This window comes from Moorella naiadis (nom. illeg.), from assembly GCF_051020825.1.
GTDB classification, from domain to species: Bacteria; Bacillota; DSM-521; order Neomoorellales; family Neomoorellaceae; genus Neomoorella; species Neomoorella naiadis.
In genome coordinates this window covers 1-48,183 of sequence record NZ_JAXGFQ010000024.1, presented here as the reverse complement: position 1 = coordinate 48,183, position 48,183 = coordinate 1, and the positions used below count along the sequence as shown (strand labels likewise).

Sequence of the window (48,183 nt, the reverse complement as noted above, 5' to 3'; positions counted from 1 at the left end):
GGCCCGGTTGAAGCAAATCCTTGCGACGCGTGAGGATCGCAAGGCGTCCCGCGGTTCTTCTATCTCCTATCTGGGCCATACTTACCAACTGGTGGATACTAAGGGCGCTGTCGTTCCTTTGCAGCCACGGTCGACTGTTGAGGTGCTTACGCATCTGGATGGTTCTTTTAGCGCCCTCTACGGTGGTAATTACTTCGCACTGCAGGAGTTTACCCCGGCTCTCCCGGTGAGGGCTGAACAACCTAAAAAGGCTCCTGCCAGTAAGGCCCACAAGCCGGCCCCGGACCATCCCTGGCGCCGGATACCTATTAACCAGACCAAAAAAGCGATGCCTTTATCTGTGGATAATTCCTTGCCCCTTTCTCAAGGAGGGTGACATTTTCTCTGTCCCTTTAAGGTGTTTTTATAGTGACATTTTCATTGTCCCTTGACACTCTTTTTCATCTTGCGACTTGCATTTTGTTCTCCCATATTTTATACTGGTACTAACCAGCATACCTGAAAGGGGGATAATTAGTGAAGGAAATTTTCGTTAACCTCAAGCGCTTTGAAGTCCCGCAAAGCCTGGGGGGTATATGCCCGCTCGATAATCCTAAAAAATGGATTGAATGGGTGATGGAGGAAAGTATAAGATACGGGCTGGGGAAACTGCCCGACATAAGGGTTACCTACCTTTTACCCGAAGCCCTGATTATCAGCGCTCTGGAAAAACTGGCTTCCTATCCGGCGGGCGAGGTGCAAAACCTGCAGATCGGCTGCCAGGGGGTTTTCCGGGAAGATGTCACTCCCGGCGGTAACTTTGGCGCCTTCACCACCAACCTGCCGGCAGCTGCCGCCAAAAATTTGGGTTGTACCTGGTCGATCATCGGCCATTCCGAAGAGCGCCGGGATAAGCTGGGGATTATCGAGCGTTATGATCCTTCTTGTAATGCCAGTGTAATAGCCCGAACTAAAGCGATGCAGGCTTTAAACAGCATCATTAACGAAGAAGTTAGCTGCGCCCTCGAGGCCGGATTAAATGTTTTGCTGTGTGTCGGTGAAACAGCAGCCGAAAAAGGAGACGGAAGCTTCACCGAGCAAAAACCGCGGGTTGAAGCCGTCTTGAAATCGCAGCTGGAAATTGGCTTAAAGGGTATTAAAGGTAAAACAGGTAACCAAACTATCGTCATCGGCTATGAACCTGTATGGGCCATCGGGCCTGGTAAGACGCCTCCGGATAGAGAGTATATAGCCTTTGTATCCGCCTATATAAAAGCGGTAGTCAAGGAAAAATATAATTTTGACCCCGTCGTTGTCTATGGCGGTGGCTTGAAAGAGGAAAACGCCGGCATGATAGCGGGAATTGAAACTATAGGTGGGGGCCTGGTGGCTCTGACCAGGTTCACCGGCGATATTGGGTTTGATCCGGAAGGATTAAGAAATATCATTGCCAAATACGCAGCCTAATCTTTAAAAAGCAGGGCGCCAGGCCAGGTTCTATGCAGATAAGGTTTTACCTGGGATATGAAGGCAACCATGTAATTAAATATTACTTTATCATCACTTTGTTCATAAAACGGAGTGGAAGCGGAGGAAAAGCGGAGAGAAGGCAAAATGCTTGTTAAGTTTCATTTAACTTATAACCTGGGCATCTATACTCCATTTGCCGGCAGCGAGCGACCTGGCCCACCCAGTTAAGACGCCCTGGACGAAACCGGAAAACTGGCAATAACCATAGCATAATAGAAAGCTATTTTACAATTAAGCGCCTGCATGTAGCACCAACAGCAGGTTAAAATGGTAAAGCAAATTATTTTAGGGTAGAAAGGAGCTATCCCCAGTGCAGGAAGTCCTGTTAGAATACGGCGATGCCAAAATGCCCGTTGAGGTGCCGGATACGGCCACCATCTTCCAAGTAGGCCGGGATAACGTCGACCCGCCGGCAGTCGACCCCTATGCAGCCACCCGCCAGGCCCTGGCCAATCCATTAGGCATGCCCCCCTTTAGCCAGCTGGTGAAAAAGGGCAGTAAAGTCGTCATCGCCTTCCCCGACCGGGTGAAAGGTGGCGCCCACGCATTAGCTCACCGGCGGGTATGTATCCCTATTATCGTTGAGGAACTGAAGAAAGCCGGCGTCGAGGATAAGGACATCAAGCTCATTTGCGCCATGGGCCTGCACCGCAAGAATACCAAAGAGGAACTCTACTGGTACCTGGGCCGGGAGATCGTCGATGCCTTCTGGCCGGACCGCCTGGCGATGCACGACGCCGAAGACCCCGAGGGCATCGTTGAGTATGGCTATGATGATATGGGTAACGTGGTCAACGTCAACCGCGATGTGGCCGAAGCCGACCTGGCCGTCATGATCGGCCACGTCCAGGGCAACCCCTACGGTGGTTATAGCGGCGGCTACAAGATGTGCGTCACCGGCGTTACCACCTGGCGCTCTATCCGCTGCCACCACTGCCCGGACACCATGCACCGCGCCGACTTTATCCCCGTCAATACCGGCAAAAGCCTGATGCGCCGCCAGTTCGATTCCATCGGCCAGGCCATTGAAAAGGGTATGGGCAAGAAGTTCTTCTGCGTCGATGCCGTTACCGATACCAATTCCCAGGTTCTGGGTGTTTACGCCGGTGCCGCCAAAGAAGTCCAGGAAGCCAGTTGGCAGCTGGCGGAAAAGCGGACCAACGTCTACCTGGACATCAAGGATAAATTCGATATCATGGTTTTCGGTGAACCCCGGACTTTTCATTACGGTCCCGGCATGGGCACCAACCCTATCCTCATGCTCCAGGCCATCGGCGCCAACTTGGCCCGCAACTTTGACGTCTTTAACGACGGCGGCGTCATCATCGCCCCCTCCCTGTGTGACGGCTGGTTCAATGACGAGTGGTTCCCCTCTTACCGCAAGGTATTCCATAAACTCCAGGAAGTAGCCGACTTTGCGGAAGCTGTACGCTTTGAGGACGAGATCGCCCACGACCCGGAGGATATTTTTAAATACCGCTACGCCTACGCCTACCATCCCTTCCACGCCCTCTCCATGGTATCCATGGGAGGGGTAGCCTTGAAGCACACCAGCGCCGTTTTCATTCCCGGTGCCAGGAAACCCGGTTACGCCCGCGCCATGGGCTGCATACCCACTAATACCTTTGCCGACGCCTTAAAGCAGGCGGAAAAATACGTGGGTAAAAACCCACGCATCCTGGTACTACCGGAAAGCTTCCTAAAGGTTTCAGTACACTTGAAGCGCAAATAACTCCAGCGGCATACTGCTGAAGGGACCTCAACAGGAAGTAATCTTCCGCGGCATTACTCCATACTTCAATGGCTATTTTATAAACCAAACTACAGCTAAAGTGAGACGCTGTAAATGAGAAATTGGCGTAGCCAATTTCCGCAAGTAACCCACCTCTCACCTCCCACATCCCATTAAGGGGGCTTCGCTCGTGCTCTATCCCGGCAGCGCTAAACCCTTATATGAACAACTGAAGGACATCCTCAAGCAGAAAATCACTGCCGGGGAATTGCAGCCCGGGGCAGCCCTGCCCGGCGAAAGACACTTAATGGATACCTACGGTGTCAGCCGGGTGACGGTACGGCAAGCTATTGCCGAACTGGTCAACGAAGGTTTATTATACCGCCATCATGGCAAGGGCACCTTTGTCGCCCCCCAGCGTATCGAGCGGCCCCTGGCCCGGCTTCTAGGGGTAGCCGAGGAGTTGACCCTGGAAGGGATGGAAGTGAAAATCCAGGTTCTCCAAAAAGGCTTCCAGGAAGCTACACCCGAAATCCGTCGGGAACTCCAGCTATCAGAAGATGAAGCTGTATTTGGCGTCACCAGATTGATAACCACAACCGGACAGCCTTTATTGCTGGACGCCAGCTATTTTCCTCCGGCTATCGGCCGGTTAATCCAGAATATGGATCTATCTAAGGACCTGATCTATACCCAGCTAGAACTGTATGGTTATAAAATCAGCAACGGCCGGCAGCGCATCAGCGTCGACCGCGCTTCACAGGAAGAAGCCCAGTACCTGCAGTGCCGGTCTGGCAGCCCCATCCTGGTCGTTAAGCGCACCACCTACGTTGAAGGGGGGTTGCCTATTGATTATTCCCGCGCTATTTACCGGGGAGATCGTTATGAGTACCATGTCGATCTGCAAAGGCACCCTCATAAATAATTCTCCGGGTAACGCTTAAATGTTCCTCCGGGATTCGGCTGCCCGCACCAGAAAATACGCCTTCCACCTGGCGGCAGAGGCTTCTGTCATGAAAACGGATATGCTACCTTTTCGTCCTTGTTATATATCCCTTGGGCAGCACAGGCAGCTTGCAGAAATAAGCGTTAGGGAGGTTTTACGTTGTTCAGTTTTTCCCTGATCCTTTTAATTTTCGCCGGTTCAGTTCTGGCCGGGCTGGTAGGATCCCTGCTGGGCCTGGGGGGCGGGATAATTATCATTCCCATTCTCACCCTGCTCCTCAATATTGACATCCGTTACGCCATCGGCGCCAGCATCGTCTCGGTCATCGCCACCTCCAGCGGTGCGGCGGCGGCTTATATCCGCGACCGCATTACCAATATCCGCATCGGCATGTTCCTGGAGATGGCCACCACCACCGGCGCCATTACCGGAGCCTATCTAGGCGGCTTAATCAGCCCCCGCGTCCTATATATCATTTTTGCCGTCGTCCTGGGCTATTCCACCCTGGCTATGTTTAAAAGGCGTAATGTTGAACTGCCGGAAGGGGTCGAAGCCCACCCCTTGGCGAAAAAACTCAACCTGGAGGGCAGCTACTACGACCAGGTCTTGAACCGGCCGGTGGCCTATACCTCGACCGGGGTTTATGAGGGGTTTGGCGTCATGTACGGCGCCGGCGTCATTTCCGGCCTGCTGGGCATTGGCAGCGGCATCTTTAAGGTCATGGCCATGGATATGTTTATGAAGCTACCCATGAAGGTCTCCACTGCCACGAGCAATTTCATGATCGGGGTCACCGCCGCCGCCAGTGCCGGCATCTATTTCACCCGAGGGGACATTCACCCGGCTATTGCCGCGCCAGTCGCCCTGGGAGTAGTTACCGGTGCCACCCTGGGCACCCGCCTCATGGTCCGTTTGCGCAATACCACCCTGCGGAAGATCTTTGTCCCGGTCCTGCTCTATGTATCTTTGCAGATGTTGATTAAAGGGTTGAGGTGAGTTGGATGGAAGCCAACCTGCAAAAAAAACCGGCCGGGGAGCCCCGGGCCGTCGTCGTCGAAGACTTCATCAGCCGCTCGCTGCGCTGGGGGGTTATTATCAGTTCCCTCGTAATTGCCGCCGGTGTCATCCTGTACGTAATCACCGGCAGCAGCGGCTATCCGGGCGATATCTTCCCGGCCAGCATCCCCCAGGTTCTGGCCGGGCTGGCAGACCTGAAGCCTTATGCCATTATAGACTTGGGGTTACTGCTCCTTATTGCCACCCCAATTTTTAGGGTGGCCGCCTCAATTATCGCTTTTATCGTTGATCGCGACCGGCCCTATGTCCTGATTACCTCTTATGTGCTGGCCATGTTGATTTTAAGCCTGCTGCTTGGTAAAGCGGAGTAACTCATAATATAGCCCCGGCAGGTTTTGAGCCCGCCGGGGTTACACCCAACTGGAGCTTTGAAACATAACCATTGCTTTTCATGCGGGTATATGATACTATAACATTGTGTATGGTAATTTCTGTATAAAAGAAAATGGGTGCTAATTACGCTGGAGGCGATAGCTTATGGCTCCCAACAGAAAAGCTTTAGATATTGTTAAATCGTACGCAGATATTTTGAGAAAAAGAAACCTCCCTGTGAAATCAGTTATTCTATTTGGTTCCCAGGCTAGAGGCGATTATGAACCCGACTCAGATATTGATGTCCTTGTGGTCGCTGAAAAACTCGACAGAAAAATCCGTGCCACCATCATCGACGAAGCTTACGAAATTAGCTTGCAGGAAGATATCCCGTTAATCGCCCTGGCATATGATCTCCAGGAATTTCAATCTCCTTTATTCCGGGCAGGACCTTTTTACCAGAATATAAACCTGGAAGGGATTAATGTTCTATGAGTGATATAGAACTAAAAATGCTATTTGCTCGGACCAAAATGGAAAAGGCATGGGAAGCCTGGGATGAAGCTGAATGGGCTTTCAAAGGTGAAAAATACCCCAGCGCGGTTAATCGGATCTATTATGCTTTTTACCGTGCCTGCCTGGCCCTCCTTGCTTTCCAGCCTAAAATCCCCACTAAACATGCCGCAGTAATAGGTGAGGTTAACCGCGTCTATGTGAAAGAAGGGCTGCTACCCAGGGAAGTGGGGCGGTTTCTCCATGATCTGCAAACAGCCCGGGCGGAAGCTGATTACAAGGATAAAAGTTTTCCTTGGGAAGAAGTCCAGGAATATATCGAACAAGGGAAGAAATACCTGCAACAGCTTGACGAATTAGTTACTATGCTGATAGAAAACTCCCGATAAAAAAGTTGAAAGCTTCACTCTGGACCTCAGATGCCGAACGGTTGCTACACACGTAATATAGCCCCATTGATAACTACTCTACCTTTGTTATAGGCCTTCATCCCGCTACTCTATATTATTCGCTCTCCCCCTTCCTAAAAACTTCCTCCAATGCCCGTTTTAACATCTCCTGCAGGGGCGCCCCATTATAATCATCCTTATCATAATCCTTATCATAATCCCTATCTCCAGGTCCGACCCGGTGGACGGTAACCTGGGGGTAGGGCATATAGCCCTCTTCCTCCAGGGCGTGCAGGCATTGATAGGCAACATTCTCGGGGATTAAGAAATCCGTGGGGGTAATTTGTTCGAGGAGCCACCCCCGGGCCTGCAGCCAGGCCTGCACCTGGACGGCCTCCTCCGTGCTCCGGCAGCGTACCAGCGCCCCCCGCACGAGGGATATGGTGCCCATTTTGGCGGCCCATTCCTCCAGGGTGGCGCCGACGTTGGTGGGAAGTTCATATTTACTATGCTCCCGGAGGAACTTGACCATTTCCTCCGGCTGTCGGCCGGCAGTAAAGCCGCGGTAAAAGGATTTTTCGGTGAGATTGAAGATAAAGGTGCGGTCGGCACTCTTCAGATCCGCCAGGCCGCTGAGCAGTAAAAGCAGGGGCGGCGCCAGCTCCAGGGGGGCGATGATCTCATAATTGGGCTGCACAACAAAGGTGCCGACCTCCGGTAGAAAATGCTCCAGGACCTTTTTATAAAGATCAAGGGAGCCCTGAGCCGCATTCCTTTCTTCTGCATGGTTCTGGCGCAGAGCATCTCTACGCATAGCGTCAATATATGAACGGAAAATATCAGTAACCCTGATGGCGCCCGTTTCGAGATTACCGACCATCTCGATGGCTCCCACCCACAGGGCGCGCTGGAGAAAGTCCCTGGTATACTGCAGGTTATAGTTTAAATACTGCTTGATATATATCTTTTTGATCAGCCGGTAAAGCTCGGGCAGGGAGAGCCACTGATCCTCTTGCAACACCATCAGGGCCGTCATAACATGGGTCGGCCACAGCCACCTGGTGTCTTCAAAATCCCGCCCCAGCAGCCAGCCAACGAGGCTCAGCCATTGCTCAACCCGGGGGCGACGCAGCCAGACCCCGGCCTCTTTATCTAGATAGGCCAGACCATCTTCCTCTTTGATAAAACCCAGGCGCCAGCCCAGGGTTTCCAGCAACAGATAGCGCTCTTCATCCTGCGGATAGTGCTGTAGGAGCTGAATGTGCTTGCGCTCCCGTTTATAAAGGTTACCCGCCTGGGTGACCCTGATTTCCTGCTGCAGGATGCTAATAAGTAGGATCCAGAAATCGACCAGTAAAAAAAGGCCGTGGTTTGCCACCGGCCCTGCCGGCAACTCCCCTTCTTTAACCATCAAAGTAGCAGCCGTGTGGCGGTAAATAATCCCCCTTACCTCCAGGGGGATAAGATAATATTCCCGCGGCCCGCCGCCGTCGCTGGTAAAGAGGAGACCGTAGGCCAGCAAACGGTCGCGGATTTCCTTGGCTGAACCCTTACCAAAGGTTTTGTTAATCTGCTCGTGAATCCGGCTGACGTCCGCCGGCTGATCATTAAAAAGAATTGTTTGCAGCATGAACTGCCCTTGCGAGCCGGCCATTTCCCAGAGTTTTTCTCGATTGTCCGGTGAGCTATAAAAGGCCAGCAGGTCCTTAAGCAGCTCCTGGCGCTGGGCATTGGGTTTGAGCCGGATCAGTTTCTTATCCTTCACCAGGGGCCGGTTGAGGTTCAGGGCCAGGTTCCGCAGGAAAGAAAAGGGCGCCCCGGTCAGGATTTCCTGATAGCTGCCGATCATCTCCTGCTCCCCACCACCCTGGTCCGATATTGTCATCATAGCTTCCTCCCTACCTTCCCGCTTTCTGCCGCCAGGTGGCCAGATCGATTACCTTTGCTGCGGCGGGATGCTCCCGCCGGCGGCCCTGCGGTTCCGGCGCTGCTGCCGCGATGGTTTCCCCGGTGCTGGCTGTACCCTTATGCCGGCCCTTGCCCGGTGTCGCTTCCTGATACCCGGCCACGTCCTGACGGGCCGTCAGAGGATAAATCCTCTCCCGCTGGAGGTCCGGGCCCAAAATTTCATAACGGTAACCCTGCTCCGTCAAAAAAAGCTGCCGGTGCACGGCGAATTCCTGTTCCACCGTCTCCCTGGTGACCAGGGAATAAAAGCTGGCCGGAATGCCTCCCTTTTTAGGCCGCAAGATCCGCCCCAGGCGCTGGGCCTCCTCCTGGCGCGAGCCGAAGGTGCCCGATACCTGGATGGCGACGCTGGCCTCAGGCAGGTCAATGGCAAAGTTGGCCACCTTGGAAACTACCAGGCACTTTAAATCCCCCTGGCGGAAGGCCTGGTAGAGGCGTTCCCGCTCCCGGTTACTGGTCTTACCGGTAAGGAGGGGTACCCCCAGTCGCCCGGCCAGGCGCTCCAGCTGGTCCAGGTACTGGCCGATGACCAGAACCTGTTCGTTACCGTGGCTGGCGATGATGGCCTCGACCAGGGGGTCTTTGACGGGATTGGTGGCGGCGATCCGGTACTTATCCCGCTCCCCGGCGGTGGCGTAATCCATCCGTATTTCCGGCGGTAGGTTGAGCCGCACTTCGTAACAGGTGGCTTTGGCGATCCAGCCCTGGGCCTCCAGCTGTTTCCAGGGCAAATCGTATTTCTTGGGCCCGATCAAGGAAAAAACATCGTCCTCATGTTTGTCTTCCCGAACCAGGGTGGCCGTCAGGCCCAGGCGCCGGCGGGCCTGGAGTTCCGCCGTAATGCGAAAAATGGGAGCCGGCAACAGGTGGACCTCGTCGTAGATGATCAGGCCCCAGTCCTGCTGGTTGAAGAGGCTGAAGTTGGGGTAATCTACCCCTTTACGGCGGCGGTGGGTGATAATCTGGTAGGTGGCCACCGTGACGGGTTTGATCTCCTTTTTCTCCCCGGTGTACTCGCCCAGGACCTCCTCCGGCAGGTCCGTCTTATCCCGGATCTCCGCCAGCCACTGGCGGGCGGCCGTTACACTGGTCACCAGAATCAGGGTGTAACATTGGCACAAAGCCATAGCCGCCAGGCCGACGACGGTCTTACCGGCACCGCAGGGCAGGACGACCACCCCGCTGCCGCCCCGGGAGCTGCCCCCGGCGTAAAAGACCCGCGCCGCTTCCCGCTGGTAGGGCCGCAGGTTAAAGGCCTCCCCGCCCCAGGTCTTTGTCCTTAGGCTGAACTTTAATGGCGCCCCGGGTACATAGCCGGCCAGGTCTTCGACAGGGTAGCCGATTTTAATCAGGGCCTGCTTGACTGCCCCCCGCTGCCAGGGTTCAATGCGCAGGGTGCAGCTATCGCGGCGTTCCTTGATATACTCGCCGGTGCGCTTGTTATTGATGATCTCGGCGGCCACCGCCGGGTCAGATGTAACTAACTGTAGTTCGTTACCCTTGCTCACGAGTTTGACCTGCCCATAACGGCCGACGTACTCCCGGATATCGGTCACCACATTGGCCGGCAGGGAGTACTTGCTGTAAGCTGCCAGTACCTGGATGATGGTCGCGGCATCCAGCCCGCTGGCGGCGGCATTCCATAGGGAAAGGGGGGTCAGACGGTAGGTGTGGATATGCTCGGGGCTCTTGACCAGTTCGGCAAAACGGGCCAAGGCGTCCCGCGCCTCCGGGTAGACGGGGTTGTCCACTTCCAGGAGCAGGGTCCGGTCGCTCTGGACTACCAGGGGTTTTTCCGGCGCATTAGCCATAAGCTCGTTTAAACCTCCGGTAAAATTATTCTCTACCGTAGTTTAGATCAAAAAAAGCGGGTGGACAACCCCGTTTTATCACTCCACAATGACGCCGCTACCCGGCTGGGGGCGGTTACGGTCCAGCTCGACACGATACTTGTAGCGATCCGGCCGGTAGGCGTTAAGGGAGAGCTCCACTGCCCGGTCCCCGGCGTAGGCCACCCGTGTCATGATCAACAGGGGGGAACCAGTATTCACCTGCAGGTGTTCAGCTTCCTTCTTCCCGGCTCGCCCGGCGGAAATGGTCTGTTCAGCCCGCTCCAGGACCAGACCTAGCTTGTCTTCCACCAGTTCGTATAAACCGTGGTGTTCCAGGTCTTCGGCAGCCAGGCGGCCGCCGTATTCCAGGGGCCAGTAACTGCGCAGGTAGGTAATGGGCTGGCCGTTCATCTTCTGGACCTTTTCGATAAGGTACAGGGTCTCGTCGCCAAAGACCCGCAGTTCCGGCGTCCTTTGGAGCTCCTTTGCCGGGTCCTCCACCGGGCCGGTAAAGATAATGGTGGCGCTGGGCTCGTAACCGCGGGCCTTCATTTCCTCGAAAAAGCCGGTCAGCTTACCCAGGGTCTCTTCTACTGTTTCCCGCTTGACAAAGGTCCCCTTCCCCGGCTGGCGCGCCAGCAGGCCTTCATCTACCAGGGCCGCCACGGCCCGGCGCACCGTGATACTGCTGACGCCGTACTTTTCCATGAGCTGCTTATCGGTGGGAAAGAGATCCCCTACTCGGTACTGGCCCTCCTTGATGGCCCGGCGTAGCTCGCTGGTAATCTGGTAATGCAGAGGTATCGGTTTATTACGATCAATAGCCACAAAGTTCACCTACATTTTTATAAAGTTATACTGATATCCATTATAGCTATTTATTTATAATAAGACAATAGGCTGCTCGCCACCATACTGGCCTAACATCCCGAAAATTCGCTAAACCAGCACCGCCGTTACCCTGACGAATATCCGCAATCCGGATCAAAGCTGGAGAAAGGGCGGGCTGGAAGAACCATGCTTTTGGAGGCGCTCAATTCATGGTATAATGCTATTTGGTATGTTAGAAGCGGGTAGTGAGAGGTGGGAGGCTTGTCGAAACTGGTTGCGCCAGTTTCAGATTAAAGCTTACCGAACTCTCCTTTCTCCCGTTCGCTGGCGGCGGTATACCGTCATGAAGGGCTCCTCCCATATTATGTTCTCGCTGAGGGATACGTAGCCCCCATGGGTGTATCCCTTGTAATGCGATGTAAATGCGATGTAAATGCGATGTATAGGAAGGGAATAATAATGGTGACAACATTGAAGAAAAAAGGGCGGATTTTAACCGGGGATCGGCCGACGGGCAAACTGCACCTGGGCCATTATGTCGGCAGCCTGATTAACCGCGTGCGACTGCAGGATGAGTATGATACCTTTTTGATTATCGCCGACGTGCAGGCCCTGACTACCAACTTCGAGGAACCGGAAAAATTGGCCGGCGATGTCCGCGAGGTCGCCCTGGACTACCTGGCGGCGGGCATCGACCCGGAGAAAAGCACCATCTTTGTCCAGTCCTTGATCCCGGAGATCGCCGAGCTGACGGTCTTTTACTCCATGATCGTCACCGTCAATACCTTACGCCATAACCCGACCATCAAATCGGAGGCCGCCCAGCGGGGCTATATCGACATGACCTACGGCTTCCTGGGTTATCCGGTCAGCCAGACGGCGGATATCACCTTTTGCAAGGCCAACCTGGTGCCGGTAGGTGAGGACCAGCTACCCCATATTGAGCTGGCGCGGAAGATCGTCCGGCGATTCAATAGCCTCTATGGCCCGGTCCTGGTGGAGCCCGAGGCCCTGGTGGGGGAGGTACCGCGCCTGGTGGGCCTGGATGGAGCGGCCAAGATGAGCAAGTCCCTGGATAACGCCATCCACCTGGCCGACCCGCCGGAAGAGGTCGCGCGCCGGGTGAAAAACGCCGTCACCGACCCGGCCCGCATCCGCGCTACCGACCCGGGTCACCCTGATATCTGCACCGTTTTCGCCTACCACGGGGCCTTTAATAAGACGGTTATCCCGGAGATCGAGGAATCTTGCAAGAAAGGCGCCATCGGCTGCGTGGCCTGCAAAAAGCGTTTGACTGCCACCCTCAACGAATTGCTGGAGCCAATGCGGGAAAGAAGAGCCCGCTACGAGGCCAATCCTAAACTGGTGGATGAAATTCTTATGACGGGAACCGAACGGGCTCGTATAGTAGCCAGGGAAACCATCAGCCAGGTCCGGGAGGCCATGAAGATCAATTACTTCCCCGGCCGGTAGCTAGCAAGAAGCAGTCCCTCAGGACTGCTTCTTGATTCGACGGTGATAATCGCGGATGCCAGGATACTGCTCCCTTCATTCCCCTCAAATCCGCAGTACTACCAGCCTCTCCTCCGTCATCTCCTGGATAACGTAGCGCGGGCCTTCTTTGCCGGTGCCGCTCTCCTTGACGCCGCCGTAGGGCATGAGGTCGGCGCGGAAGGTGGAGACGTCGTTAATAATGACACTACCGTATTCCAGTTCCTGGGCGCAGCGGGTAGCCACATCCAGGGAATTAGTGAAGACCCCGGCCTGGAGGCCGTAACGGGAGTCGTTGGCCAGGGCGATGGCTGCCTCAATGGTATCGTAAGGGGCGATACTGAAAACCGGAGCAAAGAGTTCCTGGCGGCAGACCTTCATCGCTGGAGTTACGTCTGCCAGAATGGTGGGTTCCAGCCAGGCACCCCGGCGCCGGCCACCCACCAGCACCCGGGCGCCACCGGCCACAGCCTCGGCGATCCAGCTTGCCGCCCGCTGGGCTTCGGCCTCGCTGATCATGGGGCCGATGTCGGTGGCCGGATCCAGGGGATCGCCCAATTTGAGAGTCCGGGTTAAATCAACGGCCCGCCGGCAGAAGTCATCATAGACCTGTTGCTGGACGTAGACCCGCTGGACGGAGATGCAGAGCTGGCCGGCATTGGCGAAGGCGGAACGAGTGCAGGCCTCTACCGCCAGGTCCAGGTCGGCATCGCTGTGGACGATATTCGGTGAGTTGGAGCCCAGTTCCAGGGCCACGGGCCGGAAGCCGACGCTGTTTTTAAGCCGCAGACCCACCGCCGGGCTGCCGGTAAAGCTATAAAAGGCGATGCGCCCATCTTTAGCCAGGGCGTCACCGACCGCGGCCCCCGAACCCAGGACCATATTCAGATAACCGGCCGGCAAGCCGGCATCGGCCAGGGCTTGGCAGAGTTTGGCGCCGGTTATAGGGGTGGCGCTGGCCGGCTTATAAACCACAGCATTGCCGGCGGCCAGGGCCGGGCCGATCTTATGGCAGGAGAGGTTTAAGGGGGCGTTAAAGGGGGTGATGGCGCAGACCACCCCCCGGGGCACCCTGATAGTCCAGGCACGGCGGTTGGCGTTCCCGGGGGAACCCTCAACAGGGACAATCTCCCCCTGCAGGCGCTTGGCCTCCTCGGCCGCTACCAGCAGGGTTTGACTAGCCCTCCCGACCTCACCCCGGGCTTCCTTCAGGGTCTTACCCCCCTCCCGGCTGATGGTCAGGGCGAGGTCCTCCTGGCGTTCCAGCAGTAATTCGCTAGCCTTCTTTAATATTTCATAACGCCGGTAGGGCTCTATTTTTTCCCGCTGGAAAGCGGCCCGGGCTGCTGTCACGGCGGCGTCCACCTCCGCCGGCCCGGCCAGGCAATACTCCGCCAGGGGCTCACCGCTGGCTTTATTGATTACCGTCCCCTTTTGTTCCGTAGTTACCCATTCACCGTTGATAAATAAACGATAGACAGGCAGCATCTTGCACAGCCTCCTTCAAAATGAGATGTGGGAAGTGGGAGGTGAGAGGTGGGATTCCTGGAGAAACTGACTGCGCCAGTTTCAGATTAAAGCCCGCCCACCTTGCATTTTTCCCCGTTCGCTGGTGGAGTTTGTCCCCCTGCGGGGCTCTTCCAAAAAAATATAAAAATATGATTCTCTGGGTTATGCTTGTTTAAACATAGCGATCATTGTAAAGATGGGGGAAGGCAGCTTGCCTTCCCCCATATATAAAATATAAAAATGAGGGGAGGAGTAGTCCCACGCAGCCCGGCAACATATAGGCTCCCTGACTTTTTACGGTGAAAGGCTCATCAACCAAGCAGGCTGGCAGTTACCATTTACCGTTCTTTTTTTAGGCACCTACCTCCTGCCATAGTTCCGCCAGGCCTAGGGCGGCTAGTTTGGCCGCCGTCGGCAGGCCCTGGCGATCCCAGCCCATGAGGTCATAATACTCGTCCAGCATGGGGTCGAGTTCTACCAGGTGGCCCTGGCTGGGCCCGGTAGGCATCTTCTCTTTGAGCATCCGTGGCGGCAGGTAATCATCCTTACGGGCGAAACCCTCCCGCTGGTTAAAAAGGCGCTCCAGGTTGGTTATCTTCTCGCCGATGAGCATGGCCTGCTCCTCATCCAGGGCCAGGCCGGTCACGGCCCGGTACAATTCGATCTGCTCCTTTAACCCCAGGGCGAAGCGCATGGAGGAGCACAGGGAGAGGGAGTCGACGATGGCCAGCAGGAACTGGGTCTCCCGCACCAGGGCGGCCTTGCCCTTATACTCAAAGCGCTTACTGCCATCGCCGGCCGTCTCGGCGCCCATGGTAGGGGCGATCATGTGGTGGGCGCCCTTGGGGGAAATGGCGTAGGTCAAACCCATTCCTTTACAGCCCCGGGGCTCGTAGGTGGCAAACTCCTGGCCCTTGACCTGCATGGCCAGATCGGGAACCCCCAGCTGCTCCGCCGCCCTTTTCGAGCCCTCAGCCAGGAGGTCGCCGATGCCCTCCCGCCGGGCGATCTTCTCCACCAAAGCCACCAGGGCCTCGCCGTTGCCAAAGCGCAGGCTCAGGCCACCGGTATCCGCCGGGGTGATTATGCCTTTCTCATAGCACTCCATGGCCAGGGAGGCCACCGCCCCGGCGGACATGGTATCCAGACCATAAGTGTCACAGATTTCCACGGCCTTCACCAGGGCGGCCAAATCCGAGACGCCGCAGTTGGCTCCCAGGAGCCCCGTCGACTCGAACTCCGGCCCTTCGATCATGGTGCCGGCATAGGGACCGCCCCGGACATAACTCACCTTGCCGCAGGCGATGGGACAGGCATAGCAGGAGGAATGGCCGATGAAGATCTGCTCCGCCATGCTGGCGGCGTTGAGTTTATCCGCCGCTTCGAAATAACCGGTACTGAAGTTGTTGGTCCCCCAGTAGCCGACGCCGTTGGTACCGTCTACCATTTCCGGGGTGCCATAGTGGCGCCGGGCTTTGGCTTTAAGATTGCCGGCCAGGATGCCATAGACCTTTTCCGTCAGTGCCTCCAGGGCCGCCGGGTCGGCCACTTCCACGTCGCCGGTGCCCCGGACGGCGATAGCCTTCAGGTTTTTGGAACCCATGACCGCCCCGGCACCGCCGCGGCCGAACTCGCGGTGGTAATCGCTCTGGATGCAGGCGAAACGGCTCAATTTTTCCCCGGCCGGGCCGATACAGGCCAGCCGGATGGCGTCGTCCCTTAGTTCCGCGCGGATGGCGTCTTCCGTGGCGTGGGTGAGCTTACCCCACAGGTGGGAGGCGTCCTTTAGGGTAACCCGGTCGTCGTCAATCCACAGGTAGACGGGGTGGTCGGCGCGGCCTTCGATAATAATACCGTCATAACCGGCAAACTTCACCTCCGGGGCCAGGTGGCCGCCGCAGAGGGAGAAGGAATAGGTCCCCGTCAGGGGTGAACGGAAGGTGACGGTAATCTTGTTGGCACCCGGCGCCAGGGTGCCTTCCACCGGCCCGGTGAGAAAAATGAGCTTATTGTCCGGACCCAGGGGGTCGGTGTGGGGCTTTAGTTCCTTAAGCAACAGGTAGGCGCCGGCACCCCGGGCGCCGATGTAGCCGGCGAAGATATCTGCCGGTGTGGGCTCGGTGGTAATCCTCCCGGCAGTCAGGTCGACCCGCAGGATCTTCCCGGCCAGTCCTTTTAAAGCCATTATTGACATCCCCCTTCCCCGACGGCCCGGCGCTGGTGCTGCCCCCGGGCGCCGGCGGCCGCTGGCGGGCCTGCCTTAATTTTCTCGGCCAGCGTGGCGGCCACCGTTTCCACGTAGGCCGTCCGCTGGCCCCGGTCGGCCACGGCCAGGGGGACATACTCGATGGCCTGCTCCCGGCAGTGGGCTACGCACTGGGGGTCACCGCCGCAAAGGTCGCAAATGAGAACTACCTTTTTTTCCTTATCAATGGCCACGGCGCCGTAGGGGCAGGCCCGGATACAGCGCCGGCAGCCGATACATTTCTCCTCATTAACTACCACCGCTCCGGTGGCCGGGTCTTTGCTCAGGGCCCCCTCCCGGCAGGCGGCGATACAGGGACTCTGGGCGCACTGCATGCAGGTTACCGGGATGTTGAGGTACTTGGCGTGGACCCGGCTGACCCGCACCCGGGCCTTAGTGGGATTAACCCGGCCTTCGTGCTTCCAGGAGCACCACTGCTCGCAGATCCGGCAGCCGACGCAACGCTCGGGGTAGGTAACCAGGACGTTCATGATAAATCCCCCTTATAGGGCTCCCTAGATACCACACGTAAATGTATAAACTTATATTTTAGTATATTATACTAGCATACTCCTTGAAAAGCAAGGATAAAATGATCCATTTAAGTTAAGTTAAGTTAAGTTAAGTTAAACTAAAACCGGACAGGTGGAGTAAAGAAAGCCAGAAACTCCAGGCCCTCTTCTCCGCTCGTCGTCTGATGATCCTGCCCCGGAGGAATATATACTACCACCCCCGGGGCCAGGCTATAGACGTCCTCTCCTATCGTTACAACACCTGAACCTTGCAGGCAGTAGTAGACTTCCGTTGCAATGGTATGGTTATGGCGCGGACCAGTTACTCCAGGTCGATAGCTATACTGAGCCAAAGCCAGGGGTAAATCTGACTGACCGGTTGCATCCAACAAGATACGCACCTGGCGCTCGCCGTTGGCCAGAAGCACCGGTTTTACCTCATGGCTTATAACCTGTTTCCCATCCATAATACTCCTCCCCTTGCTCCCGATACTCCTGTCGATAAACCTCTTTGCAGCAAACCTAACCTCCTGTCCGAAAACTACATACAGGCTTTATAAAGGGCAATTATGTCCTCAAGGTTAGACTGGCGCGGGTTAGTGGTATGAATACCACTGGCCACGGCATCCTGAGCCATAGCTGGGATGCGCTCCTCAGTAACCCCTACCTGGGTCAATCCTGCCGGGATCCCGATCTGCCGGCTTAACTGATAAACCGCTTCTGGAGCTCTGGCCGCCGCCGCCATCAGGGATAAGCCGTCGACCACTTCGCCCATTACCCTGGCAACCTCGGCATACTTCCGCGGTGCGCCCGCCAGGCTGAACTCCATCACTCGTGGTAGAACTATAGCACAAGCTACGCCGTGATGGACATTAAAATGGCCTCCCAGGGGATGCGCCATGGCATGAACATTACCCAACCGGCCATTGGCAAAGGCGATGGCGGCCCAAACACAGGCATGCTGCATGGCTGCTGCCGCCTCCAAATTCTTGCGGTTGGCATAAAACTGCGGCAAGTACTCGGCAGTTAACTTGATGGCTTCCAGGGCCAGGGTATCCGTCAGAACCGTACCTGCGGTAGAGGTATAAGCTTCAATAGCGTGAGTCAAGGTATCCATACCAGTGGCGGCCGCTATATGAGGTGGTAATGAAACCAGCATCTCTGGGTCTAGCAGTGCCACCCGCGGTGCCAATAAAGGTGAGCGAATGGAGATCTTATAGTTACGCTGGACGTCAGTTATTACGGAACTAAAGGTGACTTCGGCTCCGGTTCCGGCGGCCGTAGGGATAGCAATTAGCGGCGGGATGGCGTTCGGAACCTTATCTGCCCCTTCATACTGGCTTAAGGGGGCCGGATTGGTGCTTAATAACCCGATGGCCTTGCCTGTATCAATAGAGCTGCCGCCGCCGACAGCCACCAGGGCATCACATTCTTCGGCTTTAAATAAATCATAACCCTGTTCGATAATTTCTATGGTTGGGTTGGTCTGGATGGCATCGAAAATTACTGTGGCCAAATCCGAGGCCCGCAGAGAATCAAGGACCCGGTCCAACAGGCCGGCTTTTATTATGCCGGCATCGGTACATAAAAAGACTTTATGGCCGTTTATTCTTTTAATTTCAATCCCTACGGTAGACGCTTTACCAGGGCCAAAGACAACCTGAGTAGGACAGACGAAATTAAAGCCTTTCATTATATTGTTAAGCATCCTTTTTGCCTCCCGCTTATTTTTACCACCACTTGATCATTTCTGTAACCGCTTCCCGGATACGTACAAATTCCGGATCAGCAAAATTACGGGGTCGTGGCAGATCAACCTTAAGCTCGCTTTTTATAGTAGTAGGTTTGGGCGTCAATACCAGGATCCGCTCGGCCACATAAACAGCTTCCTCAATATTGTGGGTCACAAATATTACAGTGCTCTTTAGTTCTCGCCAAATACGAATAACTTCATCTTCAAGATAATAACGCAATTTTATGTCGAGCTGACCATAAGGCTCATCCATAAGCAATAAATCAGGGTTCATTGCAAAGGCTCTGGCAATCACCACCCTTTGATCCATACTTGCCGATAGCTGGCGGGGATAATAGTGACGGAAAGCTTTTAAACCCACCAGTTCAACCACCTGGTCTACACGTCTCTTTATTTCATCCTCCGGTAGTTTTTTCACCTCCAATCCGAAGCGGATATTTTCTTCCACCGTCTTCCAGGGCATAGTTGAGGGCTCCTGAAAAACAAAGGAAAGGTTGTGCTTGCGCGGGTTAGCCGGTTCTCCATCGATAAAAATCTCGCCCCTGGTTGCCGGTATAAGTTTAGTTAAAACGTTAAGAAAGGTTGTTTTACCGCAACCGGTAGGGCCGACGATACATAAAAACTCCCCCTGGTGAACATCGAAAGAAATATCGTTAAGTACTAAAAGATCCCCGAAACTCTTTGTTAAATTCCTTACCTGAACCTTTGCTTTACGTTCCCTAACATCCATATCATAATCGCTCCTTCAGTTAGAGGGCCAGATCAGTCTGTGCTGCGATTTCCTGGCGTAACTCTAAAAACCTGGGGTCGGTATACTGGCGTGGCCTGGGCAAATTGAGGCTATACTCTGCTTTAACTGTAGCCGGACAACGGCTAAAAAGTATTATACGATCACCCAGGTATACGGCTTCTTCAATGTTATTGGTAACAAACACCACAGTTCGTTTTGCCTGCTCCCAAATACGTAAAACCTCGTCTTCCATTTGGTAACGGGTCTGGGCATCGAGATGACCAAAGGGCTCATCCATAAGTAATACTTCGGGATCGTTTGTGTAGGCCCGGGCAATACCAACCCTTTGTTTCATACCCCCGGACAGCTGGTGCGGGTAGGCCTTCTCAAAGCCCTCCAGTCCAACCAGTTTAATATAGTAAGCGGCTTTTTCCTCTCTTTCTTTTTTGCCCACGCCCTGGAGTTTGGGACCCATAGCTACGTTTTCCATAACCGTCTTCCACGGAAAGAGGGCAATACGCTGAAAGATCATGCCCCGTTTAGGGCTGGGGCCGACAACCGGTTCTCCCTCGAGTAGTATTTCGCCGGATGTTGGTGTTTCCAGTCCGGCCATAATATTGAGAAACGTTGTTTTGCCACACTGTCCAGGACCCAGGATTACTAGAAACTCATTTTCGGCTACTGTCAGGTTGATATTATTTAAGACCTCAGTTATAGTACCGTTCAGGCCAAAAAAAGATTTCGAAAGGTGACTGCAACTTATTTTATTTTTACTCGCTCCTTTATTAGTTAAATGGATATTTCCCGTTTCCAAGGACAGACCCACCTTTCAACATAACGTAGGGCCAGGGCAATTAAAGCACCTACAGCTCCGATGATTAACATTCCGGTAATAATCATGGCCGGGTTGCTCATATCCATTCCCAATAGAATCAGGTAGCCGACCCCTTCCTGGGCGCCCACCATCTCGGCTGCCAGGACACACATCCAGCTAAGGCTCAGGCCGTTCTGTAACCCAGCAAAAATAGCGGGTAACGCCGATGGTATGGCTACTTCCGTAAATAATTGCCGTTGGTTAGCACCTAAAGTACGAGCGGCGTTTAACAAAAGTGGTTCTGTAAAACGAATACCCGTATAGGCGTTCATTACTGCTGGCACAAAAGCACCGATGAAGCAGATGAAGACCTTCGGCGTTTCATCAATGCCAAACCAGAGAATTGCAAGGGGGATCCACGCGATAGGAGGAATGGGACGGAAGATCTCAAAGATAGGCTTGACAATGGCGTCTACTTTCTTATTCCAGCCCATGAATAAACCCAGGGGAACGCCGATAATTACGGCTATGATATAGGCGGTTAATACCCGCCTCATGCTAGCCCAAACATGGCCATAAAGACTGGTTTTACCGATAGGTTTGGCCAGCATTGTTAAGAACTGGCTCATAACCGCTGTGGGCGCAGGTAAGGATTTGCCGAAATAACCACCACTAGCTATTGCTTGCCAGGCTATAATGATTATTATCAGGGAAATAAAAGGTAAAGCGCGGGAAACTGCAGACCGTGGTGATACCTTAGCTATCATTTTAGGACCTCCTCCAGGGAGCCAGTTTGCCTTCAAACCTTTCCAGGATATAAGCCATGGCCGCCCCGGTAAAACCGATGGTCAACATACCCACAATAATGACGTCCGGCCGCGCCAGGGTGCGGCCCATCTGGATCATATACCCCAGGCCTTGAGTAGCTGCCAGTAGTTCCGCTGCCACCAGGGTCATCCAGGCCGAACTTAAAGAAAGGCGTAAACCGGTAAAAACCATAGGTAAGGCTGAAGGCACACCTATTTTTAAAAAGGTTTCCCAGTTGGTGGCACCGAAGGTCCGGGCGACATTAATCAGCACCGGTTCTGTTAATTTAATCCCGGCATAAGAGTTAATAACGCTGGGGACAAAAGCCGACAGCCAGATGATAAAGGCTTTGGCCGGCAAGCCGATGCCGAACCACAAGATCGCCAGGGGAATCCAGGCAATCGGCGGGATGGGCCTGATTATCTCAAAGATTGGTTTTACGGCATCGTCTATTTTTTTATACCAACCCATGAGCAAGCCCAAGGGAACCCCGATAACTACCGCGGATATATACCCTGTCAGAGCCAGCAATAAACTGGTTTTAAAATGGGCCCCCAGGGTAGCCCCATCAGGGGCGCGGTTAAAAAGCTTTGACCAGAAAGTGGTCAACACTTCGGCCGGAGAGGCAAGTAAGGTTTTCGAGATGATGCCAAAATGAACAATTCCGTACCAAATAAGTAAAAATACAAGGAGACTGAGGATCGATAACCAGGCCAGGGAGTTCTGATGTGACCCTTTAACGTTAAGGCTGCTTTTAGGGGCTGCCGGCATTGATGTGCTCATTTATCCCATCCCTTTGCCAGATTTTCCGGCTGCCCCTTGACGGATAAGCGGCAGCCGGAAAAGGTAATTATCGTTTTAAATTTAATTTAAAAGTGAGGCTATTTCTTGTTTTCCTCATTGGCTACTAGTTTTAAGATTTTATCGGTAATATACCCTCCCTTTAAAAATTTATCTTTTTCGGCTTCGGTAATCCGTCCCTGGGCAACGAAGAAATCCGCCAGGCCAGCCATCCAATTCTCAACCTCGCTTGTACCCCCGTCCTTTTTGCTGAAAAGGGCTAACTGTTCCTTGGTATTGAATAGCGGCCGTAGTGTGAATTCCTGCGATAAAGCTTTTTGATCCAGGGTTAAACCATGTTCCTTATAATAGGCGTCAAGTATTTTAGCCGATTCTGTAGGGTTAGATTTCATCTCCTGGATACCTTTCATATAGAGCTTTAACCACTTGGCAACCTTCTCCGGGTTCTCTTCAAAAGCCTTTTTACTAGCTAATACAACTCCAGGTATCTTTACCCCCGCCCGTAATCCTGATGATATCTTGACCCAGCCTTTGCTTTGAGCAATATAATCATAAGGTGCCCAAAGTTGGACAACGTCGCCCTGACCGGCTTCAAAAGCGGCCATAGCCTGTGACTGCTCCATATGAACGAGTTTGACATCCTTTTCATCTAAACCGAGGGCCCGTAAAGTGGCAATAACGGCATAATGTCCCGTTGAGGCCGTGGTAAGGAGGATGGTCTTGCCTTTGAGGGTATCCGGTGAACCATAAATTTCGGGATATTTGGGGTTATAACCTTTAACCTTCAAAATGGGGCTATCCGGCCGCACCCAGAGATCATTAGTTTCAGATTCATCATTGGATATGGCAATAATATAGGCTCCGTAGCGGATGGCGGCCAGCATAGCCGGGACGGCACCCTCAGCTCCGACCTCCCATTTGTTGGAAGCCAGGGCCTCATTTTGTGGTGGGCCCGAAGGATAGAATTGAAAGTCAATTTTTAATCCCGCTTCTTTATCCCATCCCTTTTGCATGGCCATATAAGTAGGTAAGGCGTGAAGGCAGGGCTGATGGCTAACAGCAATTGTTTCCAGTTGAGTACCGGAATTGCCGCTGGTGCTGCTGGCGTTTGACCCTGATGATTTATTGCCGCCACAACCTGCCACCATTATGAATCCCAGTACTAGCGCCGTTATCACTAAAACGCCAACCTTAGGTATTTTCACCTTTTGAACCCCCTTTAATGTAAAGTTTCATATTATTTATTTAATGGCATCTTAAATTATTTATTGTCTATTCCACCTCCAGTATAATTATCACCCTTGATCCCCTTTTGCATCTATTCTGCCGGATCTAGCTAAAATTTTTTACGTCATAAAAATCACCCCTGTATTTTTATCGTTACCATTACGGTACATCTGCACCCAGAACTTATAACGATCTGGCCGGGCATAGTTATAGTACACCTCAATAGGGTGGTCACCGCTGGTGAACACTACCCGTTGGGTTACTAACAAGGGAGAGCCGGTCTTAATACCCAAAATCCCCGCCTCTTTACTACTGGCAGCTATAGCGGTAATGGTTTGCTCAGCCCGCTCAATCTTTATTCCCAACTTGTTTTCCAACCACTCGTAAATACCATGGGAGACAAGGTCATAAGTAGCTAATTGCCGCCCTACGTCAAGGGGTAAAAAACTACGGATATAAGTAAGGGGCATATCGTCGGCCTTTTGAATTTTATCGATTCGGAAAAGTTGTTGCGCCGCAAAGGTTGTTAGTTCCGGGTACCTGGCGAGGAGAACAGGGGTAACCTGGATAGCGCCCATTTTCAGAATATCCGCGCTGGGTTTGAGTCCCTGGGCATTCATTTCCTCAAAAAAACCCCGCAATTTACCCAGATTCTCCTGGGCCGTTTTGATAACATAGGTACCCCTTCCGGCCCGCCGTTCAATCAAGCCTTCACGTACCAGTTCCCCCAAGGCATGGCGTACGGTAGTAATGCTGACCCCGAACTCCTCCATGAGCTGCTTATCCGTGGGAAAAGGGTCGCCAACCTTCCATTTGCCGGCCATAAACTGCTGGAGCAATTGCTGGGTTATTTGCGAATGAAGGGGCAAAGGATTACTGCGATCAATCTCCATCTGTAAAACCTCGTCTTCTTGGCTAATTAGTAAATATACTAAGAATGATGGTTTATAATTATTATACAGTTCGGCCGCTTATCCGTCAATGGGGATGGTAAATTAATTTTTATAAATCTTCTCCATCTGCTATAATTATCCTTAGTCTTACAGACTTTTTATTGTCAGGTCCGTCTGACACCCGAGGAGCGCTGTACTACTGCCCGGGTGCCCGGCACTCACCACCAATAGCGTTAAGTTTACATGAAAATCTATGTTCTATCCCACAGTCATAGACGTGCAACCGTTAGAAGATTATACGTTAATTGTCACCTTTGATAACGGCCAAGTTAAAAAACACGATATGCAGCCCCTGATTACCAGGCCGCCCTTTAACCTTTAATATTTTGCGTGACCCCATTATTTTCAGCATGGTCCGGGTCGATGCCGGCGGTTACGGTATTAGCTGGAGCGATGAACTGGATTTAAGCGAGTATGAGCTCTGGAAGAATAGGAAATTAGTTACTAGCTACACCAATAGTTAAAGCGGGGCCTGCAGGCTCCGCTTTAACTTTCATACTTCTTATTTATAATAAACTGACCTATCTCCTAAGCGTGCAAATGCATGAGCTAGCGCAACTCCTGTCTGGCCCAGGGCAACCTGCTAGCCAACTGGTTGCCTGCCCACCAGATGGGCGAACCGGGCCTGGAGAGTTAGGTAATCAGGCAGGGGCCGGGTATTAGTAATCTCTTTAACGGTCAATCGTCCCTCTGCATACTCGGCCAGGGGCCATTGACCCGTCTGGACGGCCAGGCGGGCGAGTTTTACCGTCAAGTCGCTACGATAGCCCCACCCCGGTGGGCAGGGCGCCAGGACCTGGATGTAAGCCGGCCCCTCCACCGTCATGGCCTTCTGCACCTTGGTCAGGTAGTCCTGGGGGTAGCCGATGCTCGCCGTGGCTGCGTAAGGAATATTATGAGCGGCGACGATCCGCAGCATATCCTTCTTGGGCCGGTCCTCCCCCCGGCCTACGCTGCCTACCGGCGTCGTCGTGGTCCGCGCTCCCAGGGGGGTGGCGCCGCTCCGCTGCACACCGGTGTTCATGTAGGCCTCGTTGTCGTAACAGATAAAGATAAAGTTATCGCCCCGTTCGATAGCGCCCGATAAAGCCTGAAGCCCGATATCCACGGTGCCGCCGTCGCCGGCCAGGCCCACCACTTTAACCCCTGCCTTTCCCCGGCGGCGCAGGCCGGCCACCACCCCGGAGACGGCCGCCGCTGTGCTGGGGAAGGTCACATTGACGCAAGGTACTTTAAAGGCCAGCTGGGGGTAAAAGGTGGTTACGCCCAGGAGGCAGCTCGGGGTAGTAACAATCACTGTTTCCGGCCCCAGGACCTTCAGGGCCATGCGCACGGCCAGGATCCCGCCGCAACCGGCGCAGGCATAGGACCCCCGGACCAGTTCATCCTCGGGTAACTCCTTTATTTTAATCATGATGAAATCCTCCGTAAATAGACTTCCAGCCTTACTTCTGCCAGCCGCCGCGGAGAACTAGTTCTCCGCCCTGCTCCCGGTGCCGCAGCGCCTCCAGGCACTGGCGGTAAATACCGGCCAAATCCGCCGGGCCGATATCACGGCCGCCCAGGCCGCCGACAAAGCCGGCCACCAGGGGCGTACCTAGCCATCCGGTCGGGGCTCCCGATCCGCCCGGGATGCCGGAAGGCCCGGTTACCGGGAACTGACCCCGTCGACCCTCCAAAGCCTCACCTGACCCGGACGCCACCGGCGCCGGCGATCCGTAAAGGGCTGCTTTAACCTCCGTAGCCAGCACGCCCTCATAACCGAAGGAACAATCCCTATCCAGCACAGCCACCACCCCGGCTCCAGCCAAGGACGACCGCAGGTCGGCCGCCGGGAAGGGCCGGAAGCTCCGCAGGCGTAGGAGGCCCACCTGTTCACCCTGGCGGCGTAGGTCATCAACTACTTCCCGGGCCGTCCCGGCCGTAGCCCCCATCAGCACCAGGATCACATCCGCATCCTCACAAAAATAAGGGTCCACCAGACCGCCGTAAGTGCGGTCAAATTGGGCGCCGAACTCCCGGTCCACCTCTTTAATGACCTCCTGCGCCCGGAACATGGCCTGCTGCTGGTGATATTTAAAGGCCGGATAAAGCTCCGGGCCGGCGCCGACGCCAAAAACATACGGCCGCTCAGGGTCAACGGCATATGCCGCCTGGTAGGGCGGTAAAAAGCGATCCACGACTTCCTGGTCCGGTACGTCGACAATCTCCTCGGTATGGGAGAGGACGTAACCGTCCAGGCAGACCATAACCGGCGTCAACACCTCTGCATGGGCCGCAATTTTATAGGCCTGGAGGCAGGTATCCAGGGCCTCCTGGGCGGTCTCCACGTAGAGCTGGATCCAACCCGTATCGCGGCAAGCGATGGCGTCCTGGTGGTCGGCCCAGATGGTCCAGGGCGCCGCCAGGCCGCGGTTGGCCACGGCCATAACCAGGGGTACGCGACAGCCGCTGACGTAATGGAGCATCTCATACATGTAGGCCAGACCCTGGGAGGAAGTAGCGGTAAAAACCCGTGTCCCCGTTACGGCGGCGCCGTAACAGGCCGCAAGAGCGGCATGTTCCGACTCCACCCGTATGTAGTCCGCCGCCATGGAGCCGTCGGCGATAAATTCAGCAATCTTCTCCACAATGGTCGACTGGGGCGTAATGGGGTAGGCGGCCACTACCTCGGTCCGGGCCAGCCGGACGGCTGTTGCCACCGCCTCATTACCGTTCAGATAAGTGCGCACTGGCAGCACCTTCTTCCACCAGGGCCAGGGCCTGCCGGGGACACTCCGCCACGCAGATGCCGCAGCCCTTACAAAAATCTAAATCTAAAGCGACCGCCTGGTCCCCCCGGGTAAAACAGCCCTCCGGGCAAAAGAGCCAGCAGGTCAGGCAATTATTACACCGCCCGGGGTCCAGGACCGGCCGCTCCGTCCGCCAGGAACCGGTGGTAAACCCCAGGAAGGGAGTCGCCAGGTTGGGTCCTTTTTGTAAAATGTCTTCGGTTAACAAGGACATCACTCCGCCTCTATAGTTGCTAAACCGGCCATCAAATCGAAGGCCTGCCGGGCAACATCGCTATTTCTGGCTGCCAGCCTCTCCGGCAGCACGCCGGCGATGGCCCTGGTCACCGCTTCTACCGGGAGCAGCCCGCTCAATCCCGCCAGGGCCCCCACCATAGCCGTGTTGACTATGGGGACCCCCAGGACTTCCCGGGCCAGGTGGGTGGCATCCAGGTAATGGAACCCGGACCGGGACAAAACGCAGTTGTCGCGATTCTCGCGATCGTTAATCACTTTGCGATTGCTATTAATAAGTACTATGCCCCCCGGAGCCAGGCCGGCAAAGACATCGGTGTTTTCCAAGAGAGTCGCGTCCAGGACGACTATATAGTTGGGATTAGCGATCTGGCTGCGGTCGCGGATAGGCCGGTCGTCCAGGCGGGTAAAGGCCGTTACCGGCGCTCCCCGGCGCTCGGTACCAAAGGAAGGAAAAGACTGGGCGTACCAGCCGCCGTAGACGGCAGCCGCCAGGCCAAAGATCCGGGCTGCTGTGACGGCCCCCTGGCCGCCGCGGCCGTGCCAGCGAATTTGCAGCATTCTTCCACCTCCTGCTGACTATATTTTACCACCAGGTGATATTACTAGCAAGTAATATTTGTCGATAAAAAGGGCCACCTTAAGGTGGCCCGGTAAAGTGGTTGGGAAACCTGAGAGACACTCTTTTTGTGGATAAGGCTTAGAGGTTACAGGATTAGATTAGTTTCTTTTCTCCCGGGTGATCAAGTCTTTCAGGCGTTTCTCGTAAAAGCCCGCCAGTTCTTCGGCCGCCTCCTGGGAAAAGGCTTCGCTGTAAATATGATAATGGGGGGTCTCCCCGTCGGGGAGGACCAGGGACCAGCCCTTCCCGCGGCGGACTTGAACCCCGTCCAGGAGCTCCACCTGATCCGCCGGTTCCTCGCTAATAAGGGTGCGCATGACTCGGCCCTTGGCCTCCCAGGGGCAGGGCACGGTCCGGCTGGCGATATAAATCTCCGGCAGTTCGGCCGCTGCATGGTCCAGGCTCTCTTCCCGCCGGGCCAGCCAGTCCATCAGGTGCAGGAGGGCCGCCAGGGCGTCCATTTGCAGGTGCTGCTGGCCCAGCACCGCGGGACCCTGGTAATTTTCGCGGCTGGCGTCAACCTGCGACGGCTGCCTGCCGGCGTTAGTCCCCCCGCTAACCGGAGTGGTAACTGCAGCGATGCTTGCTGGCTGCCGCCTGCCAGCTTGGGTCTCCTCGTCCGCCCGGGCCATGGCCTCCTGATGAATACCGGGGTGGCTCTTGACCCGCTCCACCCGGCCACCCAGGTTTATAGCGATCCGTTCCACTACCCGCGGCGCCGTCACCGGCAGGACCAGGCTGGCCCCATGGTTGGACTCTAAGTAAACCCGGGCCATGAGGGCCATTTGTAGGGCCGGGTCTACCCGTCGCCCTTCACCGGTAAAAAGGATTAATTCCTCGCCGTTGGGGTCCAGGGCCGCCCCCAGGTCGGCGCCGTGGCGCCGGACCTCGGCAGCAAAATAGGGCAAATCGTCCTGGACCTGCTGCCAGGTTTTAGTGGGATCAAGATCCAGGCGAATAACGGTAGCCCCGGTCGCCTGGAGGACCTCCCCGGCCACCTCAGCCACCTGCCCCTGGCCCCCCAGGGCTATCCGCAGCGGTTTTTTCTTTAAACCATCATCACTCAGGCTGGCTACCAACCAGTCGCGATAAGCCTCCCGGAGGGCCGGGAAAGAGAGGCTGGCCCGTGCCTCCTGCACCTGGCGACCGTCTTCCCGCCAGTAGAGATTCTCGATCTTGCGGATGGCCCCGGGGTTCAGGTCATGGCCCCGGTCGTTTACCAGATGCAGTCGCACCTTATCCCCTTCCGCCGCATCCCGTTTGATATGGCAACCGCCGTCCAAGCCCAAGAAGCGGATGGCAAAACGGTGCATGGGGGTCAGCAAGGAGCCCAGGTCGGCCACCCTCACCCCGGCGGCCATCAGGCCGGCGGCCAGGGACTTATAAAGCATTTCCCCGGCACCGCCGGCAAAGGTGCTCAGGCCCACCGTCGCCCCCGCCGGGAAACTGGACCCATAGGCCATCCCCAGGCGGGTCACCTGGAAGGGGGTGATATCGCCGTAGAGGTATCCGGTAACCTGACTGCCGGCAAAGAGGGGTCGCGCCAGGCCCCGGCCCCAGATAAGGCTTTCGTGGACCACCGTTTCCCGGCCCAGACACTTTTCCGGCCAGACCTTGACCTCCGGCCGCACCTCGGCCCCGGCATCCACCTGGCTGCCATCACCAATGACGGCCCCCTCATACACCTGGGCGCGGCGCTGCAGGCTGGCCCGGCTGCAAACCACCGCCCCCCGCAGGCCGGCCCCGGCACCGGCATAGACGTTATCCCACAGGATGGAGCGTTTGATGGTGGCGCCCTCTTCTACCCGGGTGTAGGGACCCAGGACGGTAAAAGGGCCCACGACGGCGCCGGTGGCAATCCGGCAACCGCCACCGATGAGCACTGGGCCTTCAACCCGGGCCCCGGGGGCGATCTCCACCCCTTCACCCGTTACCACGCCGCCGCCCTGGTCCTCGCCCACTACCTGGACTTTTACCCGGCCCCGCAAGATATCCTCCTGGGCCTGGCGGTACTGGCTCAGGTTACCCATGTTAAACACAGATGTACCCGCAAGTTAGCCGGGAGCATCTAATTGTTTGGCAATTTCAGCTTCGGGGGCAAACGTAGCGAATACCGTGACTCGCAGGTTTTTACCCTTGCCACTTACGCTTACTTGTTTGACCAACATCCTGATTAAGGCTTTTTTTTGGTCAAAAACAAGTTCATCCAGGCGAGATAAAAATTTCGCGGCCTGACCATATATTTCCTTCGCTTTAGTTTCTGTAACCGCATTTTTATATAAAGCGGCCTCGATTTCTTTTTTGCGGACTAATAATTGTTTTTCTCTGCTTTTTAGATCTTGCAGTATTTTTGAGGTTTTGCCGTCGAGTTCAAGAAGACCTGCTGCCAGGGCGTTTCTAATATTATCGCGTCCTTTTTCCACTTCTGCCAAGTGTTTATTTATCGTTTCAAGATCAGTTTTTAACTCTTTTTCTTTCGAGCGTTCTCTGACCTCTTTTATTAAGGCTTCCGGGTTATTTAACCACGCGCAAACTTGCTCCCAGACAATTTGTTCCAATAAATCGGCATTTATTCTTTTAATTGGCCTGCAACCGTAATTTATGGCTCCTGCTTCCGTGTGAACGCATGTATAACAGCGAATTTTTTTCCCATTTTTTTCTGTCCTGAGATAGCCGTGCATATTATTTCCACAGTCAGTGCAGGTCACCAAACCAGATAGCAAATATTTTTCTTTTGAGCAACCGCTCCACAAACGGCGCACTTTCTGTGTTTTTTCTTGGGCTTTATCCCATGTTTCTTTATCGATTAAAGCCGGTACGGGAATAGGTATCCACTCTTCTGTCGGCCTTTTTTTCTCTTTGATCCTGTTTTCTATCGGCAAAAATTTATTATAACCCATACCTTGGCAATTCCGGCGGTTATAATAAAATATTCCAATATAGACAGGGTTGCTTAAAATAGTTTTAATCACTCGTCTTTGCCACGTTTTATTGCCTTTTCTGCTGGGAATGCCGTATTCAGCCAGGCGCGTGACGATTGTATTAAACCCAACGTTTTCGGTCGTAAACCAGCGGTATATCATGCGCACGATTTCCGCTTCGACGGGATGGGGTTTTAACTCGCCGTTTTCAAATATATAACCGTAAGGGTTAGCGTTAATAGGTATGCCGCCTTGTTTTGCTTTTTGCAATTTGCCCCGCGTCGTGCGCTCTCGTATTTTTTCTTTTTCAAATTCGGCAATGGCACCGCGCAGCGCATAGAAAAGGCGCCCGTCAGGGGTATTCTGCCATTCAAAATTGACAAAATCCAACTGTACACCGGATTTCTCAATTTCGTCGGTGACGAGTAACTGGTGGGCCAAGTTGCGGGATAAACGGTCGGGATCGTAACATACCACAAGATCTACCTGGCTGGCTTTGACGCTTTGGCGCAGCGCCGTAAGACCCGGCCTTTCCAGAAGTTCTCCTGATACGCCTTCATCTGCAAATTCCAATATTTCGCTGGCTCCCAATTCTAAAGCCCTGGCCTTGCAGGACTCTTTTTGATCGTGCAAAGAATATCCGTGTTTTGCCTGGTCTTCGGTAGATACCCTCACATATATAGCGGCTCTCATTGCCGTCTATCTCCTGCCGTCCTGAATTCTTGACCCATCTCAGCTTCAAACAAATTAGCCAGCAAGGCAAAAGCATCTTTTAATCTCGTCGCGCCATTATTTTTATCATAAACCACAAACACTTCAGGCTTCACCCTTTCATCACCCCGGATGGGAGTATTCCCATGCCGGTTTATTCGTAATCGTACCGGAAGCAATGTTTTTAACCTCCTCATCATATTCTACATAAAGAGCAAAAATCCTACCGGAGCCAGCTCATCATATAATCTTAGAATATAAGTAAGCTTATGCGTTGAGTTTGGACAAAATCTATGCTATAATAGTTCTGGTAAGGTTGTCCATCATATCCCCCCTTCTCTTGTTTTTCAATGATTACCGTGATTTAATCAGGAGTGACTGCTTTTCATGGAAACCAGCAAAAACTCATCGCATAATGTTTTCGCCCCTTTTTTAGAGTCATTTCATGCCGAGTACCCGAGCGAAAATACGGTGGCCGCCTACGAATATGACTTTAAAGATTTCGCCAGGTGGTACGCGCATACCACCGGCGAAGATTTAAAACCGGAACTGGTCACCGAGCTCGACCTGGCCGAGTACCGGCAGTATTTGATGCGAAAGTATAAACCTTCTACAGTTAACCGCCGGCTGGCGGCCATTTCCAAATGGCTGAAATGGGCCAACAAAGAGGGGATACTGCAGCGGATCCCTGAAATGCCCAAACAGGTGCGCCAGGAAAAACTAGCGCCCAGGGCTTTGACCCGCTCCGAACAGAACGCCCTCCTCCGGGCCGTGATGCGGGAAGGAAAGCTGAGGGACCAGGCTATAGTTTACGTGCTTATGTACTGCGGCTTGAGAATCGGGGAACTGGTCAGGTTGAGGGTTGAAGACGTGGAGTTGAAACGGCAGGGTAAGATAACGGTGAGAAACGGCAAAGGGGACAAGACCAGGGAAGTGCCCGCCCCTGCAAATGTAAGGAAAGTTCTGCAAGAGTACCTGGGCGATAGGACCAGCGGTAGGATATTCCTCGGCCAGCGGGGCCCCCTTACGGTAAGGGGCGTCCAGGAAATCCTGGCGAAGTACGCCTACAAAGCCAGGATTGAATGTTTAAGCCCCCACACGTTGAGGCATACCTGCGCTACAAATTTGCTCAATAAAGGCGTCGACCTGGTTAAAGTTGCAGCTATTTTGGGACACGAAAACCTGAACATCACGGCAGTTTATACCAGGCCGAGCTTTGACGAACTTAAGAAAGCCGTCGATATTGGCGACCAGGAAAATAATTAAGGCCCGGCTTTTTAAGGCCGGGCCTGGACCATCAGAAATCTTTATTGGAAAAATCAACCGCGCCTTCCTCCCCAGGCCTGAAGGCCGGGGCTTCCAGCGCGGAATGGGGGGTGAGGGGAGATTCACCGGGGCTGCCTGCTGGTTTTTACTTGCTAATTTGTCTCCGGCGGCTTGTCGTGGTGCGAAAAATAACTGGATTTCCTTTCCTCGCCCATCGCCCTTATTTGATCTCCAAGGGGACCATTGAGGAGCTTCTTGAGCTTAAACCCGCTCACTTCCAAGTAATCCCACGGGTCTTCCCCGGCTTCCTGAAGCAGGTTGAAAAATGCTTGGATGTTTTTAAACTTCCAGGTTGACTTGGGAAAATGGGCGTAATACTGGTCACCGGCCTGGACGTAGCCGTACTGGGCAGCGTAAGTCTTTAACGGCTCTTTTATGAGCTCCAGCGCCCTTTCCAGCCTTAAAGCTGTCCTGGCCAGTTCTTCGATGTCCGCAGGAGCCATGATGTCCAAACAACTTACCGCGTAGCCGCAATACTTGCATTGTGACCCCGACTTGGGCTCAAAACCCATATTGCCGGGGTATGACATGGCTTCCCGGATTTCTTCTATCTTCCCGGCCGTCCAGGCCACCCCCTGAAGCATCACGTCGTCGGTCGCAGCCACCTGGACCACCGGCTCCCTCACGTAACGCAAAAACCACAACCTTATCTGGACGTTTTTTATCCCCGTCTGTTGGGACGCCAGCCACGCATACAGCGGTAACTGCGCTTTTTCCACTGGGGAATATTTCTGCCAGTTGCTTTTGAAGTCGGTTATTACCATACTGTTGCCGTCTATCTCTATCAGATCTGCGTAACCTATAATATCTTCGCCCTTGATTACTCCTTTCAGCTCCTGCTCAATGTAAATTTTCCCCCTCGGTGTGTAGCTGTTTAAAAATCTTTCAGCGAGCTTTTTGGCTTCGTCCGCATCTTCGGGGGTCAGCAATTTTGTTTTTGTCGTTGCATACTGATCGATTGAAGCCGCCGGGTCCATCCCTTTAAGCCCGGCTTCTATGCCTATATGGCAGGCCTTGCCGAACTCTAAAGGCTTGGAAGGCGGTTCCGGTATCTTTTCCACGTAATGCAAGAAATAGCTCATAGGGCACGTCTTAAAACGCTCCAGGCGGGAAAACGAGTAAGGCATATTCATCCTCTCCCTTTGAAATTGATAAGCCGGCAGGTTCCTGCCGGCTAGTTCTAAAATACTTCAGCTACCTCATCGCGCCAGATAGACTTATAAGCCTTGCGCGCAACCTTTTTTATTTGTTCCGGACATGTAGCGCTGTCCGCAAGCCCGCGCAAGGATTCAGCAGCCCTGCGGGCCAGCATTACAAAATCTCCAGGCCCGGCATCCAGTAGTAAAGCGCATTTCTCAATAGGTTTTCCGTTCACCCAATCTTGCACAGCATCCTGCATATCGGTTGAATAATATTTTTCTATGCCCCGCTTTCTTAAAAACTCCAAAGCGTCCTTTACAATTCCCGCTGCTCTGCAACCATTTTCTTCACACAGGCAGCCTGTCGCAAGACCGGCCAGCAATTCCGGTTCAACTATGCTGGAGGCATCTTTTTTTATAATGCGGTCCAGCACTTCAGCCATAAGAACTCCGGCAGGCCCGGCATCAAGCGCTATCTTGCCTTTTTCAGTCAACGTCCACCCTGACGTCAAAAAACCTGCATCTACCAGACTTTCAGCTTCTTTTACGAAAGCCCCCCAGCTGGCTTCTTCTGCGCCAGGCAGCTTTTCATAATGCCTGCGCAAAGAATCGGCTTTTTTCACCATCTTTTCCAGTTCGGCAAAAATAGAGCAATTTGCAGGGCCACTTTTCTCGCAGCCAGCGTTTCTAAATAGCGCTTCCAATTCGGCCTTTTTTAGGGCTAATTTTTGATAATATTCCGTCGCAATTTGTTCTTTTTCTTTTGCTTTTTCTTTATTTTTCTTTTTAGCTTTTTTAACCGCTTTCCGCGCTTTACGCAGGTTATTTTGCAAATCGTCGATAGCGTTTCTTAATGGCTGGCACTGCTCCCACAGTTGCTGGCATTGCTCAAACTTGACACATCCTCTATTTCGTAAAGCATTTTTAAGGTTCTTGCGGGCAATTTCCCATTCGGTTCGCGCGTTTTCTTTTACGCTTTCTGCCGCGTATGCAGCAAAACTTTTAGTCACGTATTTTTTTAAGGCATCACGTTCCGGACCCAATCCGGAAATAATTTGCAAAACACTTTCCGGCGTGCGTTCGCTCTCAGGCCGGATGGGTTCTGGCTGCTGCGGCGGTTTAACAGGCACTTCTTCTGGATAACTGGGGTCTACACAGATATAGACGTATCCTTTCTTATCCTGGCCGCGCCTGCCTGCACGTCCCGCCATTTGGAGCAATTCTCTTTTGGTTAACGGGCGAAAGCCTTCATTATCGCGCTTCGTGACCTGCCCAATTACTACTGTCCTGGCTGGATAATTGACGCCTAAAGCGAAGGTTTCGGTGCAGAATATTACTGGCAACAGGCCTTCGATAAACAGTGTTTCTACCAACCGTTTTGCCGACGGCAGCAGGCCGGCGTGGTGGTACCCTATTCCTGATAGCAAACATTTTTTTAACGAACCATGCAGTCTTATGGCCAACGGAGAAAGACCTTCATCTATATGTTTCATAACTAAAGCTTTAACATCTTCATCCAGTAAATTGAGTTTGGTCGCTACCGCAAAGGCGTTTTCTTCCACCAGCCGCCTGCTAAATAAAAACACGAGAGCAGGATACCGCCCGGACCTCATCAATTTTTCTACGACATCGCTATAATTGACCAATTTTTTCTCTCCTTCCGATCTCAGTCGTCTTCCCAATCTTCCCAATCATCATCCCAATCGTCAAAGTCATTCCATTCGCGCCAGCCACCGTAGCTGCGCCTGCTCCAATACCTTTCTTCTTTTGCTTCCTTGAGCAACCTAATTTTCGCCGGCGCTGTTTTTTCTGTCAGCACTTTCCCGTCGATAAACCATCGCCAGACTAACGGCACAGGACGTCTTTCTGATATTACCACTTCTACGTTTTTGCCGCGCGCCCACTCTATCCAGGATGCAATCTCACGATAATTGGAAACCGTAGCGGATAAATAGAGCAAAGATACTCCAGGAGGAGCGAAGATTACCGATTCTTCCCATGCAGAACCACGGTCGCTGTCAAGCAAATGAAATTCGTCGATTACTGCCCATTTTACCTGCAAAAGTTCGTATGGCGAGCAAACGCATTTATTACGAAAAATCTCCGTTGTCATCGTGATTACATCTACTCCAGGATTGATTGTTACATCGCCGGTAATAATCCCCGCCCTCTCCTCACCAAAAAGAGCTGCAAAATCATGGTATCTTTGGTTAGACAGGGACTTTAGTGGAGAAGCGTATACAAATTTCTTCCCTTCCTGTACAGCACGCCGGGCCAGCTGCTCGGCTATCCACGTTTTTCCTGCCCCTGTAGGAGCTATCACCAGCACGTCCAACCCTTGCATCGCTAAGTCTACTGCCTTTTCTTGAAACGCATCAGGCTTTATTATTCGTTTCTTCTTTAACGGGCGCACTTTTGCTTTAGGAAGCGGCAATTCAGCTTTTTCTCGGGAGTTTTGCCGCAATTTCAGCCAATGCTTATAGGATTCTCGCTTTTCAGCCACCAAAGGGTCATCATAAAGCGCTTTTACTTCTTTTTCAGATATAAGCCAGCCTTTATTCTCATAGCTATTAATTGTATACGTAGCTTTTATCGTTAGCATGTCTTTGTGTACGAGTTCTCGAATAAAACTAACCGGCACGCCCAGTATTTTAGCTGCTTCTGGCGTTTTTAGCAGGTGGCTGCCGTCTTCCGTAGATATGCGCCTGCCATCGTCCCATCTGTATTTTGCACTAACTTTTGACACCCAAGTAGCACCTCGCTTCGAAATTAGCAAACCGGGAGAAGTTTATCGGCTTATTCAACCATCGGCATAACGGCAATCCTGATGTTGTCCTTTGCGAAAACCACCGCTTGATGTCTGTCGGCATCGTTATAGGCTACTTCAAAATCTTTCCCCAAAACATTTAAAACCTTTTCTAAAAATCTCTTGTTCAATCTCAGCGTGGCATCCGGCATGATTAAACATTTAGCCTGGCCGTACCAGATGTCTTCCGTCTTTACTGCAGAAAAATTAATTTTTCTGTTGACCTCGCATAAGCTATCTACCATGTGTTTTTCCCAGAACACTGATCCGGGGTACAGGCCTATCATTTTGTTTTCCAGATAGACTATGTTTTTTCCGCTTAACTCTGAAGGTATAGAGCAATGAATCTCGCAGAACAAATAACCGTTTGTAGCTTTCAGAAGGTCTTCCCCCGCACAAAATACCAAGTATTCAGCCCTAGACACGCAGGGATAAGGCTGCTCCGGGGATATCGTCACCAGTTCCTTTGCCGTCTTTAAAGCCTTTGCTAGCTTTTCATCTGGTTCCCGAGAGATTATTTCGCATCCCAACGATTTTTCCTGTTCCCGCAGGTTTTCTAAAAACCGCTTTTCGATTTCATTGGACAAAGCCAATTCATAATAATTTTCTAAAACGCGGTCACCAAATTCGCAGTTATTGCAAAGGCTGGACCGGTAATTTTTGCAGGTAATGCAGTCTACTGCCATCTGTTTTTCTCCTTTCCGAAATATTTGCCGGCGAGAGATATCCCGCCGGCAAGATATTAATTAACCAACATAGACTACAACATCGCTGAATTTTTTACCCCTATGTTCGCCGGCCAATTCGGAAAGCTCCCAGACTCCCTCATCGTTTAAAAAAGCAAGAATATCTTCATCAGTTGTAGGGCCAACTCTTAAAAATCTATAGGTTAACTGCACATAAGAGTAGGGTCCCAGCTTTAACTGTTCTTCGCTTAAAACAGGATACAAAAATTCGATATACATTTACCTGTCCCCTTCCTGCTATTTTTCCCACGTAAACATTCCTTTGTTGTAAGGCTGGCGGTAGATTACTACGTCTATTCCAACTTTTTCCAGCTTTGCTATCTCCGGTGGAGCATCTTCCATAACCAGGCCCAGTCCTAGTTCTTTAGCTGCTTCATCCTTTTCCCGCGTCATTATAAGCCTGACCTCCGGGAAACCCCACCGCTTCAGCCATTCAACCGTAATTCCCCTGGCTTTTTCCGGCCGCGCCGTCAGGTAATAAATCTCTATCCCGCCGGAAGCCAGGATGTCCAGGGCCTCTACAGCCCCGGGCATCGGTTTCGCTTCGGCAAATAGTTCTAGATGTTTTGTAAACCATTCTTCATCTATCCCGTAACGCGATAGCCCATATTCTTTAAAACAGGCATCCGGCGGGTTTAACGCCTGCCGGATGCATTCGTTTACGTCCGCTATTGTGTTACAGATATCTATGCCTATCTTGGCGACCATTATTGTTCGCTCCCTATCCAGACGGGAAGCACCAGATGCAACGCATCTTCGCTGGGGGGTTCCAGCTTTAAAGGCTTCATTTTTTCGCTAAAAGTCAATATGAGCTCGTCCGAGTTTACAACCCGCACCGTATCCAAAAGTAGATTGGCATTATATGTCATCTCAAACGCTTCCCCCTCCGTATCGGCCTCTATGATTTCGTTGACGCCTCCTATATCGCTGCCATAGGTTGCCAGTCTTACTTCCCCATTTACCGCTATTTTTACTATCGGTACTCTTTTTTCCGAAATGAACAGGGAAGCCCGTTCCAGACTGTCCAGTAGTAAAGTTCTTTTAACCGTTATTTTTGCCGCCTGCAGTTTGGGGATCACTACCTCGTAATTGGGAAACTTGCCCGCACTCAACCTTATGAAGGCCGTTTCTGTCTCGGTAGCGAATTTGATAAAGCTGTCTTCCATCGTGACGTTCAAATCCTCGTCGTCAAACAGGCGGACTAAATCATACAGCTGCTTTGCCGGCGCCAGGCAATTCTTGCCTTCTCCTTCGTACTGGACAGAAATGGGTTTTATTGCTAGGCGATGGCTGTCCGTGGCTACCAGTTTTAACGTTCCGGGCTGGAGTTCCAGGAGTATGTTGCTGAAAATAGCTCCAGCAATATCTCTGGCCGCGGCCACGACTACCATAGAGACCGCTTCGCGCAACTTACGGGCTTCAACCTTAAACTCGATACCATCTACTTCCGGGGCAGCCGGGTAGCTGTCGGGAATATAAGTGTTGAGCTCTACTTTGTTTTTGCCGTATACGAAACGGCATATCGGGTCGTTATAAACGATTATCAGATGCTCGGCGTCAATTTTCCTTATGAGTTCAGTCGCTATTTTCCCGGGCAAAACCATTTTGCCTTCTTTGGCCACTTCTGCTGGAACGCGAGTTTTAATGGTCAGCATTAAATCCGTGGCCGTCAAATAAAGCCCGTCTTTTTGGGCTTCCACCAGCACGCCCGTCAATACAGGCATGGTGGTGGTTGTTGCCAGGGCGCGGGATACCTTCTGCAGCCCCAGGGCCAGGTCCTTCTGCTTGCATGTCACCTGCATAAAAAACTCCTCCTTTCCCGCCAGTCCTCCCGGCAGCGCCGGGATAAGACTGGCGCTGCCGTTTTCCCCCGGCAGGAAGGGTGGATTTTTGGTTATTATAAAAGCCGCTTGCTATTTTAAAGCTGCGGCTTTCTCATACAAGTTTAATGTTTGTTAATTTGACTGATTGCCTGAGCGACCACTGTATCATTCAAGCGGAAATTTATCTCTTTTAGTCTTTCTATAGTTTTTATTCCTTCTTCTGGTGTGAGCACACATTCATTAACCGCTTGAACAATTAATCCTAAAGTGCCCATCACGTTTATACCGATTCTTTTGGTATAATTTTTTGCTTTTTTATCGTCAGTTATAATTAAATTAGCTTTTTGTTCTACAGCTAAGGCTATACATTCAGCTTCTCCGAACCCTAAATGGTTTTGCAACACTTTGAGATAGTCAATTTCTTTAATTTCTTTTACAATAATCCATCCTTCTTCTATTGCTTGATGGATTCTTTTGCCTCCAGGTTTTTCCTCTATAACTTCTTCTTTAACGCCTAATGGTATAATTATAGCCTGCCAAAGTTTTTTCAATAATTCTAGACTGTCTATTTTTGCTAGGGCAATTAATACAGTAGTATCACTTATTATTACCACCGCGCCCTAGCCTCCTTAAAGTTTCCATATCCTCATTTAAATCTTCTTCGTCATAGTCTAGATAGACCCCGCAATCAGCCAGTAAATCGAAAAAATTTGAATAAGATACTCCAGCAAGTTCCACAGCTTTCCCCAATGATATTTTTCTTTCCGCATATAATGCTACGGCCAGTCTTTTCAAAACTTCTTTAGTTAAATCCCGTCTGGTTCCTATAACCGAGTATATTTCTTCTGGTATCTGAAGTTCTATTTTCCTCATTGCTATCACCTCTAGCGATATTATATCGCTTTTCCTATAAAAATTTCTATATGTCGCCTGCATAAAATTTTTCCTCCTTTCCCGCCAGTCTTTCCGGCAGCGCCGGGATAAGACTGGCGCTGCCGTTTTCCCCCGGCAGAAAGGGTGGATTTTTAAAAATAGCTTTTCCAGATGAAAAACCTGGAAAAGTTATCTTTGGTCAAGCACTGCTGTCATGCAGCCGCGCTTAAGGTGTTGCGCCTTCCCCGGAAACCGCAGCTTTTTCTCTGCAGCCTCCGGGCAGGGCGCAAAGCCCTGCCCTGCAAAAGCCCTGCAAAAATTTACCCTTTTATATCCAGAATTAATTCATCTTCATCAATAAATATTATTTTTACCGCTACGGCTTTGCCGTTTTCATCTCTTATAACGTAACAGTCGTATACTCCATCTGTTTCAATTTTGCTATCAACTTCTATCAACTAATCATAAGGTTGACAGCAAAAGCAGTTTACGCTCTCCGAGAGGCTGGCTTTGAACCCGGCTTTCCGGCTGGCGGAAAAGCGGAGCCGAGCGTCTGGAGTCCCGCCCGAAACAGTCACGCCGCAAAGTCGAGGAGCGTCATCCGGCAACCAGAGGCCACCGTCTTCTTCCAGCTCCACGACGCTTCCAAACGGCGGGGTGGTGCTAACGCCTTGAGCTCAGGCAACTGAGTGCTGGGCTCCCACCTTAAGGATAGGGATGGTTTGGCCGGCCAAAATGCCGTTTGCCGCACATCTCAGCCCTGGCTACCCGGCGGCGCTCGGCTTCCCGGAAGGGAAACCTCATCGTCAAAGCCCGCTTCGCGTGCAGCTCAGAAGCCAGCCGGCCGCACGTTCCGCCGGAGCTTTCTCCCGCCCGGGCCAATCCCTGTCCTTTCCCAAGAACATCCCGGGAGACTAAAAGGTTAATTGGCTTGTTTAAGATAATAACGTTGAAGCAATATTGCTTTCACTTTTTTATATGGGGTGTAACGGGTTATCTCTTCGTCATGCAGCCTTTTTTTCAGGTTCATGGCCGCCACCTGGTCAGCATCGGCAGTAAAACCGCATTGGCGGCATTTGAAAATGTCTCCATTGCGATTTCTCGCGTCAACCCACCCGCATTGCGGACACTCCTGGCTGGAATAGGCCGCGTTTTGCGGCCCGGGGTCGGTGACGGAGTAGATGTAGTTCTTGTATTCCCGGCGCTCCTTGATTATATTTCGCTGCCAGCCGCTTACCTTGCGAGAGAGGCCTTTGCTTTTGGCTTTGCCGCGCAGGTGAGCAAGGTTTTCGTAGGCGATTACCCGCGGCCGGCGTTCTTTGTAGAGTTCGTTAAACGCCCGGTTGATTTCGTTTTCGCACCTGGACCTGTATCTTTTATTCCTTTTCGTCTGCTTGATGAGGCCCAGATTGCGCCTTAGAATCCGCCAGGCTTTGTTGGGATCTTGCTCCAAGAATTTCCGGCGCAAGGCCCAGAGTTTCCCGCGTTTCCGGCTCTTGTCCAAAATATGGTCGGACATCTCCTGCAGGGCTTCGCCGTACTCGGGCCGGTACTTTTTGCCTGCGTCGTCGGTAAATACTTCCGTCACGCCCAGGTCGATGCCGGCTTCTTCCCCGCCGGACGGATGGATTCGGGGTTCCCTGTTCAAGTGGACTTCCACCGCTTGCTCGTCCGGCAGGAGAACTACCCGCAGGTTGCCTTGCATGGCGTGCATCCCGGTCAAGGGTATGACCACCCTTTCGCCGGGGGTTAATGTCGCTACGGCGATATACTGCCGCTTCCCGGCAGTAAATACCCGGTACATTTGCTGGTCCACAACGAAACTGCAGGCTTTTTTGACGCGGGGTCTTTTGCCTAAGATACGGCGGAAGGTGCGCTGCAAGTACTTTCTTACTCTTGCGCGGCCTTCCGTGTCCAGATTTATTTCTTCATTAACCATGTCTTCATTAGTGAAAATTGCCTGGAACCTCTCCCAATCCCGGCCGTGCTTTTTATCTCTGTACAAAAGCCAGAAGGCGTAGTGCTTTTCTTCGTCGGACAAGCCTTCATGACGGTAAAGCCGCTCTTTGACCTCGACGACGGCGGCCTCCCACTGCCTTTCCAGGGTGAACAGGGCGTCGTCCAAAGCCAGCTTCCACTGGCGGGCTTGCAGCCCGAAAGGGCTGGTGAAACCGACTGCAACCAGCTCGTCCCGCAGCTTGCGCTTGGCACTTAAGTGGTGCAGGTATTTGACGTGCCCGTATTTAACCAGAAAGGCGTCTTTCTGGCGGGCGTAGGCTTCTGCTGTTTGGACAATTTTGGCCCACTTATCCCTGTTCAGCGGCAGGCTTTTCTGCTTGATCGTCTGTCGCACCGGCTAATGCCTCCCTCACCGTTTTGGTCAACTTGCGGGCTTTATAGGTCCTCTGGCCGTACAGCCGGGCCGCGAAATGCTGGACGATGCTGATCAGGTCTTCGGTCAACTCCTGGGCCGGGGACATGTCTTCGGCTTTGTTGGCCACGAGGATTTCGCAGCCGAACTTGGCGAACAAATCCTCGAAGAAGTCGAACCCAAACCGCACCAGCCGGTCTTTATGGGCAACGATTACTGTTTTGACTTCTCCACGGGTGACCATCCCGCACAACTTCAGGAAATTTTTGCGCTTATAATTAAGCGCCGACCCTATGTCGGCAAATATCTCGTCCACAGCCAGCCCTCTGCCGGCGGCGAATTCCTTCAAGTAATGCAACTGGTTTTCCAGATCAGGTTTTTGTCCGGAGGACGATACCCGGGCGTATAATACGATTTTTTGGGGTTCCTGGCGGTTTTTTATCCCCAAGGCCCGGTAAAACATTTCTTCCGTATATCTACGCTTATTGGTAGGCGTGCGCAGGGCGACCAGTTTGCCTTCTTTGTCCCAGGCACGCAAGGTCGATACGCTGACCCCAAGTTTTTCGGCGAATTCGCTCACTGTGTAAAGTTTCATAAAACATCACCTGATATTAGTTTATATCAGGTGATGTCGGTTGACAATACCTATTATGGATAATTGTTAAAAGAAAAGAAACTGTTCCCAACCTCCGAAACCGCTGCTCGACACAGCGCCGCCTTTTAAAACGCCGGCATCCAACCTGGAAAGGGTAAGCATGCAACATACTTCATACCATTTATCTTTATCTCCCGGTCTTTTTTCCGCATCAAAATAATGACACCAAATTTTCTCAATGGCATTATCGTTGCGATACATGTTATAGTCAAAAATACCGGCCTGTCCGCTGTCAACGCCGATATCGCCGCTTATATGCTCCCAGCCATTTTCAGGTAAATTATGGTCTTTATGGTGTGCAATCAGTTCGGCGCAGCGTTCTCCCCATACTCCTTCATCATTAATTCTTTTAACAAAAGCAAGCCAAATTCCTTTTTTGACGTTGTTTATCTCTGCCTGGCACCATGTGCCAAGCGGGTAACAGGGATCAGATACAACCAATTTCCCACTTTTGCATTTGAATTCGCCAAGGGTAACCATGTTTTTAGCTCCTTTCTCTTGTTTTCTATAGCCTGCCCGGCACTTTTCGCATAAGCTCTTTTAAAACATCCAACGACCCGTGCATTCCTTTTGCCGAGACCATCATTACAAATATTACTATTCCTGCCAGCCCTATAAGCCAGTCAACTACGCTCCCGGTCCTTACTAATGGTACGCGCGTGCGCTTCTGGTAGGGATACAGCAAAGGTATCCCTGAGGGCGTCAATGCGTCCTCCGCCAGGTGGACGCTGTACCCAATTAGAAAAGGCACCTGCGGCCACCCTAAAGCTTTTATGGCTAACCAGGCGGCTGCCATCCCTAAAAGGGAGTGCGTGACGCCCCTATGCGGCATAAACGTTAAAACTAAAAACGCTATCCCCGCCGCCAGCAATAAAGGAAGCCTGGTCTGGTACCAGGCTCCCAACAGCATTACGCTTGCTATCCCCCGGCCTATCCTGCCGGGCGGCATCCCGGGCGTCATCTCCCGGCTTATCAGGCTGTCCGGATGGTCTATGTCCGGCATTAAAGCTCCTAACGCGGCCATTCCCAGGCCGGCATAGTCGTGGACCAGCAAAGAAGCCGCCGCAAGACCAGTGAAAAGATGCGTGCTACCCCGCATTTCAAGCACCTGCCTTTGTAAGTTCTTTTGCCACTTCTTTTAACGCTAACGCAATCTTATCCCGGTGAGGGACCAGATAAATGTCCCTTTGCTTTTTATATTCTTCCGCGCTTTCCCACCCGTCTTTGCCGACCAGGGGGCGCAGGACGTAAGTATCATTGTGCTTTACCAGGACGGTCCCCTGGCACCGGAACCCGTGTAAAAGCCAGCAGACGTCATAGTCTAATGCCACCATTTTTAGGTTAAGCAGCTTTTCCCACAACACGCTGTCTTCTTTTATGTCCGGCCGGGGGTCAGTTATGCGTCTTTCCTTTTGCATTGTTTCAGCTCCTTCCTTATAGCGAACATCTGTTTGAGAGTATTATACATCCTCACCCCACCTGCGCGCAAGGTTGTATTTTGTCTATTTTTGTCGATGCATTATCCTGCAATGTTTTCGGCCACTACTTCGAAATTGGTCAGATTTATCCTCGTCGCCGAGATGGGCGAGCCCACTTTATCGAAAGCCGTGATGGCCTGCAGGACGCCTTCCGCCATGATAAACTGGCCTTTCTTTAAGCTCACGGCCCGTTTGGCCACATCGCCCCAACCCATAAGGGTGATGGTTTCTTTCTTCCCGTTGCGCCCGGTAAGGAGAATTATCCTTATCGCTTCTACCTGCCCTTTCTGGCTGTTAACCTGCGTTATTTTGGGCTCGTTGACGACGCTTCCCGCGATTATCACCCTGTTCACGTATTTTTTAACTCCTTTCTTTATCAGCTTTTTATACCTCTTCACGTTGACTATCTCAGGCTTTTTCCCGGCGGCCAGCAGGTCGTCCAGCCCTTTATATCGCAAATCCCATACGGCATAAAAGATTTTTATGCCGGCGCGGTACAGTTCCCGCCCCAGCTTCAAAGCGGCCCTGGCCACGTTTTCGTTTTCTTTCGCGTCGGCATCGTAAGCAATCACCGCTTCCTTAACGCCGTTTTCAACCAAATCTTTTACAAATTCTCCGGCGTCCCAAGAATTGACCCCGGGCACGGCCACTACCGTCTCACCCAGATAATGCGACGCCACGTCGGCTTTCAGCGGCCCTTCAGTTATCCAGACGCGCTCCAGATTGCCGTTCCTGGCAACATGGTAGCGCGCCTTCGCCTTAGGACCTTGCCCTTTCTTGGAAGATAGCCACCTGTATTTGCCTTTTGCCGGATTGTCAAGCCGTACCTGCACCCCCCATATCTCACCTTTAAAATTTTTCACCGGTATAAGCAGTCCGGGCGCCCCGGATAGATACCAGCCACGTTCTCCTGCAGAGAACCCGGGCACGCTTGAAGGGTCTTCCCGTTCTAAAACAGCCTTTACCGCTTCGCTCCGGCCGTGCCCGGGCAGCGTGGCGTACGGGCTATGCCTATCTTCCGGCAGCCCCCGCTTTAATAACTGCTCCTTATGCTCTTTAGATAACGGCAAACTGCGGAATAAAAGCCGGTAAACCCTGTCCAGCTTTGACGGGTCTGCCGGCTCTTCTTCAGGTTGGGGTATATAAGTCTGTCTTTTAATCCCCGGGTCGTCTATCCTGCCGCTGAAACCGCACTTGTGGCAGTAAAACACTCTTTTTTCAAGGTTTACGTACAGATGTTTTTTTGTGTCCCCGCAGGCTGGGCAGTCGGCCTGGTATTCATTTCCTCCCGCCGGTTTCAAATGCAGGCCTTCTAAAAACCCTAGAGCGTTGATTACCATCGGGCATACAGCTCCTGTTTAAATTTAAAAAATTAAATCGCTGTGCCTTTTAAAACTAAAAAATTCTCCTCCCGGTCCAACGATTATAAAATCTAAAACGGGTATAGATAATAGTTTTCCTGCTTTTATTAAATTTTGACATATAAGCTTATCGCTTTCTGAAGGGGTAACATCGCCGCTGGGATGATTGTGGACGCAAATTATCCCAGAAGCACCGGCCAGAATGGCTCCTTTAAAAACTTCTCTGGGCGGCGCTAGTACTTCACTTATCGTACCCATAGAAATAATTTGCACCCCGTTTATTTTTTGTTTTACATCCATAAACATCACCAAAAAATGTTCCCGGTCAGCCTCATTTAATAAATTCATAGCGATTTTTACTGCCGTATCGGGCATCTTTATTTCTTTATCCAGGTAACCTATCCTTTTTTCTTTTACCAGTCTCACATTTACCAGGTTGACGGCGTAACGCTTTGGATAATTTGGATAAGTTGCATATTCATCAAACACCGTTTCTTGCTGCATGGCAGCAACCTCCTTTTTTGGTTTTTTTAGTTAATTTAAACTTCACTTTTATTTAATTGTTAATTTAGAAACCGTTATTTTTGACTGCCGGAAGCCGTCATGTGGCCGCCGGCAATTGCAGCTTAATGCCTTGCCCGCGCCGGAAAACTTTTATCTTTTTCCGGCCCGGGCAGGACATTTAGCCCTGCGCCGTTAGATCAAAACGCCGTTTGTTAAAACATAATGGCGGCTTATTTTAGCTACAGCGTCTATTAAATCTGCCCAAAATACTTTACGGGCTAACTTTTTCTTTAACCTAGGATTTTTTTGGACTGCATTCAAAAGAACAGCTTCTGCGGCTTTAGCCGGAGTGACCCCCAACAAATTTTCCTCTACCGGCAGTATCAGTTTTTCTTTCCACGGTTTTTCTGGAGATACTATCTCGACCCAGCGGTATATAATTTGACCCCCTTTAGATAACGGTTCAATTTTTGCTTTATACCAGCGTTCTTCCTTCGCTTTTTTGTATACAGTATCAACCCAGTTATCCGGTATGCTGTCCAAAGAAAATTCCGCTATAAGGGCTACAGGGTAATATTTTTCTTCCGCTTGCTTCATGTCACGGTATCGGTTTCTGGGATTGTGGTCTTTTCTTTTCTGGAACCCCCGGTAAATCTCCAGCACCTTGTCGTCCAGGTTAATAATATAAGCCCATTCGCAGAATAAAGAATCGGCCAGAAAATCGCGGTTGTCTATCATATACCGCAGCCCGCCTGCTGTATATGCCCGCGGCCTTCCCTGGGCGTGTCTCAGCAAGCAATACCAGTCGTCTAACCTTTGTTCTCCTACCGAAAGGTCGGCAAACCTTTCGCACTCTTTGATCTGGTCAGGTGTGGGGCGGCTGTCGCCGTCAACAAGGATGATTTTCCCGGCGGCGTCAACCATCCGCTCGTACGGAGTTTCCTGGATGAAATCCACTATCGTTTGCCCCAACTGTTCAGGGTACGAATCAAAATGGTTGAAAGTTAACTTATCCATGCCATCAATTCTGAAACCATAAGCTCCTCTCGTGCTCATTTCTAGGGCGCAGGCGGGAAACGGCCCGCCTACGCCAGCACCTCCTTCTTTTAAAATTTGGTGTCGGCTTCAAACGGGCCGTCTCCGCTCTGTTTACTGATTTTTCCCCGGCAAAAGTCTTAAACTATTAAGCGCAACCAACCGCTTCGTAGTAATCTATTTTTTTTTCTAAAGCCTTAACATCAATGCCTTCTTTCAGATATGGTTTCAACAGATTTAAAATATCAGCTTTAACTTTCTCGGCAGTTAAGTTTTTGTAAACAATATTAGAATCAAACTGCCAGGGATAACCGGCCGGCATACCGAAATATATCCCGCCGTCCATTTCTGCTGAATCTACCCAAGTTAGATATTCGTAGCCCGGTTTATAGGTTAATTCATCGAGGAATTCATGAAAATTAATGTCATCGTCTTCTACAATTCCATCTTCGTCGCTCCCAAGGCCGATTAACTCGGCCATTTTGTAGGCGTCGAACATCGACTGTTTTACCTCCAACCCGTAAATAACTATTGGCCAGTATTCTATGCTCATCTTTTTTCACTCCTTCCAGTTTTATAAAAATTAGCCCCCTGAAAACCCACGGCCTCGTGCCGTGGGATGAAAGGGGAATCATTAAGCTATGCAAAAACTTCTCCCGTACCGTATAAGTTCCACTAGATTAGTTTTAACCGGCTTAGGAAGTCCTGCCAACTTAACGTAATCGCCGCAATTTTGTACCCCTTTTACCATATACCGCCGGCCATTATAAGCTACAATATCTTTAGGCTGATATGGATACCTCCGTTTCCTTACGCTCACCCTTCCATTGGATAC

At 52.3% G+C, this 48,183-nt stretch carries 50 protein-coding genes; 10 read left to right on the top strand and 40 right to left on the bottom strand.

Annotated features, from left to right (window positions below):
• Positions 1-241, bottom strand: a 241-nt coding sequence (locus SDD30_RS13495; RefSeq protein ID WP_434075449.1) for a hypothetical protein, incomplete at its 3' end; no start/stop codon positions are given.
• Between the two features lie 275 nt (positions 242-516).
• On the opposite strand from SDD30_RS13495, the gene SDD30_RS13490 reads away from it, so the two are divergent.
• From SDD30_RS13490 to SDD30_RS13460, 7 genes are all read left to right on the top strand, one after another.
• The gene (locus tag SDD30_RS13490) at positions 517-1,446 is read left to right on the top strand and encodes a triose-phosphate isomerase family protein (protein WP_434075448.1); all 930 of its coding nucleotides are present in this window, start codon (positions 517-519) and stop codon (positions 1,444-1,446) included.
• 373 nt (positions 1,447-1,819) lie between these two features.
• A complete protein-coding gene (locus SDD30_RS13485; RefSeq protein ID WP_434075447.1) occupies positions 1,820-3,241 on the top strand; it encodes a lactate racemase domain-containing protein in 1,422 nt (473 codons plus the stop codon).
• A gap of 190 nt (positions 3,242-3,431) precedes the next feature.
• Positions 3,432-4,166 carry a GntR family transcriptional regulator gene (locus SDD30_RS13480; protein ID WP_434075446.1) on the top strand — a complete coding sequence of 245 codons (735 nt, stop codon included), beginning with the start codon at positions 3,432-3,434 and terminating at the stop codon, positions 4,164-4,166.
• Positions 4,167-4,346: 180 nt separating this feature from the next.
• A complete protein-coding gene (locus SDD30_RS13475; RefSeq protein WP_434075445.1) occupies positions 4,347-5,183 on the top strand; it encodes a sulfite exporter TauE/SafE family protein in 837 nt (278 codons plus the stop codon).
• 5 nt (positions 5,184-5,188) lie between these two features.
• Positions 5,189-5,575 (top strand): DUF1634 domain-containing protein, encoded by a 387-nt coding sequence (locus SDD30_RS13470; RefSeq protein WP_434075444.1) that lies wholly within the window; start codon positions 5,189-5,191, stop codon positions 5,573-5,575.
• A gap of 166 nt (positions 5,576-5,741) precedes the next feature.
• Entirely contained in the window at positions 5,742-6,071 is a 330-nt protein-coding gene (locus SDD30_RS13465; protein WP_434075443.1) for a nucleotidyltransferase domain-containing protein, read from the top strand.
• The gene (locus tag SDD30_RS13460; RefSeq protein ID WP_434075442.1) at positions 6,068-6,478 is read left to right on the top strand and encodes a HEPN domain-containing protein; all 411 of its coding nucleotides are present in this window, start codon (positions 6,068-6,070) and stop codon (positions 6,476-6,478) included. Before SDD30_RS13465 ends, SDD30_RS13460 begins: the two co-directional genes overlap by 4 nt.
• Positions 6,479-6,593: 115 nt before the next feature.
• Here the strand turns inward: SDD30_RS13460 and SDD30_RS13455 are convergent, their stop codons facing one another.
• The 3 genes from SDD30_RS13455 to SDD30_RS13445 form a co-directional block, all read right to left on the bottom strand.
• Positions 6,594-8,366 (bottom strand): helicase-associated domain-containing protein, encoded by a 1,773-nt coding sequence (locus SDD30_RS13455; RefSeq protein ID WP_434075441.1) that lies wholly within the window; start codon positions 8,364-8,366, stop codon positions 6,594-6,596.
• A gap of 10 nt (positions 8,367-8,376) precedes the next feature.
• A complete protein-coding gene (locus SDD30_RS13450; RefSeq protein WP_434075440.1) occupies positions 8,377-10,257 on the bottom strand; it encodes a DNA repair helicase XPB in 1,881 nt (626 codons plus the stop codon).
• Positions 10,258-10,335: 78 nt separating this feature from the next.
• Positions 10,336-11,106 carry a GntR family transcriptional regulator gene (locus SDD30_RS13445; RefSeq protein WP_434075439.1) on the bottom strand — a complete coding sequence of 257 codons (771 nt, stop codon included), beginning with the start codon at positions 11,104-11,106 and terminating at the stop codon, positions 10,336-10,338.
• Between the two features lie 462 nt (positions 11,107-11,568).
• Between SDD30_RS13445 and trpS the strand changes: the two genes are divergently transcribed.
• Positions 11,569-12,582 carry a tryptophan--tRNA ligase gene (gene trpS / locus SDD30_RS13440; RefSeq protein ID WP_434075438.1) on the top strand — a complete coding sequence of 338 codons (1,014 nt, stop codon included), beginning with the start codon at positions 11,569-11,571 and terminating at the stop codon, positions 12,580-12,582.
• Positions 12,583-12,666: 84 nt separating this feature from the next.
• On the opposite strand, the gene SDD30_RS13435 is transcribed toward trpS, so the two are convergent.
• The 11 genes from SDD30_RS13435 to SDD30_RS13385 form a co-directional block, all read right to left on the bottom strand.
• Positions 12,667-14,085 carry an aldehyde dehydrogenase family protein gene (locus tag SDD30_RS13435; RefSeq protein ID WP_434075452.1) on the bottom strand — a complete coding sequence of 473 codons (1,419 nt, stop codon included), beginning with the start codon at positions 14,083-14,085 and terminating at the stop codon, positions 12,667-12,669.
• Positions 14,086-14,461: 376 nt separating this feature from the next.
• Positions 14,462-16,294: an aldehyde ferredoxin oxidoreductase family protein gene (locus SDD30_RS13430; protein WP_434075437.1), complete on the bottom strand. Its 1,833-nt coding sequence runs from the start codon at positions 16,292-16,294 to the stop codon at positions 14,462-14,464.
• The gene (locus tag SDD30_RS13425; RefSeq protein WP_434075436.1) at positions 16,294-16,845 is read right to left on the bottom strand and encodes a 4Fe-4S dicluster domain-containing protein; all 552 of its coding nucleotides are present in this window, start codon (positions 16,843-16,845) and stop codon (positions 16,294-16,296) included. The genes SDD30_RS13430 and SDD30_RS13425 overlap by 1 nt, the downstream gene beginning before the upstream one ends.
• A 140-nt stretch (positions 16,846-16,985) precedes the next feature.
• Positions 16,986-17,333 carry a cupin domain-containing protein gene (locus tag SDD30_RS13420; protein ID WP_434075435.1) on the bottom strand — a complete coding sequence of 116 codons (348 nt, stop codon included), beginning with the start codon at positions 17,331-17,333 and terminating at the stop codon, positions 16,986-16,988.
• 74 nt (positions 17,334-17,407) lie between these two features.
• Positions 17,408-18,574 (bottom strand): iron-containing alcohol dehydrogenase, encoded by a 1,167-nt coding sequence (locus SDD30_RS13415; RefSeq protein WP_434075434.1) that lies wholly within the window; start codon positions 18,572-18,574, stop codon positions 17,408-17,410.
• Positions 18,575-18,596: 22 nt separating this feature from the next.
• Positions 18,597-19,349, bottom strand: coding sequence for an ABC transporter ATP-binding protein (locus SDD30_RS13410; RefSeq protein WP_434075433.1), 753 nt, complete (start codon positions 19,347-19,349; stop codon positions 18,597-18,599).
• Between the two features lie 19 nt (positions 19,350-19,368).
• Positions 19,369-20,163, bottom strand: a complete 795-nt coding sequence (locus SDD30_RS13405; RefSeq protein WP_434075432.1) for an ABC transporter ATP-binding protein — start codon at positions 20,161-20,163, stop codon at positions 19,369-19,371.
• Positions 20,139-20,930 (bottom strand): ABC transporter permease, encoded by a 792-nt coding sequence (locus SDD30_RS13400; RefSeq protein WP_434075431.1) that lies wholly within the window; start codon positions 20,928-20,930, stop codon positions 20,139-20,141. The genes SDD30_RS13405 and SDD30_RS13400 overlap by 25 nt, the downstream gene beginning before the upstream one ends.
• A gap of 1 nt (position 20,931) precedes the next feature.
• Positions 20,932-21,753 carry an ABC transporter permease gene (locus tag SDD30_RS13395; RefSeq protein ID WP_434075430.1) on the bottom strand — a complete coding sequence of 274 codons (822 nt, stop codon included), beginning with the start codon at positions 21,751-21,753 and terminating at the stop codon, positions 20,932-20,934.
• A gap of 98 nt (positions 21,754-21,851) precedes the next feature.
• Positions 21,852-22,976 (bottom strand): ABC transporter substrate-binding protein, encoded by a 1,125-nt coding sequence (locus tag SDD30_RS13390; RefSeq protein WP_434075429.1) that lies wholly within the window; start codon positions 22,974-22,976, stop codon positions 21,852-21,854.
• 141 nt (positions 22,977-23,117) lie between these two features.
• Positions 23,118-23,891: a GntR family transcriptional regulator gene (locus SDD30_RS13385; RefSeq protein WP_434075428.1), complete on the bottom strand. Its 774-nt coding sequence runs from the start codon at positions 23,889-23,891 to the stop codon at positions 23,118-23,120.
• A gap of 253 nt (positions 23,892-24,144) precedes the next feature.
• On the opposite strand from SDD30_RS13385, the gene SDD30_RS13380 reads away from it, so the two are divergent.
• Entirely contained in the window at positions 24,145-24,273 is a 129-nt protein-coding gene (locus SDD30_RS13380) for a DUF2442 domain-containing protein (protein ID WP_434075427.1), read from the top strand.
• Between the two features lie 261 nt (positions 24,274-24,534).
• Here the strand turns inward: SDD30_RS13380 and SDD30_RS13375 are convergent, their stop codons facing one another.
• From SDD30_RS13375 to SDD30_RS13345, 7 genes are all read right to left on the bottom strand, one after another.
• A complete protein-coding gene (locus SDD30_RS13375) occupies positions 24,535-25,365 on the bottom strand; it encodes a thiamine pyrophosphate-dependent enzyme (protein ID WP_434075426.1) in 831 nt (276 codons plus the stop codon).
• A gap of 31 nt (positions 25,366-25,396) precedes the next feature.
• Positions 25,397-26,683, bottom strand: a complete 1,287-nt coding sequence (gene porA / locus SDD30_RS13370; RefSeq protein ID WP_434075425.1) for a pyruvate ferredoxin oxidoreductase — start codon at positions 26,681-26,683, stop codon at positions 25,397-25,399.
• Positions 26,661-26,957 (bottom strand): 4Fe-4S binding protein, encoded by a 297-nt coding sequence (locus tag SDD30_RS13365; protein ID WP_434075424.1) that lies wholly within the window; start codon positions 26,955-26,957, stop codon positions 26,661-26,663. Before SDD30_RS13365 ends, porA begins: the two co-directional genes overlap by 23 nt.
• On the bottom strand, positions 26,957-27,538 hold the full coding sequence (locus SDD30_RS13360) for a 2-oxoacid:acceptor oxidoreductase family protein (protein WP_434075423.1): 582 nt from the start codon (positions 27,536-27,538) through the stop codon (positions 26,957-26,959). Before SDD30_RS13360 ends, SDD30_RS13365 begins: the two co-directional genes overlap by 1 nt.
• 159 nt (positions 27,539-27,697) lie before the next feature.
• Positions 27,698-29,629, bottom strand: coding sequence for a GlgC family sugar phosphate nucleotidyltransferase (locus SDD30_RS13355; protein ID WP_434075451.1), 1,932 nt, complete (start codon positions 29,627-29,629; stop codon positions 27,698-27,700).
• Between the two features lie 24 nt (positions 29,630-29,653).
• Positions 29,654-31,213 carry a recombinase family protein gene (locus SDD30_RS13350; RefSeq protein ID WP_434075422.1) on the bottom strand — a complete coding sequence of 520 codons (1,560 nt, stop codon included), beginning with the start codon at positions 31,211-31,213 and terminating at the stop codon, positions 29,654-29,656.
• Positions 31,210-31,347, bottom strand: coding sequence for a hypothetical protein (locus SDD30_RS13345; RefSeq protein WP_434075421.1), 138 nt, complete (start codon positions 31,345-31,347; stop codon positions 31,210-31,212). The genes SDD30_RS13350 and SDD30_RS13345 overlap by 4 nt, the downstream gene beginning before the upstream one ends.
• 271 nt (positions 31,348-31,618) lie before the next feature.
• Here SDD30_RS13345 and SDD30_RS13340 point away from each other — a divergent pair, with 271 nt between their 5' ends.
• Positions 31,619-32,497: a tyrosine-type recombinase/integrase gene (locus SDD30_RS13340; protein ID WP_434075420.1), complete on the top strand. Its 879-nt coding sequence runs from the start codon at positions 31,619-31,621 to the stop codon at positions 32,495-32,497.
• Between the two features lie 152 nt (positions 32,498-32,649).
• Here SDD30_RS13340 and SDD30_RS13335 read toward each other — a convergent pair whose 3' ends face one another.
• The 18 genes from SDD30_RS13335 to SDD30_RS13250 all read right to left on the bottom strand — a co-directional run bounded on the left by SDD30_RS13335 (position 32,650) and on the right by SDD30_RS13250 (position 47,901).
• Positions 32,650-33,684: a RecB family exonuclease gene (locus tag SDD30_RS13335; RefSeq protein WP_434075419.1), complete on the bottom strand. Its 1,035-nt coding sequence runs from the start codon at positions 33,682-33,684 to the stop codon at positions 32,650-32,652.
• 53 nt (positions 33,685-33,737) lie between these two features.
• Positions 33,738-35,342 (bottom strand): helicase-related protein, encoded by a 1,605-nt coding sequence (locus tag SDD30_RS13330; RefSeq protein WP_434075418.1) that lies wholly within the window; start codon positions 35,340-35,342, stop codon positions 33,738-33,740.
• Positions 35,343-35,362: 20 nt separating this feature from the next.
• A complete protein-coding gene (locus SDD30_RS13325) occupies positions 35,363-36,442 on the bottom strand; it encodes a DEAD/DEAH box helicase (protein WP_434075417.1) in 1,080 nt (359 codons plus the stop codon).
• 50 nt (positions 36,443-36,492) lie between these two features.
• Positions 36,493-37,188 carry a hypothetical protein gene (locus SDD30_RS13320; RefSeq protein ID WP_434075416.1) on the bottom strand — a complete coding sequence of 232 codons (696 nt, stop codon included), beginning with the start codon at positions 37,186-37,188 and terminating at the stop codon, positions 36,493-36,495.
• Between the two features lie 60 nt (positions 37,189-37,248).
• On the bottom strand, positions 37,249-37,467 hold the full coding sequence (locus SDD30_RS13315) for a hypothetical protein (protein WP_434075415.1): 219 nt from the start codon (positions 37,465-37,467) through the stop codon (positions 37,249-37,251).
• A gap of 18 nt (positions 37,468-37,485) precedes the next feature.
• Entirely contained in the window at positions 37,486-37,956 is a 471-nt protein-coding gene (locus SDD30_RS13310) for a 5' nucleotidase, NT5C type (protein ID WP_434075414.1), read from the bottom strand.
• On the bottom strand, positions 37,956-39,050 hold the full coding sequence (gene dnaN, locus SDD30_RS13305; protein WP_434075413.1) for a DNA polymerase III subunit beta: 1,095 nt from the start codon (positions 39,048-39,050) through the stop codon (positions 37,956-37,958). The genes SDD30_RS13310 and dnaN overlap by 1 nt, the downstream gene beginning before the upstream one ends.
• 143 nt (positions 39,051-39,193) lie before the next feature.
• Positions 39,194-39,685, bottom strand: a complete 492-nt coding sequence (locus SDD30_RS13300) for a PIN domain-containing protein (protein WP_434075412.1) — start codon at positions 39,683-39,685, stop codon at positions 39,194-39,196.
• Positions 39,669-40,007: a UPF0175 family protein gene (locus tag SDD30_RS13295; RefSeq protein ID WP_434075411.1), complete on the bottom strand. Its 339-nt coding sequence runs from the start codon at positions 40,005-40,007 to the stop codon at positions 39,669-39,671. Before SDD30_RS13295 ends, SDD30_RS13300 begins: the two co-directional genes overlap by 17 nt.
• A gap of 859 nt (positions 40,008-40,866) precedes the next feature.
• The gene (locus SDD30_RS13290) at positions 40,867-42,297 is read right to left on the bottom strand and encodes a zinc ribbon domain-containing protein (RefSeq protein WP_434075410.1); all 1,431 of its coding nucleotides are present in this window, start codon (positions 42,295-42,297) and stop codon (positions 40,867-40,869) included.
• Positions 42,251-42,910, bottom strand: coding sequence for an IS607 family transposase (locus SDD30_RS13285; protein WP_434075409.1), 660 nt, complete (start codon positions 42,908-42,910; stop codon positions 42,251-42,253). The genes SDD30_RS13290 and SDD30_RS13285 overlap by 47 nt, the downstream gene beginning before the upstream one ends.
• A gap of 66 nt (positions 42,911-42,976) precedes the next feature.
• Positions 42,977-43,450, bottom strand: a complete 474-nt coding sequence (locus SDD30_RS13280) for a hypothetical protein (protein WP_434075408.1) — start codon at positions 43,448-43,450, stop codon at positions 42,977-42,979.
• A 25-nt stretch (positions 43,451-43,475) separates the two neighbouring features.
• Positions 43,476-44,069 (bottom strand): metal-dependent hydrolase, encoded by a 594-nt coding sequence (locus SDD30_RS13275; protein ID WP_434075450.1) that lies wholly within the window; start codon positions 44,067-44,069, stop codon positions 43,476-43,478.
• Position 44,070: 1 nt separating this feature from the next.
• A complete protein-coding gene (locus SDD30_RS13270) occupies positions 44,071-44,388 on the bottom strand; it encodes a hypothetical protein (protein WP_434075407.1) in 318 nt (105 codons plus the stop codon).
• 101 nt (positions 44,389-44,489) lie between these two features.
• Positions 44,490-45,788: a DUF3854 domain-containing protein gene (locus tag SDD30_RS13265; protein ID WP_434075406.1), complete on the bottom strand. Its 1,299-nt coding sequence runs from the start codon at positions 45,786-45,788 to the stop codon at positions 44,490-44,492.
• A gap of 24 nt (positions 45,789-45,812) precedes the next feature.
• Entirely contained in the window at positions 45,813-46,313 is a 501-nt protein-coding gene (locus SDD30_RS13260; protein ID WP_434075405.1) for a JAB domain-containing protein, read from the bottom strand.
• A gap of 192 nt (positions 46,314-46,505) precedes the next feature.
• The gene (locus SDD30_RS13255) at positions 46,506-47,270 is read right to left on the bottom strand and encodes a hypothetical protein (protein ID WP_434075404.1); all 765 of its coding nucleotides are present in this window, start codon (positions 47,268-47,270) and stop codon (positions 46,506-46,508) included.
• 226 nt (positions 47,271-47,496) lie between these two features.
• Complete coding sequence (locus tag SDD30_RS13250; protein ID WP_434075403.1) at positions 47,497-47,901, bottom strand: hypothetical protein; 405 nt, start codon at positions 47,899-47,901, stop codon at positions 47,497-47,499.
• Positions 47,902-48,183 lie beyond the last annotated feature (282 nt).

What these genes read in the sequence shown, in the direction of transcription:
- SDD30_RS13470 (WP_434075444.1), top strand. Translation starts at nt 5,189, where the DNA reads ATGGAAGCCAACCTGCAAAAAAAACCGGCCGGGGAGCCCCGGGCCGTC.
- SDD30_RS13465 (WP_434075443.1), top strand. Translation starts at nt 5,742, where the DNA reads ATGGCTCCCAACAGAAAAGCTTTAGATATTGTTAAATCGTACGCAGAT.
- SDD30_RS13460 (WP_434075442.1), top strand. Translation starts at nt 6,068, where the DNA reads ATGAGTGATATAGAACTAAAAATGCTATTTGCTCGGACCAAAATGGAA.
- SDD30_RS13455 (WP_434075441.1), bottom strand. Translation starts at nt 8,366, where the DNA reads ATGATGACAATATCGGACCAGGGTGGTGGGGAGCAGGAGATGATCGGC.
- SDD30_RS13450 (WP_434075440.1), bottom strand. Translation starts at nt 10,257, where the DNA reads ATGGCTAATGCGCCGGAAAAACCCCTGGTAGTCCAGAGCGACCGGACC.
- trpS (WP_434075438.1), top strand. Translation starts at nt 11,569, where the DNA reads ATGGTGACAACATTGAAGAAAAAAGGGCGGATTTTAACCGGGGATCGG.
- SDD30_RS13430 (WP_434075437.1), bottom strand. Translation starts at nt 16,294, where the DNA reads ATGGCTTTAAAAGGACTGGCCGGGAAGATCCTGCGGGTCGACCTGACT.
- SDD30_RS13425 (WP_434075436.1), bottom strand. Translation starts at nt 16,845, where the DNA reads ATGAACGTCCTGGTTACCTACCCCGAGCGTTGCGTCGGCTGCCGGATC.
- SDD30_RS13420 (WP_434075435.1), bottom strand. Translation starts at nt 17,333, where the DNA reads ATGGATGGGAAACAGGTTATAAGCCATGAGGTAAAACCGGTGCTTCTG.
- SDD30_RS13415 (WP_434075434.1), bottom strand. Translation starts at nt 18,574, where the DNA reads ATGCTTAACAATATAATGAAAGGCTTTAATTTCGTCTGTCCTACTCAG.
- SDD30_RS13410 (WP_434075433.1), bottom strand. Translation starts at nt 19,349, where the DNA reads ATGGATGTTAGGGAACGTAAAGCAAAGGTTCAGGTAAGGAATTTAACA.
- SDD30_RS13400 (WP_434075431.1), bottom strand. Translation starts at nt 20,930, where the DNA reads ATGATAGCTAAGGTATCACCACGGTCTGCAGTTTCCCGCGCTTTACCT.
- SDD30_RS13395 (WP_434075430.1), bottom strand. Translation starts at nt 21,753, where the DNA reads ATGAGCACATCAATGCCGGCAGCCCCTAAAAGCAGCCTTAACGTTAAA.
- SDD30_RS13385 (WP_434075428.1), bottom strand. Translation starts at nt 23,891, where the DNA reads ATGGAGATTGATCGCAGTAATCCTTTGCCCCTTCATTCGCAAATAACC.
- SDD30_RS13380 (WP_434075427.1), top strand. Translation starts at nt 24,145, where the DNA reads ATGTTCTATCCCACAGTCATAGACGTGCAACCGTTAGAAGATTATACG.
- SDD30_RS13375 (WP_434075426.1), bottom strand. Translation starts at nt 25,365, where the DNA reads ATGATTAAAATAAAGGAGTTACCCGAGGATGAACTGGTCCGGGGGTCC.
- SDD30_RS13365 (WP_434075424.1), bottom strand. Translation starts at nt 26,957, where the DNA reads ATGTCCTTGTTAACCGAAGACATTTTACAAAAAGGACCCAACCTGGCG.
- SDD30_RS13360 (WP_434075423.1), bottom strand. Translation starts at nt 27,538, where the DNA reads ATGCTGCAAATTCGCTGGCACGGCCGCGGCGGCCAGGGGGCCGTCACA.
- SDD30_RS13355 (WP_434075451.1), bottom strand. Translation starts at nt 29,629, where the DNA reads ATGGGTAACCTGAGCCAGTACCGCCAGGCCCAGGAGGATATCTTGCGG.
- SDD30_RS13350 (WP_434075422.1), bottom strand. Translation starts at nt 31,213, where the DNA reads ATGAGAGCCGCTATATATGTGAGGGTATCTACCGAAGACCAGGCAAAA.
- SDD30_RS13340 (WP_434075420.1), top strand. Translation starts at nt 31,619, where the DNA reads ATGGAAACCAGCAAAAACTCATCGCATAATGTTTTCGCCCCTTTTTTA.
- SDD30_RS13335 (WP_434075419.1), bottom strand. Translation starts at nt 33,684, where the DNA reads ATGCCTTACTCGTTTTCCCGCCTGGAGCGTTTTAAGACGTGCCCTATG.
- SDD30_RS13320 (WP_434075416.1), bottom strand. Translation starts at nt 37,188, where the DNA reads ATGGCAGTAGACTGCATTACCTGCAAAAATTACCGGTCCAGCCTTTGC.
- SDD30_RS13315 (WP_434075415.1), bottom strand. Translation starts at nt 37,467, where the DNA reads ATGTATATCGAATTTTTGTATCCTGTTTTAAGCGAAGAACAGTTAAAG.
- SDD30_RS13310 (WP_434075414.1), bottom strand. Translation starts at nt 37,956, where the DNA reads ATGGTCGCCAAGATAGGCATAGATATCTGTAACACAATAGCGGACGTA.
- dnaN (WP_434075413.1), bottom strand. Translation starts at nt 39,050, where the DNA reads ATGCAGGTGACATGCAAGCAGAAGGACCTGGCCCTGGGGCTGCAGAAG.
- SDD30_RS13295 (WP_434075411.1), bottom strand. Translation starts at nt 40,007, where the DNA reads ATGCAGGCGACATATAGAAATTTTTATAGGAAAAGCGATATAATATCG.
- SDD30_RS13285 (WP_434075409.1), bottom strand. Translation starts at nt 42,910, where the DNA reads ATGAAACTTTACACAGTGAGCGAATTCGCCGAAAAACTTGGGGTCAGC.
- SDD30_RS13280 (WP_434075408.1), bottom strand. Translation starts at nt 43,450, where the DNA reads ATGGTTACCCTTGGCGAATTCAAATGCAAAAGTGGGAAATTGGTTGTA.
- SDD30_RS13275 (WP_434075450.1), bottom strand. Translation starts at nt 44,069, where the DNA reads ATGCGGGGTAGCACGCATCTTTTCACTGGTCTTGCGGCGGCTTCTTTG.
- SDD30_RS13270 (WP_434075407.1), bottom strand. Translation starts at nt 44,388, where the DNA reads ATGCAAAAGGAAAGACGCATAACTGACCCCCGGCCGGACATAAAAGAA.
- SDD30_RS13265 (WP_434075406.1), bottom strand. Translation starts at nt 45,788, where the DNA reads ATGGTAATCAACGCTCTAGGGTTTTTAGAAGGCCTGCATTTGAAACCG.
- SDD30_RS13260 (WP_434075405.1), bottom strand. Translation starts at nt 46,313, where the DNA reads ATGCAGCAAGAAACGGTGTTTGATGAATATGCAACTTATCCAAATTAT.
- SDD30_RS13250 (WP_434075403.1), bottom strand. Translation starts at nt 47,901, where the DNA reads ATGAGCATAGAATACTGGCCAATAGTTATTTACGGGTTGGAGGTAAAA.